This window comes from Terrimicrobium sacchariphilum, assembly GCF_001613545.1.
Lineage (GTDB): Bacteria > Verrucomicrobiota > Verrucomicrobiia > Chthoniobacterales > Terrimicrobiaceae > Terrimicrobium > Terrimicrobium sacchariphilum.
The window spans coordinates 3322937-3379188 of the sequence record NZ_BDCO01000002.1; the positions used below are offsets into that span (position 1 = coordinate 3322937).

The following is a 56252-nucleotide window of genomic DNA, read 5'->3' on the forward strand; positions in this document are numbered from 1 at the left end:
ATTTGCAAGAACCGAGCTCCCCCCGCGCAGTGGCCACCCCGGCGACCGCTCCATCGCCGTCACCCTCTTTCAGGGTGGGAAGTGACGTGCGACCAGCAGCCTCCGGGGCAAACAAAGCCGAGGCTGTTTCGGCTCCGCAGTACCAACCTCGCTTGGAATCCTTTTCCAAGAACGAAAAAGGCCGGTTGAAAAGGCATTGCCCATTCCAACCGGCTCTATGGTATCGGAATGATCTGGTTATCAGGCCGTGGCTCGGCGTCGCAGGCCCAAGACCACGGCGGTCAGGCCAAGCGCGACGAGCGCGTAGGTCGACGGCTCCGGCACAGTAGCCGTGTACGTGTTCACGGCGGACGAACCCGACGTGGCGTAAACACCGATACCGACATTCTCATAGACCGTATTGCCGGTCGTGAGGTCGGAGCCGTTGACATCAAGGCCCGTCCAGACGGCATCAGGGTTGAACACCCCGTCGGTGACGGAGATAAAGGCCAGGGCGGCTCCGATCGCCGAACCATCCTCGTTGTTCGTCACCGTGGCGATGACGTTATATCCGCCGTCCACCGCAGTGATACCCTCAAAGTGCGAGATAGCGCCACCCTGATCATTAAAGGTGTAAAACGTCTGGCCAGTGACGGTATTCGAAGTCAGGTTGTAATTGGCAATGAACGCCTGGTTCAAATCCGCCGCGCCGGGATTGCGAGCACCTCCGACGATGACATAGTTGTCACCCCCGGTATGCCACACCCCATAAAGCGAGGACTCGTTTCCAAGACTCAGCGACTTAAAGGTGTTGGATGTCAGGTCAAAAATAAACGAATTGCCGGTTTGAGCCGTCCCTTTATCGTACGCTCCCACCACGACGCTCCCAGCCGTGCTGTGCGGGATGGTATTGACTGCGTCCGGAACATTGATTGCCGTTACGCCATACGTGCCAGACTGAAGGGCGCCCTGGTACATGAAGCCAAAGGTGCCATCCACCTCGTCAAGTTGATAGGTGCCGACGGCGCGAATCTGACCCTCCGGGATGAGGGAATTAAACGCATGCGTATCCGGCCCGTAATAGATCGAGCCGATCAGCGTACCCGAGACCTGCGGCAGGATCGTGTAATAGGTGCCGATATTGGAGTAGAGATTGCCACTCCAGAGCAGCCCCTGGGTGACTCCGGAGACCTGCTGGCTTCCCGTCAGGATGACATTGCCGGTGTTGGTGGTATCCGTACCCCGCACACCCGTGGCGGAGTCGTTGACTTCCAGAATGGTGTTGTAAGTCGGCTCCGCGTGGGACAGGGAGGCTGTCATTACGAGTGCCGAGGCGACAACGCTAGCTGTGTGAAGTATGCGGCGCATAGTTTAGTTTTGCCGGGCCTATAATGAAAATCCTCCCGAGACGTCACTGGAAAATCAGCAAAAATTGCGCCCGGCTTCGTTTCATTCGAGAAACCCGCCGTTTCGTGAATTCCTCATTCATTTCCGCCTTAATTATGCAACTGGTAGCTCTTTCTGCAACAGGGCGTCTGCATGGTGCGCCGGGAAAAGGATCGTTTCAGGGACTAAGGTATCGCTCTCTCCACGCGCCCGGTTTCCGAGGAACGGAGGCAAGGACCAGTCAGCCCCGCCGGCGCGTCCCTGGCGCACGCTCAACGCCAAGTTTTCCTAACAAGGATCAGTCATTTCCCGATACGGCCGAGTCGCATCGCATTGCCCATTGACGCGCTTCATCCCGCGCGCTAGACCAGCCGCAGCATGAAGCGACTCATACTAGCAGGGGGAATGGTGCTGTTGATGTCCGGCGGAGCTTTTGCATCCACACTGTTCACTTATTACACAACTGCCACCGCCAGCGCCGTCGCGCTCGGCTTCACTCTCGACCAGGAGGTCATCTTCCAGTTCCAGGTCTTCGGCACGAATACCGCCGACGAGGCCGACAACAATCAGGTCATCTGGAACGGCACGCTTTCCGACCCGCTCTGGGAATCCGTCTCCATGGGCACCACCACCGGGACCGCGGGCTTTGCCGATCCCGGCAATATTGTGGAAGTGTACGGGACGGGCGGCACGATTACCAACATGCACAACAAGGTGTCCCCCTCGGCCACCTTCCAGACTCCGAATAACGAGCGTGTCGTCTATATCGAGGTCTATGCCGCCAACATCGTGAACTTTGCCACGGCCCCGGTCGGCACGACCGTCGACGATTACTTCTTGAACTACGAGGGAGACTACACCCCCACGGCTCTCACCGAGGTCCTCACCCGCGCCGACACCGACGGCCGCTTCCGCGTAACGAAGCTAAACATCGACGTCGTCCCCGAGCCCTCCACCTACCTCCTCCTCGCCCTCGGCGGAGCTATGCTTCTCTGGACGAATAAGCGCCTAAGGCAGCAACTCCTCCCCTGGCTCGGGAGCGAGTAGGGTTCCCCTGCCTATCCGGCTTCCGTCTCGAAAGTCGGAGCGCCTGCGAAAATCAGAGGGTCAATTGTGATATTGCCTGATCCCTCAAGCCTTGAGGGACATCAGGCGACCTTTTCCTTCCTTTCGGAAGGATTGATATCGCGTCAGATAATACCAGCAGGCTCCGAACACGTTCATGCCGATAATAAAGATCAGCCAGATGGAACGGTCCCTCGGAGAGGAGAGATACTGCGTGGAGTGAAGCGCAGCGAACCCGCAGTAACACACCAGCCCAACCACACACACCAACTGTGCACCCAAGGAGATAGCCGCCAGGGTCATATCGAAAGTCTGACTTCCGCAGCTTTGCTCAGTCGCCCCGACAAGAACCACCAGCCCACAGAGAATTACTGCGAAAAGAATAGCGAAAGCGCGGCTCATTGTCTGGCAGGCATCATAAGTCAAAAGGCTCTTGCTTGGCAACGAAAGGAGGCAGGAGCAAGCGCCGCCGCCCATCGATCAATTCGGCCCAAGGTGAAAGATCTTGCACCCTGACCCCTTAGTTTCCTTTCCTGTGCTGATTCCTTATCTTCTCAACTTTTCGTGAAGCGGTAAATACTCTCGATTTCAGGATTGTATTCACTGCGGCAACTAACGATCAACGTCGGAACCCCAAGTTCCGGCGGCTCATACCGTGTCGCGGGCATCAGCTTTTGATTAACAGGCTGATTGTGAAATTCATCCCAATATGGGTCAGCATTCCTTCGCCTCTCCAGTCGCTCCGAGGCAATGTCGTCCTCGACATCGCAAACAACCAAATTAATCTTTGCAAGCGGACCCAGTTTCGCGATTTGGCTTTTCCACAACTCTTCCGGGAAAAAAGCATCAGCAACTACTGTAACGCCTCTCCCAAGAAGAAGCTCAATCACTTCAAAGAAAGTCGTGAGTGCATTTTGAGCCAATTGTCCTCCCGGCACGCCCTTATCACCGGTCGCGTTGACCATGCCTTCCTTAATGTCGTCACGACTGATCAATGGGCAGTGAATTCTCTTGGCAAGAATGTGCGCAAGCGTTGATTTCCCTGCTCCAGGGCGTCCGGCAACAATCGTCAACGTAGGTAGCTTGCTATTCCTAGAGGAGCTCATTGACATTACGATCTTAAGTTGGAGTGAATATTGTTAATATCGAGATCGGCTATATTCAAACTCTCTCGAATTCTTCGGCTCGCCGAACTTTAAAATCGCTCACGTAGCGAGCTTGCACATGAGATCACCATGCCGATCGAGAATGCGGCGGGAAACCACCTACTCGCGCTCTCGGGCGGTCAGGGAAATCTTTTCCCCATAACCCACTCTCCTTCAACATCCTACCCAAACTTTCCGCCACGTGCTCGACAAGCTCTCCCGGCGCGACATATTGATGGGCTGCTATGGAGAAGGCCCTTTCTGAAGTCGCAAATGAAGTTCTCGCTTCCTACGAGCGTGTGGGAGACCTGAACAGCAGCGGCGCGAACCTGCCTTCCAAGCGCGCCATGGGCGCGGTCTGCGAGGACCTCCTGCAACTGCTCTTCCCCGGGTTTCATGACGAGGAGGCGATTCAAAAGCGGTCGCTGCCCGTGCTCACCCGGCATCGCCTCGCCACCATCGCCGAGCGGCTGAATACCCAGGTGCGCCAGAGCCTGCGCATCGTCGACCCCGGCTGCCCGATCGCGCTGTCGCACGAGGTGACCATCGAGTTTTGCCGCCAGATTCCCGCCGTGCGCGAGATCCTGCATACGGATATCGAGGCCGCCTACGAGGGCGACCCGGCGGCGCTGAGCCGCGAGGAGATCATTCTTTCCTACCCGTCGATGGAGGCCATCGCCATCCAGCGGCTGGCCCATCTGCTTTACGAGGCCCGGGTGCCGGTGCTGCCGCGCATCATGACGGAGTGGGCGCATTCCCGCACGGGAATCGACATCCACCCCGGCGCGACGATCGGGTCGCATTTCTTCATCGACCACGGCACGGGCGTCGTCATCGGCGAGACCTGCGTGATCGGCGAGCATGTGAAGCTCTACCACGGCGTGACCCTCGGGGCGCGGAGCTTTGCCAAGGACGACTCCGGCCAGATCGTGAAGGGCGGCAAGCGCCACCCGAATGTCGAGGATTACGTCACGATCTACCCCAACTCGACCATCCTCGGCGGCGAGACCGTCATCGGGGCGCGCTCGACCATCGGCGCGAATGTCTTTCTCCTGCACAGTGTTGCGCCAAATTCCCTCGTCGTTTACGAGGAAAAGCAGCTTCACATCCTGGACAAGGTGAACCGCAAAAAGGAGGCCGAGCTCGAGTGGTCTATCTAGACTACAACGCCACGACTCCGCTGGCGCCCGAGGCGCTGGAGACCATGCTGCCCTTTCTCCACGGGGGGTATGGGAATCCCTCGAGCATTCACGCCGCCGGGCGCGAGGCCCGGGCGGGCATCGACGACGCGCGGGAGAAACTGGCCGCCCTGCTCGGGGTGAAGGGCCACGAGATCATCTTCACCGGCGGCGGCACCGAGGCGTGCAATCTCGGCGTGCTCGGCATCGCCCGCGCCCACCTGCCACGTGGCCGCCATCTCATCACCACGGCGACGGAGCACCACGCCGTGCTGCATGCGTGTCAGCATCTGTTGCATCACGAGGGGTATGAGCTTACGATCCTGCCCGTGGATGCCTCTGGACGAGTCGACCCGCAGGATGTGGCGCGAGCCATTCGCGCCGACACCACCGTCGTGTCCGTGATGCATGCGAATAACGAGACCGGCGTGCTCCAGCCCATAGAGGAAATCTCCGCCCTCTGCCGCGAGCGAAAGGTGTTTTTCCACACCGATGCCGTGCAGACTTTCGGAAAAATCCCCGTGCGTCCCGCCGAACTCGGCGCGGCGGCTGTCTCCATCGCCGGCCATAAGTTCTACGGCCCCAAGGGCGTAGGCGCTCTGTACCTCCGCTCGGGCATCGCCACCGCGCGCACCCTCCACGGTGGCGCGCAGGAGAATACCCGCCGCCCCGGCACGGAAAATGTCGCCGCCATCGTCGGCATGGTCGCCGCCGCGGAAAAGGCACTCGCCGCAGGCATCGCCGACCAGCCGCGTCAGGCCGCACTCCGCGACCGGCTCTGGGCCGGCATCCAGGAGGTCGAGCCCCGCGCCATCCGCAATGGCGCCGCGGACGACCTTTCGCTGGGGAATACCTTGAACGTGAGCTTCCCCGGCGTTGATGGCGAGGCGCTCCTCATCGGCCTCGATCTGGAGGGCGTGTGTGTCTCCAGCGGGTCCGCCTGCATGGTGGGCTCCGTGCAGCCCTCCCACGTGCTCATCGCCATGGGAGTCGCCCCCGCCGTGGCGTCGTCCACCGTCCGATTTTCGCTGGGCCTCGCGACCACAGAGGCCGATATCGATCACTGCCTGCGTGCGCTGGCGTCTGTCCTCGCGCGGCAGGCCGCATTTGCAGCCGCATGATCAAACACACGCAACTTTTGCTGAAGTTCAGCCGCAGCATCATGCGGAGCCTCAGCCTCGTGCCCGACCTCGCCGTCGTGGCCGAGAAAAAGTCGCCCCCGCCGCGCAAGGCAAAGCCCTCCACCCGCCGCGAACTCCTCCTCGAGGCCCTCGCCGCCGAGCTCCTGCGCGCCGCCGGGTGCCACGACCTGAAGGTCGAGGTTTACTGGAACTCCCGCCTGCGCACCACCGCCGGGCTCGCCTCCTGGCGCGACCACGCCATCTACCTGAACCCGAAGCTCATGGACGTCTCGCAGGACGAGGTGCAGCGCACGCTGCGCCACGAGCTGGCCCATTTCCTCGCGCAACACCGGGCGGGCCGCCGCCGCATCGCCGCCCATGGCGCGGAGTGGAAGCGCGCCTGCGCCGACCTCGGCATCCCGCGCGAGTCGCGGTGTCACGACCTGCCCTTCAAACGCGCCAAGGTCGCCCGCCGCTACTTCTACGCCTGCCCCGAGTGCGGCACCCAGCTCGCCCGCGTGCGCCCGCTGAAGCGCCGCGTCGCCTGTCTGAAATGCTGCCGCGCCCACAATCACGGCCAATACCACGACCGCTTCCGCTTCGTCCCCATCGAGCCGCCGAAGAGCATCGCCGCGTAACCCCGCTGGCGGCAGCGAGTTTTCCCCGATTTTCCAGCAAGGGACGATTTCCTCGCGAGCGCATTTCGCAGCATTCCCGTCGACGCAACCGGTTCTCTTATTTTCCCAAAGCTCTTAAGCTTAGAATGAGCTAAGAAAAAAGCAGGCGTGCTCCCGCCTTTCCCGGGGAATTCTCCAATCTCGCCGTGCCTGGACAGCACGCTGCGGCTCCGAACCGCCCCCGTCGCCCTCCCCAAGCCCTCCCCAAGCCCTCCCCAAGCCCTCCCCGCTCGCCCATTTCCCCTTTTCCGAAGCCCCTCCGGCGGCCTTTTTGCCTTTTTCCGACCCCCTGCCAAGATTTCCCTTCCGGTCAGGCCGGGATCGTGCCTAAAAGGGCGCTCCCAAGATTCTTCCCCACATGAGTCAAAGCATCGAATCCGTTCTCACGGAGAAGCGCGTTTTCAAACCCTCCCGCGAATTCTCAAAGCAGGCGAAAATCAAAAACTTCGCCGAGTACAAGAAGCTCTACGACGAATCCATCAAGAACCCGGAGAAATTCTGGGGCAAGCAGGCGGCCGAGCTGCTTTGGAACAAGAAGTGGACGAAGGTCCTCGACTGGAAGGCCCCCTTTGCCAAGTGGTTCGTCGGCGGCAAGCTGAACGTCAGTGAGAACTGCCTCGACCGTCACCTCAACGGCCCGCGCCGCAACAAGGCCGCCATCATCTGGGAAGGCGAGCCCGGCGAGAAGCGCACGCTCACCTACCACCAGCTCCACCGCGAAGTCTGCATCTTTGCGAACATCCTGAAGCGCAACGGCGTGAAGAAGGGCGACCGCGTCCTCATCTATCTCCCGCATATCCCCGAGGCCGCCATCGCCATGCTGGCCTGCACCCGCATCGGCGCGATCCACACCGTCGTCTTTGGCGGCTTCAGCGCCGAGAGCATCAAGGACCGCCTCGCCGACAGCGGCGCGACCTGCGTGGTCACCGCCGACGGCAGCTACCGCCGCGGCCAGGCTGTGACGTTGAAGCAAAACGTCGACCGCGCGCTGGAAGGCAACACCGCCGTGAAGCGCGTCATCGTCTTTCGCCGGGCCAACATGGACATCCACATCACGGAAGGCCGCGATGTGTGGTGGCACCGCGAGGCGGATTACGTCACCGCCGACTGCCCGCCCGTGCCGCTCGACAGCGAGCACCCGCTCTTCATCCTCTACACCAGCGGCTCGACCGGGAAACCCAAGGGCATCCTGCACACCACCGGCGGCTATCTGCTCGGCTCGCTGCTCACGACGAAGTACGTCTTCGACATCCGCGAGGAGGATATCTACTGGTGCACCGCCGATGTCGGCTGGATCACCGGCCACAGCTACGTCGTCTACGGTCCCCTCGCCCTCGGCGCCACCTCGCTCATGTACGAGGGCGCTCCGAACTGGCCGCAGAGCGACCGCTTCTGGGACATCATCGCCCGCTATGGCGTGAATATCTTTTACACCGCGCCCACCGCCATCCGCTCCTTCATCAAGTGGGGCGACGAATGGCCGGCCAAGCACGACCTCTCCTCCCTGCGCCTCCTCGGCACCGTCGGCGAACCGATCAACCCCGAGGCCTGGATGTGGTTTTACGAGAAGATCGGCGGCGGCCGCTGCCCGATCTCCGACACCTGGTGGCAGACCGAGACCGGCGCGCACATGATCACTCCCATCCCCGGCGCGACCCCGCTCAAGCCCGGCACGGCCACGCTGCCCTTCTTCGGCATCGACGCCGCCATCGTCGACGACAATGGCAAGGAAGTCGGCCCCAATGAGGGCGGCAAGCTCGTCATCCGCAAACCCTGGCCCTCCATGCTGCGGACCATCTACGGCGACAAGGCCCGGTACAAAAAGCAGTACTGGAGCGAGGTCAAGGGGTGCTACTTCACCGGAGACGGCGCGCGCCGCGACAAGGACGGTTATTTCTGGATCGTCGGCCGCATCGACGACGTGCTCAACGTCGCCGGTCACCGTCTCGGCACCGCCGAGGTCGAGAGCGCCCTCGTCGCCCATGAGGCCGTCGCCGAGGCCGCCGTGGTGGGCCGTCCCGACGAGATCAAGGGCCAGGGCGTCGTCGCCTTCGTCACCCTCAAGACCGGCATCAAGGCCACCGAGGACCTCTCCGAGAAGCTGCGCAAGCACGTCGGAGCCGTCATCGGCCCGATCGCCAAGCCCGACGAGATCCGCTTCGCCGAGGCGCTGCCCAAGACCCGCTCTGGCAAGATCATGCGCCGCCTGCTCAAGCAGATCGCCGCAGGCAACGCCGTCACGGGCGACACGACCACGCTGGAAGACTTCAGCGTCCTCGCCAAGCTCCGCGCCAGCGACGAATAAGAAACCCTCTCTCCCGCAAGGAAAGCCCCGCCGCGAGCCACTAGCTCGCGCGGGGCTTTTCCGTTTTTACAAAGCCCGCCCGGCCCTATCGCCTCCGCCACAAAATCGCGCCTCCGCCCAAAAGCGTCCCGCCGCAAACACCCACCGCCCAACACTTTGCGACCTTAGCGACCTTCTGTAAAAGCCTTCCTGCCTTCCCCCTTCGTTCCCTTCGCTTCCTCTTTGTTCATCTCTTCAGTCTTCCGTCGCCCCCGAGGCCGCGCCTGGAGATCATCCCGTCGCGCAATTCCGAAAAACTTCCCACTTCCGCGATCCCACTTCCGACTTCGTCATCTCCCCTTGCGCATCCCGCAAACCGGCCCGACGTTAAAGAGTGGCCGGTCCCCGGAACGGAACCCCCGGCCCGCAGACGAGCCATGAAAAGGAACGCACTCCTCCGCTGGCTGGGAGTCGGATTGTCCTCCCTCGCCTCCATCTTTGCCGGTCATCAGGTCCACGCCACCCCCGTCACCACCGGCGACGGAAAGCCCAAGCCCCGCAACGGCAAGGACCCCGAGCGCAATGGCAACGGCGGCGGATTCGCCGGATTCAGCCTCTTCCCCCGCACAAACTCCGGGAACACCGCCCGCCAGTACCCCTGGCGGTACTCCATCGTCACCACCACCTTCTGGGTCGGCGAACGCCCCACGGAAAACAACCCCGTCCCCAACCACAAAAGCTGCTGGGACCCACAATGGGCCCGCAACTACGGCGGCACCGACACGCCGAAAAAATCCGCCCGCACCCCCTCCTACACGCCCGCCGCCTTCACCCCGCGCCAGAACCCCTTTTACGTCGCCCTCCCCTACAACGACGTCACCTCGCAGGGCCTCAAGCCCGAGGCCTCCAGCGTCATCCCGTGGTTCAGCGAGGCCTTCAAGGGGCCGAAGGAATCCGTCTGCAAAGGCCGCTGGATCGCCATCCGGTTCAAGGACCGCGTCTGCTACGCCCAGTGGGAGGACGCCGGCCCGTTCCGCACCGACCACTGGCAGTACGTCTTTGGCACCGAACGCCCCAAGCCCAACCTGAACAAAGGCGCAGGCCTCGACGTTTCGCCCGCCGTCCGCGACTTCCTCGGCATGAACGACACCGACGTGACCGACTGGAAATTCGTCGAGTTCGCCGACGTCCCGCAAGGTCCCTGGGCCGCCTTCGGCGACAACAACACCTTCGTCCAAAACCGCCGCGCCCAACTCCAACGCGAAGCCGCCGTCAGCGCCGAGCCAGGGAAATCACGCGCCAAGGCAGCGGTGGAGTAATTTCTTGAGATGAGGGCATCTGTCCTCCACTCATTACATGCTAATCTTAATAAGGGATTAATGCCCGTCCAAGGCTCATTTTGGAATCATCTTTATAAGGCAGCCAGTGTTTTATAAGATTCCCTGGTTGAAAATGGACATCAGGTACCTAATTGGACCAGCCTTGATCTGGTTCGGCGTGGCTTTTGGCATCAAGGGCTGGCGGGGCAAACTTGGGCGTGAGTGGTTCGGGCTAATGTGGCTGCCTCCGGACATCGAGGATCGGATTTACTTTCACCGTTTTCTCTCGGTCTTCTTCTTCGGGTTCGCCGTGCTCTTCGGCGTTGGCCTCATCGTCTCGGCGTTGCTTGAGTTCATCAGGCACGTACATTCCTGAACGGCGCGGCGCGTTCCGTAGGGAGTCCAACCTTGAGTAGCAACCTGTCGGGCTTTGGCTAATCGATCGTCTTGCTGCGCAGCAAAATCTGCTCTTTGGCCTCGGCAACGAGGCCCCCAAAGGTCAGAACTCGGGTGATGTCTCCGGGTTTTACCGGCATGCCATCGGCGTCCCGGAACGATCGGCCTGCGACGGCGATGTAGAGTTGCCTCGGAGTCACCACGCGGGCCGGGAGGGATTGCTCCCTGAATGTGTCCTCCACCTGCTGCAGGAGGGCAAACAGCCTGTCGCTTTTCTTCGCGAAATTCTCGGCGGCGATGATGTCACAGGCGAGTTCCAGAAAGGCCTGATCCAAAGTTCCTCGGGCGCGCAGGGTGGCTGGTTCAGAGGCGGCTCTCTTAAGCTCCTCGCGGGCATCTGCAATGATTCCCAACCCGCTCTCGATGTTATACTCCACCACCGATTGGCGAAACTCATACCGAACCCCGCCCATAATTACCTTATCAGAGGTCAATGGAACAACGGGAAAACCCGTACCATTGACTGTCTGGCCCGCATCTTGAGCAACAGCCGAGGAAAGAACCCCAAGGAAAAAGATCAGGGCGTGTTTCATAGAACTATGCCTCAGGCTAGCTACTAATCGACAGGGCGGCAATACAGTCTGACTTTTCGACTCATGCAAACCGAATCGAAGACGACGGAATTTCCGAAAAAATGCGGAGAAATCCAGCCCCGCTTATTCTCTTCTCGGCCCGACTTTCCGAACATCCCGGGCGCGACCAGATCAAAGAATGGCCTTTTCTCAACCACACCGCTAAGGCATCATAAACCGACCAAACGCCCGCCCGGCAATGAGGATCACTTCTTTCTATCCGCCGCCCTTCTGGGTGTCAGGTGTCTTGGTCACCTTGTTCATCGTAGTCTTTTGTTTTTCGTTCCGTTCGCGCCGGGAGCCGTTAACCACCACGCTCCTCGCCGTGCTCGCGCTCTTCGGCCCTCTTCTCTCCATGGGCTGGCTGGTCTGGCTCCTTCACGACATACACGGAGGGTGGCCATCATATCCGGACATTCGGGAAGTCTACCCCCTCCACAAAGCCCTTGCCGAATGGACCTTTGCCACGTCGGCGGTGATGGGGCTGGCGATCATCATTCGCTGCATCGTCATCGCGTTGCAGCAACCCCGCCCCGGGTCGAAGGATCTATAACCCAACGCTTCGCATCGAAGGCGGCAGGATTGCCTCAGTGCGCTGATCTCTCTAGACATAGCACAAAGCGTCAAAGCCAATGCCTTTAGCTCGCACGCTCAGAATATTCGTCGCCCTTATCGCAATGCCGCTGTGTGCGGCCATCGCAAATCCCATCGCCATCGACTCCGAGCAGCGGCTAACCACGATGCTCGCCGAGGATGTCGTGATCACGGTGGATCGCGATGCGTCCTCCGTATCGGGGCGCTACGTCTTTCAGCAGCAAAAGGACGTCTGGCCGGAGGTGCGGGATTCCCATGTTTTGATCTGCGTCCCGGTGCTGCTGCCGAAAGGCGGAGCTGCGGCGTATGAACACCGATACGGCACCCCGACTGTGACGATCGGCGATAGAGCCTTCCCTACGAAGGCCGGGGAGAATTTTTATCCAGACATCCTGCCAGCGCAGGTGCGCCTTCCCAAGGGATGGCATTTCGCCGTGTATGAGGCGAAGATTCCACTCTCGGCTGTGGCTCGGAAGTTCGACGCGAGTATCCACTACGTACAGCCAAACTTCCCCGGTCACATCGCCGGATACGTGCCGATTCACCCGCCCGAGCCAGCGGGTAAATCCAAGATCGTCTTTGTCCCGGCAAACGGCCACGCCCTGCGGCCGGCCGGCTTTCTCGCGACCTTCCGCCGCCCGGTGGAGCGAATCGAGTTCACGCCGCAGAATCAAAAACTCGTCACCGCGCGCTTTGTCTCCCGGTAGTCCGGGAAGGAAGGAACAGGCTATTTGCTAAGAACCAGCCTGCGATCGTCGCCAATATTCCCGGGCGGCAAATGAGGAGAAAACCAGCACCGCCAAAGCCACGACGGAGAACTCCAGCCAGTTATTTCGCAGGACCAGAAGCTGCAATGCCGCAAGGATGAACTGCGGGAATCCCACAAGGGTGAGAGTGACAAAAGAGCGGCAGAGGCGGCCTGTGGAGAAGGTCGCGAGGAGAAAGAGCAAAAGATAGACCGTGACCGCGCCAAAAATTGCGTGACCCGACCAAACCGCTGTCCGGCTATGTTCGATCCAGGCATGAAGGAACCAACCCAGCACAAGAACTCCCGCCACTCGGACCGCCCATTTCATTCCTGAAATGATAATACCATCCGACCAATGCAGACGATTGGAATCAGCGATCTGCCTCTCCCGCTTCAAGAATCGGAGAGAACGCAAGAGGGGCTATACACGAGCATTTGAGGACCTACGAAAGGTGAATGCCCGAGGGGCGAAACCTCCCCCATGCTCACAGTAGACACCCGGCTTGCGGCGTGGTAGCCATGCGGCGATGAGCAGCGAGGCGGTGGCGCGGGCGGGGGAGGATGTCGAGAATGTGCGCAGTTTTTTCGACCAGTGGGGGATTTATCGGCGCGTGATCGAGCGGAACTACCTCTTCCATCGCGAGGCGTATGCGGAGGTGGACCGCGTGCTCGGCGGCTTCGGCGGGCGGGCGGTTTCCGTGCTCGACCTGGGGTCGGGCGATGCGAGCTACATGGCCGAGGTGCTCGGGCGGCATGCAGTGGCGTCGTACCACGGCGTCGATATTTCGCCGGTGGCGCTTGCGCTGGCGCGGGAGAATGTCGGGCGGGTCGGGTGCGCGGCAGAGTTCGCGCAGGCGGATTTCTTTGCGCTCGTGCCGGGGCTGCGCGAGGCGGTGGATTTTGTGTATATCGGCCTGTCCCTGCATCACCTGCCGCCGGGGGACAAGGGGCGGTTCCTCGCGGAGCTGCGCCGTCTCGTGAAGCCGGGCGGCTGCCTCATGGTCTGCGAGCCGATCTGCCGCGCGGGGGAATCCCGCAGCGACGTGCTCGCGCGCTGGTGGGAGGTCGTCTCGCGCAAATGGACGGAGCTTTCGCCCGCCGACATGGCCTCGGTGAAGGAACACGTCTTTGGCAACGACTACCCGGAGAGCCTCGATACGTACGGCGCGCTGGCGCGGGCGGCGGGATTTGCCGCCGTGAGCGTGCGCTTCGTCTGCCCGGATGAACTTTACGCCGTGCTGGAGTTTCGCCCGGCGGCTGGGCTTCGCTAAAAAATCCCGCAGCGCGGGGCTAGGAAGCAGACGCGCAGTGATGTGCGCAACGTACCGGCAGCCAGTGAGACGCCGAGTACAGAAATCGACCAGCACTTTTCGGAGACCGGCAGGAACACCATTCGCCGCTCTGCGACAGTCGGGCAGATTGCATCACTCTGCCGCCCATGCCCGGCGGCGATAACCCTGCCTCTCCAGAGCGTGTGCTCTGGCTGGAAGGATACGGCCCCTGGCGGCGTAGCTCGCAGAGATCGACGCAGAGACGGGAGGCGGCATCCCGTACTGGCCGGTTTTTCCGCCCGGAGCGGGTTCGCTACGTAAGGGAAGAAAACAGCCCCGCCCCGGAAAAAGAAAATCCCGGCGCGGAGAGGACTCCGAACCGGGATTTCGAAAAAACAGCGAGAGCGCGAAGGCTACTTAGTAGCGACGACGGGCGCCACGATCGCGGTCGTTGCCACCGGAGCGGCGATTGCCACCGCCGTTGCCGCCGCCGAAGTCTTCACGAGGACGAGCTTCGTTGACAGTGAGGGCGCGGCCGTCGACCTGCTTGCCGTTGAGGGCATTGATCGCAGCCTGGCCTTCCTCGGCGCTGCCCATGGTGACGAAACCAAAGCCGCGCGAGCGGTTGGTCATCTTGTCCATGACGATGGCGGCGTCGACGACCTGGCCGTGAGCTTCGAAGAGTTCTTCGAGATCAGCACTGGAGGACTGGAAAGAGAGATTTCCGACGTAGAGTTTCATATGATTTTGGATTTAGGAGCTATAACTGACGATCACATAGCCGTTCCCGAGAACCGGGTTTCGATCATCATCGGATAAACCCGCCTGACAACTACCGCGCAACGAACCTGAACAATTTACTCTGAGGCCATAGGGTGCTCCACTTTCTGGAATTCGCAACACTTTTTTGCCGGATTTCCCCAAAATTCCCTCCTCCGCCCGAGGGAAAAGCCAGTCGCGGCTTGACACCGGGCCGAGACGGCTATCAGGAGGAAAACCGCTCTTTTTCGCCGGAAGGAAGGGTGCGCGCGCGTCGTTTCCGCGCCAGATCGGGGTTTTTTCCGCGCCTATTGACTCGTCCGCCTGTCGCGCAGGCCGACTGCGACGCCGGGCCTACGGGCTTCCTGCCTTGCCAGCCTGGCGGCGCAGCGCCCAGACATCCTCGGTGGCAGGGCAGAGGCCCTTCAACCCGCCCGCGATCTCCACGCTCTCGAGCGGTTCCACAGCGTAGTGCGCGCTATAGAGGGCGGCGACCTCCTTTTCCCCGATGGAAAATGGCGGGCCGCCCATGAGCGACTGGTCGTAATGGAAGCAGACGAGCAACTGCGGCGCGTGCTGCGTGATCGCACGGAGATGCGCGGCATAGCGCACGCGCAAATCGCCGGGCAGCGCCACCAGCGCAGCGCGATCATAGATGAGATCGACCGGCCCGAGCGTCTCCGCACTCACCTCAAAAATATCGCCCTGGAGGATGTCGAGGTGCGGCGCGTGAAAGCGGGTGAGCGCCCCGCAGGGCGTGACCTGCGGCGTGACGCGCAGATCGGCGAAGAGCTGCTCGACCGCGACGCGGCTCAGCTCCGCCCCCACGACCTGATACCCGCCCGCCAGCAGCCAGTGAATATCCAGCGTCTTCCCGCAGAGCGGCACGAAAACGCGCGCACCCGGCGCGGGAGCGAGCTGGGCGAGGAAGTTGACCAGGTGGGTATTCGGGATCGGCGCGTGAAAGCCGATGTCATTCGTCGCCCATTTGTCGTGCCAGAAGTCGTGATCCACGCTTGAAAACTAGCTCGAAAGAAAGGCGGCGCGAATCAATTCTCACCCCTCATCGGAATGCTACGTAATAAAAAGCGGCGACACCGGGAGCCGGTGTCGCCGCTGAAAAGAGAGACAGGTTAAGCTCGCAAACTTAGTTTTTCTCCGCGGCTTTGACCCATTTCATGAATCCATCCGGACCGCCGGGGAGGTAACCGACATTGCGGGCGATTTCCTTGCCTTCGGAGTTGAGCAGGACGAGGGTCGGGAATCCCTCGACACCGTACTGCTTGCTAAGCGCCTCATTCTGCTCCTTCAGTTCAGCCGACTGTGTCTTTTTCTGAGGAAAGTCCACCTCGACGAGAACGAGGTTGTTCTTCGCGAAGTTCTTGAAGCGCGACTCGGAGAAGGTCTCCTTGTCGAGCTTGATGCACCATCCACACCAGTCGGAGCCGGTGAAGTCGAGGAGGACGGACTTCTTTTCCTTGGCTGCCTGGGCGAGCGCTGCCTTGTAATCCGTCTGCCAATCCGCTTCGGCGGCGCGGACATTGGACATTGAGAGGGTGGAAGCCACGAGAACCGTCAGGAGGGATGCGAGGAATTTCATGGCTGAAAGCATCCGCCGGACCGAGAAAAAATCAACTCCTTCCCGCGAAGAAAACAAAAAGTTTTTTAACTAAACTTTATTCCAGCTGCCCCCGGGGCTGAGGGCGCACATTATCCCGGATCCGGAGAGTTCAATGGTCGATCACAGCGTGGGAACGAATCTCGCGCCATGCCTCGGCGTCGGCGGGTTCGGCGACGAGGGATTTCACCAGTTGGTCGGGGTTCCCGTAAATGGGCATGATCTCCACCGCGCGGCGGAGCGCCCGCACGGCATCGCTCGGGCGGCCCATGCGATCGAGCGCGATGGCGGCCCCGGCCCAAGCGTCGGCTTTTTTCCCATTGGTCAGCTGGAGGGCGCGCTCAAAGGCGGCGAGGGCCTTGGCGTTGTCGCCCTTGCGCAGCCAGGCGTAGCCGAGGTTGTTGGCGGCATTGTCCGAGGCGGGGCTCTTCGCCACGGTGTCGGTCCAGAGATTAAAGGAGGTGGCAAAGACCTCCTGCCTCTGCCAGCCGAGCCACGCGAGCGCAGTCAATACCACCGCGCACCCGACCGCCAGGAACGGCCACGCCCGCGCCCCGGGCCGCACTCGGGCGAGGAGGGCAAAGAGAGTCAGCGCGAGCCCCGCCAGCGGCACGTAAAGATAGCGATCCGCCGCCGGGCAGTACATGGGGAGGAGGTTTGAGACCGGCCCCATTGCGGCCCAATACATCAGCATCCCGAGCATGCCCACGCGATTGCGCCAGGCCGCGAAGCCCTGCACGAGCACGAGGGCGGCGAGCATGAGGTAAAGCCAGACAGCCGCGATGCGGCCGACATTCTGCGGCATATAGATGGCGGAGAGTTCCACCGGCCAGAAGATCTGCCGCACGTAGAAGCCCCAGATGCGCGGCTGGATTTTCAGCGTCTCGACGAGCGAACCACCCAGCCTGCCGGGCTTGCTCAGAAAGATCATCGACTCGCGCGGCTCGAAGGCGAAACGCGCAGCTACAAACCCGCCGACCACCGCCGCCGCGAGCGCCGTCATCACCACCCACCGCCGCCCCGTGCCGCGCTCGCGAAAGAGCACACCGCACGCCCCCACCAGCACCGGAGCGATGACGCCCGTTTCCTTCGCCCCCACCGCTAGCAGCGACGCGGCCACACACCCGGCACCCGTCCACAACATCACACGACCCGTGCTCCGTCCGCAGCGCAGCGCGAGGAACATGGCGAGGAGCAGGAAAAATAAGGTCAGCACATCCTCGCGCGACGAAACCTCCGCCACCGGCTCGACCAGCATCGGATGCACGGCAAAGGCCAGCGCGGCAAGGATCGCCGGTCCCGCGCGTCCGCCGCCCAGCTCCATGAGCAGGAGGAAAAGCAGCGCGACATTCGCCGCATGAAGGGCCGCGCTCGTGAGGTGATAGCCCACGGGATTGCGCCCCCATAGCGCGGAATCGAGCATGAGCGAGGCGAGCTGCACGGGGCGGTTCGCATCGAGCACATCCTGCCCGAGCACGCGGAAGGTCAGCACCTCGCCCCAGTGCGACGGGTCATGAATATAATCGCCAAAGAGCACCTGCGACCGCGCGTCGTAGACGAACTCCGACCCGACCGACCGCGCATAAAAAAGGAACGCCACCACGCCGGCCAGCACAGCCAGCAGAACGACTCGGAAGCGCGCGATACTCGGAGCAGACATGGGAGGGAGATTTCTCCCGGCGAGCCTCACCGCCCCGCGCCCGGGTGTCAACTTTGCAGAACGCAACGCAAGCCTCCCCGTTATGCAACGTTGAGCAGTTAATCGGGAACAGCTCACTCAGTCATTAGCATCACACAATTTCCAGCCTGATACCTCTGGACAAGGAAAAACCCGTTAGCTATACGGCGAAGTATCGGTATGCTCCACACATTCCCGTCCCGGATTCTTTGCGCCTGCGTCGTCGCCTTGTCTCTCGCCTGGGGAGGACACGCCCAGGCCGAGATCCTGAAAACCCGCCTGGCCTTCACCAACGCCATTTGGAACGACACCGCGCCAATGTCGGGGTACTTCGAGTACCAGTACGATACGACCAACGATAACAACCTAGTATCAGTCACGTCTGTCGACATCACGATCGGTGCAGGCAATACTATCACTCCCTTCCGTTTCCTCTACGATGTCCCGGGAGAGACCGACACGGCCGTGCATCCCGGTTATGATTTCAACCGCGGCAGCTCCCAGATTTACGAAGCCTACTTCACAAGCCTCGACAGTACGCGACAGATGTTTCTCGACTGGAGCGGCACCGGGGTGAACTCCGTGCTGCAGGTCACGATCCCGGGCAATTATTCCAGCTACACCCAAAATTCGGGAACTAATGTCATTTCGCTGCAGTCCGCCGGCACGAGCGTGGCCACGATCGTTCCCGAGCCATCCGAGATCGGCCTCATCGGCTTCGCGCTCCCGCTCCTCGGCCTGGCCCTTCGCAGGCGTCGCAGCCTCTAGGCTGCTTGGCCGTTTGCTGAACGCCTCCCACCTTTCACTCAGGGGCCATACCGAGCCGCGCGGAAGGACGGGAGGCGATTCTCTGGTATGAAGAGCCTCTTCCCCTGCCTTGCACTGCTTCTCTCCGCCCTCACCGGCTGCGACCGCACGCCGGGGGTACGGACTTCCCAAAGCGCGGGCGGCCCGGGCAATGCGCCCGATACCGAGCGATCGCCCTCTCCCGCACCGACGTCCATTCCCAGAGCCACCCCGTAACGCCATGCCGACGAAAAATTCAGGCTGAGCCCCCACGCGCAGGTGCGCCCGGGAACGCGATACCCCTGTCCAATGAACGCATCGTTCCTGTACATCGCCGACCGCGGGGGCCTGAAGATCTACCGCGTGGAGGACCACGTCCCGCGCCTGCTTGAGTTCTTTCCCGTCGATGATGCCAAGGGACGCTGGCGCGATCACCTGACCGACAAAGCCGGAGGTTTCCCCGCCGGAAAAACCGCTGGCCACGGGAACTCCACCGCCGAGCGTCTGCGCCTCGAGGCGGAGACCGACATGCGGTGCCTGCGCAAGATCGCCACCCGTCTCTGCGAGTCCTTGGACGAGCATATCGATGTTGGCTGGTCCTTCGCTGCGCCTTCGGAGCTCAATGGAGCCATCCTTGATGGCCTGCCCGACCGCTATCGCTCCCGCCTCGTACAAAGCCTGCGTGCGGACCTTTTGAACACCACCGAGGATGAGCTCGCCACCCATTTTGATCTTCATGCCGTCCCGAATCACTAACCTCAAACATCCCATGTCCACACCGGAAACCAGTCCATCAGTCTCTCCCGCGCCATCTCCCGCGCCATCTCCCGAGTCTCCCCAGCTTCCTCCGAGTACGCCGACCTACCCCGGCCCCACCACCGTGCCCAATCCCTCGCCGCCGGTCGCTCCGACACCGCAAACTTCGGAGCCCGACTTCATGCCACCAGATCAGCCTCCCCCGGAGAGAAAAGAATCCTCACGTCATCCCAACCCTGTCGAGCTTCACCGCGCCGAGGCCAATACCATCGCACGACATACTCGCGTAATGCTAAAGCACTAGTTGGTCTCGCGAGCCAGAGCATACCCCGGCATCGGCTTTCCAAGATCATCAAGCTTGCCTGTCGCCCAAAGGATGCCGCGAGTAACAAGGTCAAGATAGCGTGCGTCTGCCACCGTGGCATTATTGTGCGCCAGCGTAGTGCTAAAGACACGGGTGCCGCGATAAACGTGTGCCCACGCCACTATGGCCTCCACGTCCCGCCCCTCGATACGCTGGGTGCCACGTGCAAGGGGGGTGATTCCCGGGAGCAGACGGATGTTGTTGTAAAGCTCCTCTTTCTCTGTAGTCCAGTCCGTCAGACCCTGTATCAGAGGGTTATCAGCTGGCAGGTAATGCACGGCGATCGGCTCCTGGGGACCGTGAAAGGTGGATTGCAGCCCTACATACTCGTACCAGATTGCATTCGCGGCTCCATCAGCCACAGGTTTATGATAATCACCGAAGCGGTACGAGTGCATGGCGCAGTGGAGGTTGACGCCAGGGACCCCGTCCCGGTGGGGTTGGAGGACCTTTTCAATCACTGAGGGGTCGTCAACACCTCCCGCACATTCCGTATGGATCACCACATCGTATCCTCGGGCATAGTCAGGTTGGTCATAGATTGGCAGTCGGGGACGTGAGGAGGTGTCGTCGACATGCGCATGATCGACCACTGCGTGAATACGGGATTCTATGCCCGCTTTCAGGATGTCTTTCTGCGCCGCATAATCATGGTATCCCCCGCCCGTGATAAGAAGGGCCTTGATCGGCGGCACGTCCGTAGCGTGGGAATACCCCATTACGAAAGCGATGGCTATAGAGATAAGGGTCGAGCGAGTCATGGATTGATAAGCACTCCGGAAAAAATCGCAGGTCAGATTGCCACGATCCTGCGCAGATACTCCCGCAGACCTGTGACGGTTGGTCGAGTACTACACCAGCCCACGTGACCGTCGGGTCGGATGAGCCAGGCCATGCCAGGCGTCGCTCCGTATTCCGCGGCGAATTTTCCAGCCACATCGACAAAACACGGCACGCGATTATCCAACGATGCCGCTCCTCCTTGGGCAAGAATGGCGTAGCTGCTCGTGAAATCGGGAGGGAGTTCATTCAAGACGTCGAGTAGTAAGGCAAAATCGCCGGTCGCAGTCTCGGCGAAATACCCAAGCAAAAGGTGGCGCCCTTTGCCCGTAAGCTCATGCAACCGGAATGGCTGGGCGACACGGCAGCGCTGAAGTGGACCTGCGTCCGGGGCACGATCTCCAGCGACGACTGGCGCATCCGGGGCGGTGTCTCCTCGTTCATCGCAGACGATGCTGCTGTCGCGGTACGCGATGAGAAGCTGCGTCTCGCGCAAGCCCGGCAGGGCATGGCGCTGGTCCAGCACTTCAGCCATGGCGCGGCTCGTATTTTCCACCACGTCGAGTCCGACAGGCCGGCGCTCCTCCTCATAGGTCTCCAGCAACGAGGGTGCGGCCAGACCGCGAGCAGCCAGCGAGAGTTTCCAGGCGAGATTATGAGCATCTTGCAATCCTGTGTTCATCCCCTGCCCTCCGACCGGAGGATGAATATGCGCGGCATCACCAGCAAGAAACGCCCGCCCACGCGAATACTCTGCAGCGATGCGATGGCTCACGCGGTAAACCGAGGACCAATGCAGGGAAGAAAGCTTCGTCCCGGCAGGTAGCAGCGGACTCATTAGCTCGATAACTTCGGCCAGACTAGGAGCAGGAAATTCCTGCTCATTCATGCCCGCCACCTCCGGGATCACAGTAGAGAGGCGAAACCTCTTCCCTGTCGGACTGTATACCGGCACTGCTGCCAGGATTCGCCCGCCGGGCTGCCCAGGCTCGCCCAGATTGAACCTGTACATGCGGTTATGCGGAAGGTCCCACTCGACCTCCAAATCCGCCAAGGTAAACGTCTGCGGATATCGCCCGCCCTCAAAAGCCACGCCCAGAGAAGATCGCACCCGGCTATGCGCGCCATCGCAGCCCACGAGCCACCGGCACGCCACCGACCTCGTCTCGCCACCCGGCCCGGTCAATGCGGCCTCCACACAATCGGCTGTCTCGCGAAAATCCGTCAACGCCCAGCCGTAATGAACTCGCCCACCATGGCGCTGCAGCCCTCGTTCGAGCACGCGCTCCGTCTCGTATTGCGCCAGCGAAAGACTACCAAAAGGCAACTCTTCCGGAATATCCATTCCCCCTGCGAATTCACCATTCGCAAAGGCTGAAACGCCCTCTATCCACACGCCTCGATCGATCGCATCATGCAATACGCCGAGATCGTCAAAGATTTCCAACGTGCGTGGCGTGATGCCAAGCGCCTTGCTGAAAAATGTCCGCCCCGTCATGGCATCGATCGACAACGCTTTCACTCCATCACGCACAAGTTCGGTCGCCAGCAGCAATCCCACAGGACCCGCACCCACCACCAGCACGTCGACATTCGCATCCATCCCTCGACTAATCGCGATCATATCGACATAAGGCAAAGAAAAATCTGCCCCCGGGGATTGATAATTTCCTTCCTTGCCCCGATAAGACCGGTCGTACCGCCCATGACCAAACGTAAACGCACCGCTCTCCTCTTCCTCATCCTCGCCAGCCTGAATCTCCTGGCAGCCATCAGCGTGCTCCTCCATGTCGGGCGGCAGAACGACCGGGAAAAGGTCATCCACACCCACGCCGCCGCGCTCACCGAGATCCCGGCTGACGCCATCGACAAGATCAAGGCGAACACCGTCGCCCTCGCTCTCTCTGCCAACCTAAACGCCCAGCACGAGGTCGCCGTCCGCATCTTCGCCCTCTACGATCACCTCCTGCGCGACTCCAACCGCCTCGCCGTCACCCTCTTCCTCGTTCTCGCGGCCAATACAGCCTTCTTCTTCGGCGGGGCGTATTTTCAGCTCCGCGCAAGTGCGCACTGCGGATTAGTCCGCCAATAGTCATTCCCCCGTTCCGCGCTCGACGGCGAGCCTCGCTCCCATTACAGGATGCTGCCTGGCCTATGCACCCTTACATTTACCTGCTCATCGCCATCTTTGCCGAAATCGCCGGGACCACTGCGCTCAAGGCGTGTGAAGGGTTTTCCAAGCCTTGGCCGACTGTGGTCGTCTTCGTGGGCTATGGCATCGCGTTTTACTTTCTCTCGCTCAGCCTGCGTACCATCCCAGTCGGCATCGCCTATGCCATCTGGTCCGGCCTGGGCATCGCGGTAATCAGCCTCATCGGATGATTTGTCTTCAAACAGGCCTTGGATCTCCCAGCCGTCATCGGCCTCAGCCTGATCATCGCGGGAGTCGTGGTGCTGAATTTCTTTTCCAAGTCTGTCGCGCACTAGAGAGCGGAGCCAAGCCTGCTGACTGTGGAATACTTCTACAGCCACCCGGGTCACTGAAATATTCCTGCGCGTTTCATTCGGTGTGTCGCTACGTCTTGTCCGAGCGACCATCCCTCGCCGCATCCCAGCGCGCCCCCTCCCTCACCGCACCATGGTGTGTAGTCCGCCATATCCGGGCAAAGAAGAAATACATCCCGGCACTCACGTAGGAGCAACCGAGCAGACCGATCATGGCAAGACCACGGTCCAGTCCACCGGCGTCTCGGCCTATCAATCCTGCAGCCCAAAGGACCGAGAAAGCCACCCAACCAGCGACAACACCGACCAATCCGGCAAAAAACACATCCCATCGGGTTCCCGCTTTCATCGGAGCAGCCATGGCACAGATCAACATGAAGCCCACTGGTGCCAGCAGAAAAAGCATCTGCACCGTCAGGAATGACCACATCGTTTCCATAGTCTTTACGGGAGTTGGGCTTCCGAAGTTACCTTACCACATTCTCTGCGCGACCTGAACAACAAAACAGCCCAGGCAAAAAATGCCTGCGCCGCCCGCGCCGGGAGTCACCCCCCAGCAACTCCCGGTAACCGAGCGGCGCAAAACATTCAGATCCAGCCCTAGCAGGAACTTTTTATATTCGTCCCATGAGGACGAGAATCAGGACAATAACCAAAATCAATCCCAGCCCCCCACTCGGATAATATCCCCAGCGGGAACTATGCGGCCACGTCGGCAACGCTCCAACCAGGAGCAGGATCAGGATGATAAGCAGCAATGTACTCATGCTGGTATATCGCATGGAACCCCATTTCCCGGACGTACCAGAAGAACATCTCCTCTCGTTTCCGGCTCGCAGCAGCGTCACCTGAAAAATTCGTGCCTCTCCCGATTAGGAACTGGCCACCCCGTAGAAGGCCACCCGATCATCTGCAGAAAAGAAGACGTAAATTTTGTCCGTATTCGGACGCTGAAACGCCATCCCTCCATATTCCGCCACGCGATCCGGCAGCGGTCGCCATCCCGTCATGCGAAACTTTCCACCCGGGCCGATCTGCTCCAGAGATTCTCCAAATCGACTTATGACCTCATCTCGAGACGGCCTACCATCGAGAAACGCGCGGTCCAGTCCCGGCTGCACGCAATACGGCTCAACAAACTCAAAGAAAAGCAGACCAGCCAGCACAATCCCAATCGCGCCATTCACCACCCATGACCAGTTCCGCCGCATATCCGAGACATATTTCGCCACAATCCCTCCCTCAATCAAGTCGAAGACGCCCTTTCGGTTTCGTTCGAAGCATGTTCAAAATATAGAGGTCGTTGGCAGCAGAGTACTTCCGCGTACTCCCGGCAGGGTGCGGCTTATGCTTCCGGATCAGCCGCATCCGATGTGTAAGGAATAAGAAAGAGCCCCCCTGGGGCGGGTGGGAGTGCGGCAGTGGGGGGGTAAAAAAAAGCGCCAGGCGCTGGTGGGCGCACTGGCGTATAAAAAAAAGGACCCCGCTACGGGCTTTCGCCTATAGCGGGGTTAACTCTGGCAACGACCTACTCTCGCGCAAGCTATACAAGCACTACCATCGGAGCTGTGACGTTTCACTTCCGTGTTCGAGATGGGAACGGGTGGGACCATCACGCCAGGATCACCAGACTTCGGGAGTTGATCCCGGGTGTCTAGCGACCGCTAAAACGTTACCAATTTTTATGATGTCGAAGAGAACAAGTTAGTGCTCTCTGACATCCGCATACAGTGGACAAACAACCGCAGACTCCAACTATCTGAGACTGCATGATAGTAATTAAAGGAGTTTAAAAAAGCCGAACGAACATTAGTAACCTTGAGCTGAACATATTGCTATGCGTATACCCAGGTCCTATCAACGTGGTGGTCTACCACGGTTCTTCAGGGAGATCTCATCTTGGGATAGGCTTGGCGCTTAGATGCTTTCAGCGCTTATCCTTTCCGAACATAGCTGCCCAGCACTGCCGTTGACACGACAACTGGAACACCAGTGGTTCGTCATTCCCGGTCCTCTCGTACTAAGGAATGAACCCCTCAAATCTCCTGCGCCCACAGTGGATAAGGACCGAACTGTCTCGCGACGTTCTGAACCCAGCTCGCGTACCACTTTAACCGGCGAACAGCCGGACCCTTGGGACCTTCTCCAGCCCCAGGATGTGATGAGCCGACATCGAGGTGCCAAACCCTGCCGTCGATATGAGCTCTTGGGCAGGATCAGCCTGTTATCCCTAGCGTACCTTTTGTCCTTTGAGCGATAGCAATTCCACATTAAACTACCGGATCACTTGGACCTACTTTCGTATCTGCTCGACTTGTGGGTCTCGCAGTTAAGCTGGCTTATATCCATGTACTCGTCACCTGATTGCCAACCAGGTTGAGCCAACCTTCGTAATCCTCCGTTACTCTTTAGGAGGACACCGCCCCAGTGAAACTGACCGGCTGCCAGTGTCTCGCGCCCGGTTAACGGGTCGCGGTTAGATGTCTCAATTCCAAAGGGTGGTGTTTCATTGTCGGCTCATCTACCCCCTAAAGGGTAGAATCAAAGCCTCCCACTTACTCTAAGCATTAAAATCGAAACAACAGTGACAGCGTACAGTAAAGGTGCATAGGGTCTTTCCGTCCTACTGCGGGCAGGCGGCATCTTCACCGCCAATACAACTTCGCTGAGCTCCTCGTTGAGACAGCGGTCAACTCGTTACACGATTCGTGCAGGTCGGAACTTACCCGACAAGGAATTTCGCTACCTTAGGACCGTTATAGTTACGGCCGACATTCACCGGGACTTGGGCTCGAAGCTTCGCCTTGCGGCTAACCTCTTACCGTAATCTTTCGGCATTGGTCACGTGTCACACCCTATACGTCGTCTTACGACTTAGCAGAGTGCTGTGTTTTTGTTAAACAGTCGGTTGACCCATTTCACTGCGACCCCTTACGGGGCACCCCTTCTTCCGAAGTTACGGGGCTAGATTGCCGAGTTCCTTAACGAGGTTTCACTCACGCGCCTTGGCACACTTATGCCCACCCACCTGTGTCGGTTTACGGTACGGACGCCTTAGTATACACTGAAGCTTTTCTTGGCTGGCCATTTAAAGAATCCGCTTTGACCGAAGTCTCCACGTCCCCTTGCGGGACCGTCACTTTCATTCGACGACTCTTCTCCTAACCAGCGTCCTTTCAGTTTAAATGTCGGCGGCGCAGGAATATTGACCTGCTTTCCATCGTCTACGCCCATCGGCCTCGACTTAGGATCCGGCTAACCCTGGGAGGACGAACCTTCCCCAGGAAACCTTGGGTTTACGGCGACCAGGGATCTAACCTGGTTTATCGCTACTCATGTCTGCATCCTCACTTCTCAGCACTCCACAGCCCATTACCAGGCTGCTTCAAGGCGCTGAGAACGCTCCCCTACCACGCTTGCGCGTCCAGAGCTTCGGTATAACGCTTATCGCCAATCATTTTCGGCGCGAAAACACTCGATGAGTCAGCTATTACGCACTGTTTAAACGATGGCTGCCTCTAAGCCAACGTCCTCACTGTCTAAGTATCTTCACATCCTTTCCACTAAACGTTATTTAGGCACCTTAGCTGCTGATCTGGGTTGTTTCCCTCTCGACCGTGCAGCTTATCCCACACGGACTGCCTCCCAAGCTTCGCCCTGCGGCATTCGGAGTTTGATTGAATTCGGTACCCGGGTATGGGCCCTAGTTCAGCCAGTGCTCTACCTCCGCAGGTCAGCACTTGAGGCTCTACCTCAATAGATTTCGGGGAGAACCAGCTATCACCGGGTTTGATTAGTCTTTCGCTCCTACCCACAACTCATCCGGGGACTTTTCAACGTCCATCGGTTCGGTCCTTCGCCCCATGTTACTGGGGCCTCAACCTGGTCATAGGTAGATCACCTCGGCTTCGGGTCTAGTGCCAGCACCTTATCGCCCATTTCGGACACGCTTTCGCTTCGCCTACATCCCTGAGGGACTTAGACTTGGCACGGACACTAACTCGCAGACTCATTAAGCAAAAGGCACGCCATCACCCTTGCGGGCTCTGACACCTTGTAAGCACATGATTTCAGGGACTATTTCACTCCGCTCGCAGCGGTTCTTTTCACCTTTCCCTCGCGGTACTTGTTCACTATCGGTTGCCAACTAGTATTTAGCCTTACGCCGTGGTCGGCGTGGATTCATGCGACGTTTCACGTGTGACGCATTACTCAGGAATTCCCTAGGCGTGCTCGGGTTTTCGGTTACAGGTCTTTCACCTTCTATGGAGCGACTTTCCATCCGCTTCTCCTAACCGTTGCACTGCCACGTCGGGCTCCTACAACCCCCAAGAGCAAGCTCCTGGGTTTGGGCTCTTCCGCTTTCGCTCGCCGCTACTTACGGAATCACATTCGTTTTCTTTTCCTCCGCTTACTGAGATGTTTCACTTCAGCGGGTGTTGCTTCCTCCGATCTATGTATTCAATCGGAGATGATCCGGTATTAACCGGAACGGGTTACCCCATTCGGAAATCCACGGGTCGGGGCCTATTTGCGGCTCACCGTGGCTTATCGCAGCTTATCACGTCCTTCTTCGCCTGTTGGCACCAAGGCATCCATCATGCGCTCTTAGTAGCTTTTTCCTTTAATTTCTGGAAATCCTTCTAATTAAGCAATGCAACCACCGTACTGGTAGATAACCAGGCGGCGATTGCGCAGACTCAGCATTTATTATGTTGAAGTTGCATTTATTTGCCCTGTATGCGGATGTCAAAGAGCTTGTCGAGGGACTGGCCCTCAACGGCTTTGTCAGCCTGTTCGGTCTGAACGGCGACAAAATTCAAAACGCTTCGTTTATTATCAGCTGACATGGTGGGCCTGATAGGACTCGAACCTATGACCCTGCGCTTATCAAGCGCATGCTCTAACCAACTGAGCTACAGGCCCATTTTTTCTTAAACTGGTGGAGGCAAGGGGATTCGAACCCCTGACATCCAGCTTGCAAAGCTGGCGCTCTACCAACTGAGCTATGCCCCCGGGAAAGCTTTATGCCTTGCCGCGGAGCGAGCGCTTTACGGCCGCAAGCTTCCAGGGCTAGTGCCAGGTGGTTTTATCTAACTTTTCAACAAATGCTGGATAGTGCGCTCTTCCAAAGTTTCGACCTGCAGAGCTTTCGGTCCGCAGGATTTGTCCCCTTTTAGTGCGATTCATACTGACATCGCGGGGTCAGACTCGCCATGTCCTGGCACGAGGCCAGGGGGTAGGCATTACTCCTTAGAAAGGAGGTGATCCAGCCGCAGGTTCCCCTACGGCTACCTTGTTACGACTTCATCCCAGTTACCGCTCATAGCGTAGGACGCTGCCTCCTTGCGGTTAGCGTGCGTACTTCGGCTACAAACGACTCCCATGATGTGACGGGCGGTGTGTACAAGGCCCGGGAACGTATTCACGGCGCCGTAGCTGATGCGCCATTACTAGCGATTCCGGCTTCATGGAGGCGAGTTGCAGCCTCCAATCCGAACTGGGCCCAGTTTTTGAGATTTCCTCCACCTCGCGGATTCGGTTCATTCTGTACTGGGCATTGTAGTACGTGTGCAGCCCTGGCCGTAAGGGCCATACTGACTTGACGTCATCCCCACCTTCCTCCCCGTTTCACAGGGCAGTCTGTCCAGAGATCCCTTTCGGGCAACAGGACACAGGGGTTGCGCTCGTTGCGGGACTTAACCCAACATCTCACGACACGAGCTGACGACAGCCATGCAGCACCTGTGCAAAGCGTTGATATTGCTACCAACTATCCGGCTTTCACCGGAGACACAATGCATGTCAAGGCCAGGTAAGGTTCTTCGCGTTGCATCGAATTAAGCCACATACTCCACCGCTTGTGCGGGCCCCCGTCAATTTCTTTGAGTTTTAATCTTGCGACCGTACTTCCCAGGCGGCACGTTTAACGCGTTAGCTCCGGCACGGACGGGGTCTGAACCCGCCCACACCAAACGTGCACCGTTTACTGCTAGGACTACCGGGGTATCTAATCCCGTTTGCTCCCCTAGCCTTCGTGCCTCAGTGTCAGGAGTTGCCCAGAGAGTCGCCTTCGCAACTGGTCTTCCTCACGATATCTACGCATTTCACTGCTACACCGTGAATTCCACTCTCCTCTACAATCCTCGAGCAACGCAGTATCCGGTGCATTTTCAAGGTTAAGCCCTGAGATTTCACACCAGACTTGCATCGCCACCTACGCACCCTTTACGCCCAATGAATCCGAACAACGCTTGAGACCTCTGTATTACCGCGGCTGCTGGCACAGAGTTAGCCGTCTCTTCCTCTTGCGGTACTATCACTTTCTTGTTCCCGCATGACAGGAGTTTACGACCCGAAGGCCTTCATCCTCCACGCGGCGTCGCTCCATCAGGGTTTCCCCCATTGTGAAAAATTCTCGACTGCTGCCACCCGTAGGTGTCTGGACCGTGTCTCAGTTCCAGTGTGGCTGGTCGTCCTCTCAGACCAGCTACCCGTCATAGCCATGGTGGGCCGTTACCCCGCCATCTAGCTGATAGGCCGCGAGTTCATCAAAAAGCGTATTGCTACTTTAACATCCCCCTTAATCAAGAGGTAGTCACATGCGGTATTAATTCGCCTTTCGGCGAGCTATCCCCCACTTCTCGGCAGATTACTCACGTGTTACGCACCCGTGCGCCACTAGACCAGCTTCGTATTGCTACAAAACTAATCCCGTTCGACTTGCATGTCTTATCCACGCCGCCAGCGTTCGTTCTGAGCCAGAATCAAACTCTCCGTAGAAAGTTTATCCCACTGCTAAGGTGGGAAAGTTCCGACATTCATTACTCCGATCACCTGTGAGACAGGTAATCAGGAATGGGTCGTCAAATTAAAATTACAAAACTGACGAAAGAACGCACTATCCAACATCTGTTGAATGTGTGTTTTGCTGATAAAAAACGTTCTGAATTTTGCCTTAAACCGGCAAACCAGAATCAGACTTTCAAATATCATCGCTCAGTGAACCTTCCGGCTCTGAGACTTGTTTTTCCCTCTCAACCTTTTGTCGAGCGGGATTGTCAGAATATCTCTTCCGCGCTTTTGGTCAATGGCTTTTTGAATCTTTTTTGAGAAAAGCTGCAGAAAAGCCAAATTCCCACCCTTCCCCGAGGCTAGAACGCATAGGAAAACTGCTCATATACAGCACCTTCCGAAATCATCTCCGCCCGGCGAAAAAATCTGCTATTTCGCCTCCCCCGCCCCGGATTTTCCCGCCAAGTCCCCGTCCCGGCCCACAGATTCGCCATCGCGCTCCCTCAACTGCCACGCCAAAGGAACACTACCGGGAACGCGCAGCCCCCGAGGTTGTTTCGCCGACACAACATGCTTCCGTGCCTGATTGGGCGTTAGCTCGTCGTGATCCACGCCTAGACGAACGGCCGTTACGCAGTCGCTGATGCCGGGGGAGCCAAGCCTCACGAGGCGGTCTCGGAAACGGCAGGTCGTGCGGGCATACCTGTCGCGCGAGATGCGGGCAGAGTGATGAAAAACGTTGCTCCCTGCCCGGGTCCTGCGGATTCCGCCCGGACCTGCCCGCCGTGCAGCTCGACGAGGTTGCGCACCACCGACAGCCCGATTCCCAAACCACCGAATCGACCGGCCCGCCCCTCCTCGCCCTGGCTGAAGGGTTTGAATATTGACTGCAACTCCTCGGGCTGCAAACCGATGCCGGTATCGGCAACATGGAACTCCACCGCTCCCGAGCGCATGTGCGCGCCGATAACGATCCGACCGCCGTCTGGAGTGAACTTGATCGCGTTGGCAGCCAGGTTGGAAAGACACTGCAGCAGCCGTTGGCGATCTGCATACACGGGAGGCAGGTGATCCTGAAGTTCCATCGCCAGGGAGAGACGTCGATCCTGCAGCGCGGCGCTCGCAGACTCGAGCGCCTCGCGGACGGCATTGGCAGGCTCCACGTTCTCAGGCTCGAGCACCACCTTGCCGACGAGCAGCCGGGAGAGGTCGAGCATTTCGCCGATAAGGTGGAGTTGCTGCCGGACGTTTCGCTCGATGATGTCGAGCCCCTTCCAGGCCTCGTCGATTTGATTGCGTTCGCAATAGGTGCGCACGAGAGGGATCCAGCCGAGCACCGGCATCAGGGGATTGCGCAGCTCATGCGAGGCAAGGGCAAAAAACTGATCCTTCGCGCGGGACTCTTCCTCCAGCCTTCGCTCGCGCTCCAGCAGACTCGTCATCTCCTCATGATGCCGGGCCTCCCGGTGCCTCCGTCCGGCGATTTCCACCGCGACAATCTCAAACAGGTCGGCATACATGCGCAGCTTCTCAGAGCCTACCGGGGAGACCTGGCGGACGACCTGCCACAGTTCGAGGAATGGCAGCCCCAGGTCGCGGGCAAAGCGGTCTGTCGAGACTGGTTCGGGAAAATCCGTGAAAATCCAACCGGCCAGCAGGCAGCCCCGAAACCCATCTCCGCCAGAAACCGGAATCGCCGCGAAGCTCAGAATCCCGACAGTCGCAAAGTGCGTCGCCTCATCACGAAGGCATCTCGCCACGGCAGACCGGGCAGAGTCCCTGAGACAGCCTCCCTCACTCCATGCGCCGAAGCGGACAAGCACCTCGCCCAAGGGATTCCCGACCCAGGGCGGGGATAGGGGCTCGCCCAAGTCATCACACAGCACGAGGGTCAGTCCGGTTGCCGCCGCAAAACGCTGCAATACGGGCTCCCACTCAGCCACCCCGATGAGCGGCTGCACGCGATCGGCCAAGGGGAGATCAGTTTCTCTCCCCGAAGATGCCGATTCCGCGGACGCCGTGCTCATTTCCTTCCCTTTGGAATGCGGCTGGAGGTTTTCCTGCGGAGATTGGCAGGCTCCTTGCCCGCCGGCCCGTCGGCCAGGGCGGTATCCTCTCCCGCTTGCCTGCCCACAGACTCCAGCGAGGCGCCCGCTCCGTTCATCAGGTGATCGTCGATGACCGGGCTGTGCCGCGCCGGAGAGCGCGCCAGGATGCCATAGTAGGCCGAGAAGGGAAGCTGCGGGACATTCTCCCCGTCCTCGGACATGGCGGGCTCCAGCTCCACCCCTCTTTTTGTGATCCGAAACTCTCGCGTGATCCGCGAGGGCGCGCTTCCCCTCGCCTTGGGAACGGTGATGGCCCTCCGCAGCCGGTTGGAAAATTCCACGTAATTCAGGAGGATGATGTTGTCCACGATCGTGGAAACCTTGATCTCTTCCGAGATCTGGGAGACGCCCAGCAGTTCGGGGCTCTCGTAGTTCATAAAGACCGTCAGCAGCCGGTCCTTGAAAAACGTGGTGAGCGCGTAGATGAAATCATGAAACTCCCGCTTCCGGTCCTCCGCCATGACGTAGGCGGAAAGGGAATCGATCAGGACGCGCTGGACCTTGTGCTCCTCGACCAGGCGGGCGATGCGATCAAAATGCACATCCAGCTCCAGCTCCTGGGGAGACTCGTAGCAGATATGGACCTTCCCCTCCTTCACATAACGATGCATGGGAATCCCCAGGCCGCGCGCGTTGCGGAGGATCTGGTTGGGATGTTCGTCGAGCGTGACCAGCAGGCCCGGCTTTCCCTGCCGGACGCCCTCTGCCAGAAACTGCAAACCCATCACCGTCTTCCCCGTGCCAGACACTCCCACCGTCAGGGTGGTGGAACCATCCAGTACGCCGTTTCCGACGAGTCCGTCGAGTTCCGCCGTACCGATGGAAGACCGGGTCGTCGACGTGGGCTGCTCGGTGACGCAGCGCGCCCGGCTCTGCGCTCGCTGATACACCCGCACGCCCTCGCCGCTCTCGATGCGCAGCGTATGGCGGCCCGGCACAAAGTCCTGGCCCCGGGACTTGGAAATCGTAATCGACCGTGCGCGATTTCGCCCGTTGAAGTCATTCCTCAGCGTCAGCACCGTGTCGCAGACAAACTGCTCGTGGGCCAGCTCACCGCCCCGCGCGCCCTCATTTTCAGGCGTCTCCCGGGTCAGCATGGCGGTCACATCCTCGCGCTGGAGCGTCTCCACCAGCAAATGCAGCGAATCACGAAACGGCCGCCCGTTGAATTGCTCGCCGAAGAGCCGGAGCGGAGAAAGCCCGTCGAGCAGCAGGCGGCGGGCTTTCATCTTGCGCACCTGCTGGATGAGCAGCCCGTCGTGCGCGTGCAGCTCCTGCAGGAGCACCAGCGGCGAGGTGTAGATGATTCGCAGCTTCCCCGTCTCCTCGAGCCGCCCGAGCTCCCAGCCAAACGCCTTCGCATCCCGCATCAGCTTCTGCGGCGACATCTCAAAGGTCACCACCAGCCCCGGCTCGTTCTGCTCCACGACACCGCGATAGATAAACTCGAGGCCGAGGGTTGTCTTGCCCACTCCCGCCGCACCCTCCAGGAGCAGAATGTTCCCCCGCTTCACGCCCCCAAAAAGAATTTCATCCAAGCCGCGGATGCCAATAGGGACAAGGTCGCTCATATAAAACGGAAGCCAGTCAAAGCGTGCCAATGGATAGATCAAGATAAAAGACGCCCGGGTTCCCTATGGATTTTTCGTAAAAAATCACCCGCCGAAATCTCTCCCCCCGCCCCACGAAATCTGCTCCACTCCTTTCCCACAGCCCATGGACGCGCGGGAATTTGAGCAGATCGTCGATGCCTTTTATCGGGATCTCTACCGTTTCGCCCTCAGCCTCACGCGCAATCCCGACGACGCCAGCGACCTCACGCAGCAGACCTTTGCCACCTTTGCGCAAAAGCAGGACGACCTGCGCGACCGTGCCCGGTGCAAGAGCTGGCTCTTCACCACGCTGTACCGCGACTTTCTCCGGCAGGGCGCGCGCTTGCAAAAGATCGTCGCCATGGAACCCGAGACGCTGGAAATCCACGCCCCGCCCGTCGCCGCCACCGGGTCCGCCTCCGCCGAGCATCGCGAGATCCTCGACATCCTCCTCGGGCTGGAGGAACCCCACCGCGCCGTGCTCTCGCTCTTTTACCTGGAGGACTACTCCTACAAGGACATCGCCGCCATCCTCGACATCCCGCTCGGCACCGTGATGTCCCGCATCGCCCGGGCCAAGGAAGCCCTGCGCGCCGCCATGAAATCCTCCGCCGGGTGAAAAAATCCGGGAATATTTTCCACCACCCGCCGCTCTTAATATAGAAAACCTCACACCAATGGATCGCGAACAGGCCAAGACCATCCTCAGCGCATGGAGACCCGGAGTCGATGACCCCGCGGGTCACGCTGCTCTGGAGGAGGCGCTTGCCCTCATGGAACGCGATCCCGAGCTGGCCGAGTGGTTCGCCGCGCAGCAGGAGGAGGACGATGCCATCCGCGCCGGGCTCCGCTCCATCGAGCCGCCGCCGGGCCTGCGCGACGCCATCCTCGCCCAGGCGAAGACCATCGACTTTCCCGCCGAGCGCCCCTCCGCCCCCTCGGTTCTCGCCCGCTGGGCGGCCATCGCCGCCTGCGCCGTGCTCGCCGGGCTGGCCGGGCTGGCCGTCTATGTGAGCCAGCTCCCGCAGCAGATCGACTCGCGCTATCTCGCGGCGGAGCTGCCCCGGTTGGATAAAAAGCACGCCCATTCCTTTGAGTCACCCACCGGCGATCTCGAGGCCATTCGCTCCTGGCTCGCCGCGCACGGCGGGCCGTCGGATTTCCAGATTCCCCCCGGCCTTGCCAATCGCGGCGCCATCGGCTGCGAAGTTGCCTCCGTGGAGGGCGCAAAGGTTTCCATCCTCTGCTTCCCCATCGCAGGAGGCGAACCCGTCCACCTCTACATCGTGGCGAGGAACCGTCTCACCACCCCGCCGCCCGAGGGCGCGCCCGTCATCGCCACCCGCGACTCCGCCGTGCTCGCGAGCTGGAGCGCGGGCGATCTCAGCTACTTCCTCTCCGGGCGGGATTCCGCCGCAGAGCTTCAGCGCTTTCTGTAGCCCCGCGTCTTTTTCCGCCGTGTGCGGAATTTCCGGGGAATAAACCGCCGCCCCCCGCGCTCTCACGGGTATGCACCCATTGAGCGCATTCCTACGCACCTATTACCGATACGAAACCCTCCCCGGCCTCCTCCAGGACGCCTTGCTCCTCGCCATCCGGCTCACGTGGGGGCTGCAATTTGTCCAGACCGGCTGGGGCAAATGGCACAGCCTGCCCAAGGTCACCGCATTCTTTGCGGAATTGGGAATACCCCTTCCCGCACTGAACGCCCACGTCGTCGCCACCACGGAACTCGTCGGCGGCCTGCTCCTCGCCCTCGGCCTCCTCTCCCGCCTCGGCGCGGCCCCGCTCATCTTTGCCATGATCGTCGCCTACGCCACCAGCGAACAGGAGGCCATCGGCCAGCTCATGCACGGCAACCCCGACCCGTTCTTCGCCGCCGCGCCCTTCCTTTTCCTCCTCGCCTCGCTCGTCGTCCTCGTCTTCGGCCCCGGGCCGTACTCGGTCGATTTCGCCCTGAAAAAGAAATTCGAAAAAAGCGCGGAATAAATCTCCCGCCCCGCTGCTCCCATCTTCCGAACCGCCGCACCAGCGGCAAAACAAAACCACAACACAGAAAGCAAACCTCACGATGAAAACGACCCACACCCTCGCCGCCGCCGCCCTCGCTGGACTGCTCACCGGCACCACCGTCTCCTACGCCGCCAGCACTGGCTCCACCGGCGCAGGAGTCAAGATCAGCACCCTCGCCGACAAGGGCACCCACTCCTGCAAGGGACAGAATGCCTGCAAGGGCCAGGGCGGATGCAAAGGCAGCGACAATGGCTGCAAGGGGCAAAACTCCTGCAAGGGCAAAGGCGGCTGCGCCACCGACGGCTCGAAGCACTAAGCATCCTCACCAATCAAACCGCCGCATCCTTGCAAGCGCCGGGTGTCAGCCCAGACGGAGCGCAGGCAGCAGCACCGCCGGCCGCCTCCCGACGCTGCAAGGATGCCGCTGGCGAGGAAATTGAAAATCCGAGCTCCACTCGAAATCCAGCGGGTCATTAGCGCCCGCCGGGCTACCGCCAGGGCAGCGCACCCAAACCTCCGCGACGACCGCCGCCACACCCGCCGACGCCAATGACCGGCTGGAGATCGAGCCAAAAACCAGTCAATACACCCGCCCACCGCACCGCGAATTAGAGCGCACGCCTCCCGGCGCACCGCCGCCCATCACCACGCCGGCCCGTCGCACCCGCAGCGAAATTCTTCTTCCAACCCCAACCCGCACACATCCCATGCCCGCCAACACATTCAACGGCTTCACCCAATACGGCATCGGCCTCGGCCTGCGCGTGCCGCACTACCAGCACATCCTGGAGAAAAAACCCACCTGCGACTGGTTTGAGATCATCTCGGAGAATTTCATGGTCGACGCCGGCCGCCCGCTCCACGTCCTCGACCAGATCCTCGAGCAATACCGCGTCGTCCAGCACGGCGTCGCCCTCTACTTCGGCTCCGCCGACCCGCTGAACCGCGACCACCTGCGCAAGCTGAAGCGCCTCGTCCGCCGCACCGGCACCCCCTGGCTCTCCGACCACCTCTGCTGGGGCAGCGTCGACGGCCGCTACACCCACGACCTCCTCCCCATGCCCTACACCTTTGAGGCCGCCCGCATCACCGCCCGCAAGATCCGCGAGGCCCGCGACTACCTCGAGGTCCCCATCTGCGTGGAAAATGTCAGCAGCTACGCCGAGTACCACGTCTCCGAGATGACCGAGTGGGAATTCCTCACCGAGGTCGTCGAGCTCGCCGACTGCGGCATCCTCCTCGACGTAAACAACATCTACGTCTCCTCGCAAAACCATGGCTTCAACCCCATGGAGTACGTGAATTTCCTCCCCGCCCACCGCGTCGGCCAGATCCACATCGCGGGCCATTCGCGATTCGAGCGCTACATCCTCGACACCCACGACCACCCCGTCCTCGACCCCGTCTGGCGTCTCTACGACCGCGCCATCCAGCGCTCCGGCCACACCGCCACCCTCCTCGAATGGGACGACCGCATCCCCGCCTTTGACGAAGTCCACGCCGAAGCCCTCAAAGCCCGCCGCTACCTCGACACCAAACTCCCCGCCCCGGAAAAAGCCGCCGCCTGAGAGCCTGTCTGAAAAAGGACGATAGGCGGACGGCAAGGCGCGGCAACAAAGCATATCCGCTGCGATACGTGCAGGGGTCGGAACGCGAGGAATCAGCCAATACTCCACCACCCATCACCCGAAAACCGCCAGCTGCCGCCACGCAAAAACCTCAGAGCATCCGCTGAAAACCACCCCGCATCGGAATCCAAGCCGCCCCGCCTTCCTCGCACGACAAACCAACGAAAGCAAGCACACCCCTGCCGCTCACACCGCCGACACACCACAGCCACACATCGAGCCATCAAAATGAAAACGAGCGAGCATCCCGCCCCAAAGCCCACCCGGCGAAAAACTTCCGACTTCCGCAATCCCACTTCCGACTTCGCCATGCCTCTGAAAACTCCCCTGGCCTCCCTCCAGCGCGAGGTCGCCCGAATCATCATGTCCCCGCTGACGAAGGCCGACCGCATGCGCACCCGCCAGCCAGGGGGAGCCAATACCGCCGCGCTCGTCGAGGATTTCATCAAGCCCAACGACCGACTCACCTCCTTCGAACGCCTCGAAATCTACAACCGCCAATACTGGTTCCGCCTCCTCGACTGCCTCTATGAGGACTACCCCGGCCTCTGCGCCCTCCTCGGCCAGCCCCGCTTTCACCGGCTCCTCATCGCCTACCTCACAAGATACCCCTCCGCCTCGCCCGACCTGCGCCACCTCGGCCAGCGCCTCCCCGCCTTCATTGCCGAATCCCCCGCCCACACCGCGCCGTACCAGGCCGTCGCGCTCGACATGGCCCGGCTGGAGCACGCCCAGTCCCATGCCTTCGACGCCGCCGAGCGCCGCCCCATCACCACCCGCCAGCTCGCCGCCGCCACACCCGAGACGCTCCGCCTCGACCTCCAGCCCCACGCCACGCTGCTCGCGCTCCGTTACCCCGTCGACGAGATCGTCATCCGCCTCATGCGCGACCACCTCCGCGCCGACACCAGCGCCGCCCAGGCGGATCACAGCGAACAGCCGCCGCGCAAATACCACCCCGCCATGGCCCACCGCGTCCGCCCCGAGTCCGTTCACCTCCTCGTCTACCGCGCCGACCACAGCGTCTATTTCAAGCGTCTCAGCGCCAGTCAATACACCATCGTCAGCGCATTAGCCGCAGGCCGCACCCTCGCCGAATCCGTCGCTCCGCCATACAAGAGAACAGACGAGTCCTCCACGACCGATTCGACCGAAGACCTTCGCTCCCTTTTTTCGCTCTGTGCCGCTCTACGGCTGTTATGCCCATCCCGTTCCCCAAGCCGATGAAATCTCCATGCCGCTGGCCCCGAGCACTTCGTGCAGGCATCTCACGCAACCGAAATCGCGGTGAAAATCCAGGATTCCTCGGAAAGCTCGCTTAACGCGCGCTCACGATCACCGTGGCAGTCTGGCCGGCGACCAGACGGGTGGGGCCGCCCGGTGCGTCGTCGATGGAAACGCGCACTGGCACGCGTTGTGGGAGTCTTACCCAGCTAAAGGTTGGATTCACATTGGCCAGCAGTCGACTGGAGTCCGCGCGGTCGCGATCCTCGATCCCAGCAGCGATGCCCGCCACATGCCCTACAATGCGACTTCCCGCGCCCATGAGCCTCACCGTGACGCGGTCGCCCAACCGAATGCGCGGGAGCTTCGTCTCCTCAAAGTATCCGGCAACGTAGTAGGAATCCTCATCAACAATGGCCATGACGGGCTGCCCGGAGGTGACGTAATTTCCCTCGCGCAGCGAAAAGTTTGTCACATAACCATTCACCGGAGAGCGCACCTCGGAACGCTCAAGATTGAGCCGTGCCACGTCGCGATCCGCCTCGGCCCGGCGCACGACCGCCTCGCATCGGGTGACGGCGGTAGTGAGTTGATCGAGCTGCTGGTGGGAGACCCAGCGGCCCTCCATGGGGCGATTGCGGGCGAGCTCCCGCTGAGCGAGAATGAGCGCGGAAGTCGCGTCGGCCAGTGCGGCTTCGCTCTGCCGCAGGGCGAGGAGAAACCGCGCCGGGTCGACACGGAAAAGCATGTCGCCTTTTTTCACCGATTGGTTGTCTTGCACGAGCACACCGGAGACCGGCCCCGAGACATCCGGGGCAAGCCGAACGATGTCCGCACACACCCGGCCATCGCGCGTCCATGGGGCGTTCATGTAGTAATCCCAGAGAAACAGGGCAGCCACGGTGATCGCAGCGATGGCAACAGCCAGGGCTGCTACGCGCCGGGAAAGAAGTGAGGTGATTTTCATGGATTCAGAAATGTGGTCGCCCGCACGAGAGCCGCGAAAAGCACGACAAACATCGCGATTTCATAAACCGGCTGCCCGCACATCCGGCGCCCCAGCGGCCAGCGCGCCAGCAGGCGGGACAACCCCGCCTTGATGACGTAGGCCAGGATTCCCAGCACAATAGGCGTCGGGATGAAGATGCCAAAAAGATCAATCTCGGCCGTCATGCCCCCGCCTCCGCAGTAGATAGTAATACCGGCGCCGGTGCGTACGGAAACAGGCATCGCCTCAGCCCCGTCAGAGCGAGCAACAAACGACCAAAGGCCGGCTGCGTCGTCTGGCGGTCATTCACCACACGCATTGCCTCATCCACCCGGGCCAGCAGCGAGGCTCCGGGACGCACCGCCGCATCACGCAGCCGGGCGCGAAAATGGTACTCCAGCTCCTCCAAAAGCCGTTGCGTCTCCGGTAGGGAATCCCGCTGTAACCGCTGGATATCCGCGATGTTCAATCCCGTGCGCACATCGGCAAGCACGTCGGCACCTGCCATTCGCGAGGTCGCAGGCAGGGCCAGCAAACGGGGAGCCAGATGCCCGAGGTGATCCACCATCCGCCGTGCCAGGGCATGAGCGCGCCAGGATTCCCCGGTGCTAGCGAGTCCCGCGAGGTCCGACCAGAGCGTCCTGAGCAGCCGGCGCGCCCCGTCCTCTGCATCGGCGGAGCGAAACAGCCGCAGAATGACGATGGCGATCGCGCTGCCTGCGAGTGCGGCCATCACACCATTGGCAAACAGGGCCATGTCCATGGCAAAGGAGGACTCCAGCGCGAGAAACAGCGTGGTGTTTGCACAGATCGCAAAGGCAGAGAACCCCCACCGGGGCGTGGCCATGAAAGCGCCACAGAGAAACAGGAATGGAGCCAGCACCACCATCAGCGCGGCAAAGCCGTCCACCCACGGAAGGATGCCGAAGAGATAGACCGCAGCGATCACCGCCGCAGCCGCCACACAGCCCGTGTGCAGCCGGAGCAAAGGCAGCGGATTGTCAAACGCCGCGAAGATGCAGCAGAAAATCGCGGTGAGCTGCGCGCCGGTGTTTCCATCCTTCCAGCCCGTCCCGAGCCAGATGGCCGAGGCGAGCAGTATGCCCACGAAGGCAGCAAAGCCGGATGTCCAGGCCAGACCGGCATCGAGACGAGGCAGAGGCCAGCCCCTCGACCCATTCGCCAGCCGGAGCCGACGGGGCACGTCTTCCCGCCCGAAGGCAATGGCGTCGCGCAGGATCAGGCAATCCTCCCAGACCTTGACCACCTCCGCGAGGCGCAGGCAGAGATTGCGCACGAGCAGATCATCCCAGGCGCCGCGACCGTGAAACTCCACCGCGAGGTGACGCAGTTCCCTGCGCAGACTCATCCCGGTCCGGAGCGTCCCCATCCTCCCCTCACGCATCCACTCCGCCACCCGACCAAGCAGGGAGGGCAATGCCGCAGGCACGCCTCCGGGCAGACCTCGCAGGGCGGAGAGTCGATCCGCCACCCCAAGCAACAGAGGAATCAACGCCGTCATGCGCAACTCCAGCAAGCTGAGCTGCTCACGAGCGTGCCGCAACGCCGAGGTATCGTAAGGCAGCGTGGAAATCAGCCCGGTCATTCCCGCCATGTCACCGGCGAGCCGCTTCGCGCCGCTGCGAATCGCCCGGTCATCCGCCGCCGTCGCGAGCGTGTCTCCCGCCCACTCCGCCGCATCGCCCAGCCAGCCCTCCATACGCGCCGCCAGAGTCGGCCCCGCGTGACGCGGCAAGACCACCCGGCTCACCACAGTCGCGCTAACAATGCCCAGCGCGATCTCCGTCGCACGGGATGAGGCAATATCAAAAAGCGCGGCAGGGTCCGCGAGGTTGGTGAACCCGATGATCGCCGCGGTATATCCCGCCAGCATGAAGAAATAGGACCGGGGCGAGCGATCGAGCAGGCTGATGGCCAGACACCCGCCAACCCAGGCAGCCACGCCCAAGGCGAGGAGTTCTGGAGAATTCACCAGCGCCGGTACGATGAGCAGTGTCGCGGCTGCCCCGGTCAGCGTGCCCAGCAGGCGATACAGCGCCTTGGAGGTGACCGCTCCAGCGAGCGGCTGGGCTACGACATAAACTGTAACCACGGACCAATAAGGCCGGGACAACCCAAGCCGAAAAGCGATCCACAGCGCCAGCCCCGCTGCCAGCAGGGTCTTTAGCGAAAAGAGGATTTCGTTCCAGCCAAGAGGAGGAATGCCGCGCCGCTCATTCATCGCGCCCGCCACCCGGCGTTTCCTTCAGGAGGTTGTGATCCACGCACTCCAGCACGCGAATCGTCTCCCCCAGGCTCGCCTCGTCGATTCCCTCCAGAAAATGCCTGCGTAGCCGGTCCACCTCGCGCTCGATGATCCGCGCACGATTGCGCCCGGCCTCGGTGAGCGAGAGCAGCTTGGCCCGGCGGTCCGTGGGATCTTCCTCGCGACGGAGCAGTCCGTCCGCCTCGAGCATATCGATCACCCGCACCAGCGATGGACCCTCCAGACCCAGTTCCTCGACCAGCGCACCCTGCCGGATTTGCCCCTCCCGGGCGAGAATCAGAAGCGGCAGGCCAGTCGCCTGGGTGAACCCCTGGTTCGCCAGCGCCTGATCGACGCGACGACGCCACCGCCGGGAAATCTGGATCACCAGCTTCGCAAAATGCGCCCGTTGGTTCGTCTGTTCTCGCATGGTGATTTTAGTTAACATGCTATCTATTCACATGCAAACTGATTATTTTACCGCGACATTCCACTGGCAGGCGGTGCGGGTTTGCGGGATGATCGCAGCATGTCCCCTGCTGAGTTTGAAAAACTCGGGATGCTCTACCTCGGGCGTCCGGTCGATGGTCCCACCGATGCTCCGTTGCTCTACGATTCCCGCGACCTCGTGACCCATGCGGTCTGTGTCGGCATGACTGGCAGCGGCAAGACCGGGCTCTGCCTCGCCCTGCTGGAGGAGGCCGCCATCGACGGCGTGCCCGCCATCATCATCGATCCCAAGGGCGATCTCGGCAACCTGCTCCTGACTTTTCCCGACCTGCGCCCGGAGGACTTCCGCCCCTGGATCGTGGAGGACGACGCCCGGCGCAAAGGCATGGAACCGGACGCCTGGGCCGCAAAACAGGCGCAGACGTGGAAGGAAGGCCTTGCCGCGTGGGGACAGGATGGCGAGCGCATTCGCACGCTGAAGGAAAAGGCTGACTTCGCCATCTACACCCCGGGCAGCACCGCAGGCATCCCGGTAAATCTCGTCAACGCCTTCCGCGCCCCGGATGACATCGCCGACGAGGAGGCTCTCGCCGAGCGGGTGCTCACCGCCGTGGCCAGCCTGCTCGGCCTGCTGGGTTCCAATGCAGATCCGTCAAAGAGCCGCGAAGGCGCGTTCCTCGGAGCGATTCTTTCCCACGCGTGGAAAGCGGGCGAAGACCTCGACCTCGCAGCGCTCATCGGGCGCATCCAGCGGCCGCCCTTCCAAAAGATCGGCGTGCTCGACCTGGAAAGCTTCTACCCGGAGAAGGAACGCTACCAGATGGTCGTCGCGCTCAACACCCTGCTGGCGTCGCCCGGCTTCGCCGCGTGGAATGCCGGGGAGCCGATCGACATCGCACGCTACCTCCGCGACGACACGGGCCGTCCGCGCCACGCCATCTTTTCCATCGCGCATCTCGACGACGCGCAGCGGATGTTTTTCGTCTCGCTCCTGCTCAATGAAATCGTCTCCTGGATGCGGCGGCAGAGCGGCACGACGAGCCTGCGCGCTCTCGTCTACATGGACGAGATTTTCGGCTACCTCCCGCCTGTGGCGAATCCCCCTTCGAAGCTTCCGATGCTCACCCTGCTCAAGCAGGCGCGCGCCTTTGGTGTCGGCGTCGTGCTCGCCACGCAAAACCCCGTCGATCTTGATTACAAGGCGCTCTCCAATACCGGCACATGGTTCATTGGCCGTCTCCAGACCGAGCGTGACAAGGCCCGCGTCATCGAGGGTCTGCTCAGCTCCTCGTCGCAGCTCGACAAGAGCCAGCTCGAGGCGCTCCTCTCCAGCCTCGGCAGCCGGAAGTTCCTCCTCAACAATGTCCATGACGACGCGCCGGTCGTCTTTGAATCGCGCTGGGTCATGAGCTACCTGCGCGGCCCGCTGACCCGCGACCAGATCCGCACCCTCATGGCCGGCCGCACGGCGACAAAACCCACGCCTTCCGTCACCACTCCCCCGCCGCTCCCGCAGACAAATGCGCCAAGCGTTCCGCCCGGGATTCGTCAATTCTATCTCCCCTCCGATGGCACGCTGCGTCCGCGTCTCGTCGGCTCGGCCCGCGTGCGTTTTTCCGATACGAAGTCCGGCGCGGAGGAAACCCGCGACCTCCTGCTCGCGTCCGCCATTCCCGATGGCCTCGACACCGCCGCGTGGACCGAGGCCGTCGATGCGGAGCCCAAGGACTTTACCACTACGCCGCCCGCCGAAGCCCTCTTTGCCGAGCTTCCCGCCGCCGCTACGACTCCAAAGAGCTACGCGCAGTGGGAAAAAGACTTCACCCGCTGGATCGCCGACAACGAACGCTGCCGCCTGCTCAGCGCCGCCGCGCTCAAGCTCACGGCCAAGCCCGGCGAGAGCGAAGCCGACTTCCGCGCCCGCGCCTCCCTCGCCCAGCGCGAACTCCGCGATGAAAAGGTCGACGCCCTGCGCAAGAAATTCGCTCCGAAACAAGCCGCCCTCGCCACCCGCCTTGCGCGAGCCGAAGCCGCCGTGGAAAAGCAAAAGGAGCAGGCCCGCAACGCCACCTTCTCCAGCGCCATCTCGATCGGATCGACGCTTCTCGGTGCCTTCCTCGGACGAAAGACCATCAGCGCCTCAACCATCAACCGCGCCGGAACCGCCGCCCGCGGTGTGGGCCGCGCCATGCGCGAAGGAGCCGACGTCGACGCAGCAAAGGAGTCTGTGGAAACCGTCCTCGCCGAAAAAGCGCAGTTCGAGACTGATTGCGCCGCCGAGCTGGCCGCCCTCAGCGCCAGCCTCTCCGAACCCGAGATCACCGCCCTCGACCTCAAGCCCGCCCGCTGCGGTATCACCGTGAACTTCTTCGGCCTCGGCTGGATCTAGGGCATCGCCGCCGCATCCGGCAGACGGCCTTTCCAAACCCAGTCGAGCTTCTTCTGCGGGCTCCGCTCGTTCGGCGAGCTCACGCCGCCATCGTCCTTTTCATTCCACCCAACTGACCAGAGCACGTATTCCTTCCCGTCACTGCGATAGTGCATCGGCCCGCCATTGATGACATCGCGGGGTATCTCATCGAGATACTTCGGTACCAGCTGATCCAGCGAAGAAGGAAGCGCCTTCTCGGAAAGCGCATATTCCTGAATAGCACAGGCAATACGCGCCTGACGCAATCCCGCCTCGATGCTGGCAGCTCTTGCAAACATTTCCTTAACAGCCGGAATCGCCAGGTACGTCACCAAACGCCTGTATCGATTAACTCCACGAAGAGACTCATCGATATTCGCATTGAGCGCCTCCAGCATCGCAGGAGTAACCTGACCAGGTTCGCTGCTCAAATAATCGAGCCACTTTTGATAGGTCTGATTCAGAAACGCCCGGTCTCCATCAAAAAAAGCGAACTGATAGGCGCCCAGAAGCAGCTCCTGCGGGAAAGACCACTGTTCTCCAGATTCCGAAACACCGCCCGCAGTTTGCAGCGTCTTCGTGAATTCACCCAGAGGCGCTTTTTTGAGCTGATCCATGACCTGATTTCCAAAAGCCCGCTCACCGCGCAGGATTCCGACCACCTGCCACAGGATGTCAGCGTTTACCAGTGCGTGCTGCACTTGTCCCGCCTGGTTGGCATTCCAGTCCGAGACCGAGGTCTCGATCACTGAAATAGCGATGCTATACAGAGAGAGTTTCACGAGATACGAGATCAGCGTGACATCGTCGTCGACGGTTTGAGGCAACCGCAGGATCAGGAGCATCTCATCCGCTCCGCTATTTTCCTGCTTCAGGACAGCTTTTGCCCGAGCCATCATGGCGAGGATTTGCCCCGATTTCATCAAGGCATTCAAATGCGGAAGCAGCATCGCGGTTCCCTTTTCATAGTTAATCGGGAACCTTGCCGCCGAGCGCAGCGCTAATCTGTGCAGAGTGGCAAAATCACTCTTCATTGGTTCATACGTCGCCAGAACAAGCGCAGCCTCCTCGGGAGTATAACTCCGGTTCAACGCACGCCGGTTTATCACACGACCAACATCAGCGCATTTTCCTTCTTTGATCGATTCTGCCAGGGACGGAAATTGCTTCTGAAGCGCAGCCGCTTCCTTCGCGCTTATTTGCATGTCAAAAAGCTCAATTTTTCCTTCAGCATTCGGCTCCCAGATCGGATCGGCGAAGAAATTCTGCTCCGGAGGCAAGGGTGGAAAGACGATATCCGAGAGACTCAGCACTTCCCCGCGCCTCTGCAATTCCGCCTTCGTCTCCGCCCATTCGCGCCGGCCCTGATAGGAAAACCATGTGCCCGCCAGAACGATCAGGGTGACCAGAAGCAAGAGGAGGAAGCCAATGCATGATAAAATTTTCCGCCAGGGAATTCTTTTCATCATCGAGAGCGGATTCACGTCACGAAACGGCGCAGTCATTACAATAAGCCTAAAGCGCCCTCCACACCTCCGGCAGGCGGCCCTTCCAAACCCAGTCGAGCTTCTTTTCCGGCCTCCGCTCACTCGGCGAACCCTCGCCCCTATCGTCCTTTTCATTCCACCCGACCGACCAGAGCACGTATTCCTTCCCGTCACTGCGATAGTGCATCGGCCTGCCGCTGATGACGTCGGTCGGAATTCCTTCGAGATACCGCGGCACGAGTTGATCCAAGGCGGACGGAAGCGCCCTTTCGGAAAGGGCGTATCTTTGAATGGCGCAGGCAATACGCGCCTGTCGCACTCTCGTCTCCACGCTGGCAGCTCGGGAAAAGGCGCTGGTCAAAGCCGGCATCATCACCAACGTCAAAACGTGACGGTACCGATTCATCTCCTGCTTTTCCCTTTCCAACTCGGTGCCGATATTCTCAAAGTCGTGCGGATGCACCCTGCCAGGTTCCTTCTCCAGGCTATCCAGCCATCGCTGATGCGTCTTGTTAAAATAAGCCCGGTCGCCGTCGAGAAACGCAAAGCGATATACGTCAACAAATATCAGGGCAAGTCCAGTCGGACGATTTTCGACATCAGAAACGCCGACCATCATCTGCAGGGTTTTTCCCACCTCTCCATGTGAAGCCTGTTTCAACTGGTCAACAAGTTGATTTCCAAAAGCGCGTTCTCCGCGAAAGGCTCTTGCCGCTTGCTTCAAGATATCGCTTTGCCCGAGGGCCCGCCCGACTCTTTGCGCCTGTTCGGCATTCCAACTCGGCACCTGCTTTTCGATAACGTCCAGGGCAAGCGAGTCGAGTGAAAGCGCCACGAGAAAAGAAATAAGCACCGGTTCATCATCGACCGTACGCGCGAGACGTAGGATCAGCAGAATATCGTCCACGCTCTGCTCGGTCCGCCCTACCGCCGCCTCTGCCTGGGCGCGCCTCAGGAGCACCTGGCCCAGCTTGAGCAACGCCGTAACATGATGCAGGGGCATGGCCAAACCTTTGGAGTAGTCCACTGGAAACCGCGCCTCCGGGCGCTTCGCCAGCCGCTCCAGAGTATCAAGGTCTCCCTGCACAGGCTCCAACACAGCGAGCACGAAAGCCGCCTCCTCGGGCGTCATGGTCCGATCCTTCGCTCGCCGTCCGACTGCTTGCACAACCTTGACCCGGTCTCCTTCCTTCACCAAATCGGCCACACTGGGAAAGCCCGCTTTGAGGTGTGCTGCCTCTGCCGGACCGATTTGCAATGCAAGCAGGTCGACCCTACCGTTCGCATCCGGCTCCCAGATCGGGTCGGCGAAAAAGTTCTGCTCCGGCGGCACAGGCGCAGGAACCAATCCTTCATAGCTCAGCACTTCCCCGCGCCTCTGCAATTCCGCCTTCGTCTCCGCCCACTCGCGCCGCCCCTGAAAGGAAAACCATGTGCCCGCCAGGACGATCAGGGTGACCAAGAGCAAGAGGAGGAAGCCGATGCTGGATAAAATTTTCCGCCAGGGAATTCTTTTCATCATCGAGAGCGGGTTCATGTCACGAAACGGATTTGTCATTACAAGAAATCTAGAGCTCTTTCCAAACCGCCGGCAGGCGTCCCTTCCAAACCCAGTCGAGTTTCTTCCAGCGAATTTTCTCCTGGGGTGAGGCTTCGCCGCCATCATCCTGGTCGTTCCAGCCGACTGACCAAAGGACGTATTCCTTTCCGTCGCTACGATAGTGCATTGGTCCGCCGCTGATGACATCCCCGGGTACATGCTCCAGATACTTTGGAACGAGCTGATCCAATGAGGAGGGAAGCGCCTTCTCGGCGAGCGCATACCGTTGGATGGCACAGGCGATTCGCGCCTGTCGCACCTTTGTTTCCTCGTCGGCGGCCATGGAGAGGAAAGTTTTGAGCTTAGGCGAGATCAAGGAAGTCAAGGCATGCCGATAGCGATCTGCTCCTTGGATTTCCTGCTCAAGATCGGTTTCCAGCCTCTCGACCTCACTCGGCTGCAACATATCCGGCTTCTCTCCCAGGCGATCCAGCAAGCGTTGATATGTCTTGTTGAAGAATGCCTGATCCTCGTCGAGGAACATAAACCGATAGACGCCGACCAAATCCCATGCAACTCCGGGCAGCTTCTCTCCCCAGACATCGGCGGTTATGCTTTTCGCATTTTTGGCCATCTCCGCCGCCGAGATCTGTCTCGATTGGTCGAAGAATTGATTCCCAATCGCTCGCTCACCTCGGAGCACTTTAGTCAGCTTCTTCAGGACATTAATCTGCCCAAGAGCCAGTTCGATATCTTGTGTCTGCCGATCACTGAAGGTGGGTAGCTGCCTTTCAATGAGACTGAGGGCCAGTACATCAATGGACGTCGCCACGAAAAAAGACATCATGATCGGTTCGTCATCGACCGCGCGAGACAAACGCAGCATCAGAAGAATCTCATCCAGGCTCTGTTCAGTCTGGCCTAAGGCATCGTGAGCCTGAGCGCTGCGCCAAAGCATCAGTCCCGCCTCGAATAATGCCCAGTCGTGCGGCATCGGCATGAAAACACCCCGAGAATAGTCAACAGGAAACCGTGCCTCGGAGCGCCTCCCCAACCTGCGAATGGTGTCGAAGGTCGACTGAACCGGCTCAAGCAGAGCGAGCACGAAGACAGCCTCCTCCTGCGTCATGCTTCGATCATTTGCCCGCTTGCCTACAGCTTGCACGAGTTGCCGGCGATTTCCCTCTTTCACCAGATCGGCGAGGCCTGGGAACTGCGCTTTCAGGCGTGCCGCCTCCCCCGGGCTGATCTGCGGATCAAAGAGACTTATCTGGCCCTCCGCATTCGGCTCCCAGATTGGGTCGGCGAAAAAGTTCTTCTCGGGCGGCACAGGTGCAGGAGCCAATCCCTCAAAACTGAGCAGCTCTCCGCGCTTGAGCAATTCCACCTTGGTTTGTGCCCACTCGCGTCGGCCCTGATAGGAGAACCATGTGCCCGCAAACACGAGCAGGGTAACGAGAAGCACGATCAGAAAGACCAGGCCGATGGCGATTTTTCGCCACCGAGCCTTCTTGATGAATTGCAGGGGGTTCATGGCTAAAGCCGGGAGCGGTCGAGGTTGAAATATTCCTGCTGCCATCGCGCGAGCAGGACGCGGCGCTCGCGAAAGCGATTGGCTGATTGAGCCAGTTCCTCCGCCGTCGGCGGCTTCACCGGATGGTTCGAGGCGAGGAGAGCGTCGCCACGGGGGCCGGAGAAATTCAGCGCGGCGATCACGATCCACAGCGCGGCCACGGCTGCCCACGCCACGGGATGAGGCCAGAGCCACGCGAGGAAACCACGCCGGGCCTTGCGCGACTGCTCCGCAGCGTGGGCGAGTATGCGGGTACGCAGGGCCTCGGGCGGCTTGGCCAACGGCAGCGCGGCGAGTTGATTTTCCAGGTCGCTCATTTCCATTCCTCCAAAGTGGGACGCAGCAGGTCGCGGATTTTGTCTATTCCGTAGCGATAGCGGCTCGCGGCGGTGTTGGCTGGAATGCCGAGCACCTCGGCACATTCGGCGAAGGTGAGGTTTTCCCAGAGTTTCAGGTGCACCACGCTACGCTGCTCCGTCGGCAGGGCGGCCAGGGCGTGTGAAGCCGCCTCGCGAAAGGCGACCGCATCCGGGTCCTCCGCCGGGGCAAAGATTTCCGGCGGCTCGGCCTCGAGCGGCTCCAGTCGGCGATTGCGCCGCCACAGGTCGATCAGCCGCCGATGGGCCATGCGTAGCAAAAACGACCGGACGTTTTTCACCCCAGCCAGAGTCTTCGGCTTCGACGCCAGCGCACAAAAGACGCCCTGCAGCACATCCTGCGCGTCATGTTCACTCTGCGCGAGATGAAGCAGGAACGCATACAGCGCGCGGGCATGCTCGTCATACAGCGCGGCCAGCCAATCGTCGGACATCACGGTAATGACGCCGGAACAGGCCCTTTTTGTCTATCCCGGTTGCAGAAAATGCTACCTCCTCCACAAAAACCGCACCTTCCGCGGGCCTAGTGGGTTCAACCGCTCTGAAGAGATGAGCAAATTTCGCAGGTTCGTGACATCGGGCGTCGGCCTCACCTTTCTCGTGGTGGGTGCGACCGGCGTGTTATTCCAGTTTTTCTTCAAGACTCGCCCCCTCGTGCAAATCCATGCATGGCTGGGCGTGGCGATGGTGGCCGTCGCGCTGATCCATATCCTGCAAAACTGGCGTTCCATGCTCAGCCATCTCCGCGACTGGCGCGTCTACTCGCTCCTCATCCCCGCCGGGCTGGCCATCTGGTATGTCAGCCAGCACTCTCACCGGGAGCGCCATCGGGAATCCACCGGACGCGGTCCTCGGAGCGAGGAAAGGACCGAGGGCGACAGGAGAAATGCGTCGATGGAGTTCCGCAGAGGCAGCCAGGGGATTTTGACCAAGCTCGCGGACGCCCATGCCGCCCCTCTGGCAAGCGCATTCGAGAAAGACTTCTCGACCATCACCGCCACCATGAAGAGCGCAGGCCTCCGGATCGGCAGCGATCAGGAGACCATCTCAGAGATTGCCAGGCAGAACCACAAATCCCCGGAGGAAATTCTCGCGTATTTCGTTCAATAGCCTGCGACGCCGGAGAACACTCCCCATCATTTATAGCGATATATTATTGACAATATCTCCTTCTTTAATTCCCTAGACGGGAATCACCCATCTCTTATGAAAGTTTTCCCCACCCTTCTCGTGGCTCTCGCCTGCCTCAGCTCCGCTTGGAGCGATTCCGGCGGCATCGTCATCATCAGCCCCGGAGATGCCGAAGGTTCCGGAGTAATGAATAATGGTGGCTTTGAAGACGAGTCGTCTACCCCCTGGAAAAGCGTGGGCAAAAACACCAATCTGGCCATTACCGCCGATAAGGAGAATGCCTATCAGGGCGAAAAGTACGCGAAGGTTCAAAAACTGTTTGTCCCTCCCTACTGGACGAATGTCGCCCAACCGACGGAGCATGTCATTCAAGCCAACGACATTTACGAGATCAGCTTTTACGCCAAGGCCCTTCGCGACAACTCCAATAATGACAAGGTCTCCTGGAATATCTTCTACACAGAAGACGACAAATTGAATGGAAAGCCAACGCTCATTGCCTCTGGCGATTCGACTCCGTTGACTGATGCCTACGAGCTCAATTCCTTTAAAATGAACTCGCCCGTGCCCGAGGAGGCCGTGGGTAAGATCCTCTTCATCAGCATCATCTCGGATCACATGCGGGACCATGGCTCCGCTGCCGTGGATAACGTGTCTCTCACGGCAGGCAAATCGACGCCGTAACATCCGTCATTTCATAAGTCAAAGGCGGCGCTCACCTTCCACCGGAGGTGAGCCTCTTTGTTTGGAAGCATACCTCACTCCAAGGTGGCGTGGAAATCCCAGGTTCCCTCCGGGACCTGAAAGCGCAGGCGACCGTCGACCACCCCGTCGCATGTTACACCCTTTTCGCCAGCCACTGAAGCTTTGCCATCCCAGGCCACACGCCCATTGATCTCCACCTTGCGGGTCTTGCCTGGATCACCGGGCAGGCCGACCGACGCCCGGGTGGCCGCTGGCACCACGAGATTGAGCGAGAAGGTCCTGGCGTCGCGCCGCATGGAGGCGATGATTTTACCCGACACGGTATCCACCGCAGCCTCGATCTCGCTCAGAGGCCCCATCTGCGGCTGCACGCGAAAGCTTTTCCATGCAGCCGAGGTCGGAGCCAGACCGGCGTAATACTGCGATAAAAGCGTCAGCGGACCGCCAGACCACGCATGGTTGACCGTGCTCTTCAGCCCGGAATCGAAGGCCCACAGCTCGGGCAGGGTCGTCAGATGATTCTCTACCAGGGGAGCATACCGCTTCTTCATGCGCGCCATCGCTGCATCGGGATCATCCATCAGCAGGAGCGACTCGAGCACATACTTCTCCATGTACGGGCTCGCGTGGAATTTCTCTGCCAGCACCTTCTTTATTGCGGGAAACCTTTCCGGCCCGGCAATGCCCGCCACAACGCACAAGGCATTGGCCCGGTCATCCGTATCGTACCCGTAGCCGGGACCGCGGTAGGCGTCTCCCGTCCAGCAAATGCGATTCGTGGCATCGACCAGGGCCGCCCGGCGCTTCTCAAAGTCCTCGGCTTCATCATCCTGTCCCGCAAGCCGGGCAAGGCTCGCCGCCGCCTGGAGAGCAAGGCAATACCACGCCTGGTCCAGCACTCTCATGTCGACGTTATCTCCCCAGTCACCCCAGTCCCAGTCGCCCCCGCGATGAACCACCAGCCCATCCTGATCGAGCTTCCATAGAGCAAGGTAGTCTTTCACCCTGGGGTAGGCTCCCACGACGGTCTCCCGGTCACCGGTGTAAAGATAGTAGGTCCACAGCCCATAGTGCCCGACGCTGGCGAGTCCCTGCTGCGGCAGTTCCCTGGTCCAGGTCCCTGGGATGGGCGAGTACAGCACCTTGTCAGGCCGCTGCCAGGCCATAAGCTGGAGGATCGCTTTGCGCGTAAGGCGATCCGCTGTGGGTGACAGGGCATAAAAGGTCTCCCCGATGTCGATTACGACGTCTCCCCACCATTGTGCCCGCTCGCGATCAGGGCAATCCATGTAGGTATCCCGCATATTGACATACAATGTACGCCGCGCCTTTTCCCAAAGCGTGTTGGCAAAAGCATCGTCCGAGCGAAAGGCTCCGGTGAACTCCGTGTCATACCCGGTCTCCCGATACTTGAGCCCGACGATCTCGACGCCTGCCGGGATGTCGTAGATCACCTCATGCCCATTCATCCAGCCAAGGGATTCGTAACTCTGCTTTCCTTCACCGGTTACGTACTCCGCGCGCACGCAAGGTTCTCCACCGACCCGTACGTTATCCGTACGCATCGAGATGCGATTGCCTTGGGGAGCGACAATCTCAAGATACGGGGTAACCTGGGCGTTATAGGGAAGCTTCGCGACGATTGGTTTGCCTTCAGATACCTTTGGCAGGTCGGAGGCATTGACGTAATCCTTCAAGCCGGAATCCTTCCAAAACGGGATCGGGCGGGGATGCAGATCATTCCACGGTGCGCTGCCAGGAGCACCCATCACGGTCACAAACGGCCATCCCGCATCGTCATAGCCCGGAGCCGTCCAGCCCGGCATATCGTTCCGCCGATCAAAGCCGACATTACTTTCCGAAAGGCGGTAATTTGGCTTATCACCCCCCACCTCGCAATACCCCGGATGCAGTACCCCCTTCCATCCCCCTCCCGAGACCACATCCATGCCATCTGCCTTCATGGAAAAAAGCAGCCCGGGCTGACCGCTCACCTTGTGGCTGAAGCCATTTCTGGTCCAGTACCACGTCAGCACGGCAATCGTGTTTTCTCCCTGCCGCAACCAGGGAGCAAGATCGATCTCGTCATAGTAACCACCCGTGGGAGTCGGTCCCCGCTTGAGTCCTCCCTCGAACACGACAAGCTCACCATTCACCCAAAGCCAGTATTTGGAATCCACCGCTATACGGGCCAGCGCATGGGAGGGCTGGGCCGGAAGGTCAAACTCCGTCCGATAGGCATCCCATCTCGAAACCTTTCTCTCGGGTTCCTCCGCGCCCTGGATCGTGATCCATCTGGCTGCGCCAAAGATGCTGTCCTCTGCCTTCACTCCGATCGCACCACCTCCGGACGCAAACAAGAGAACCAGAAGAAGCAGCAACGGTTGTCTGCATGGACTCCAGTCAAAGCGGCTGACACTCAGGGAAAAAGACACGGAGCGGGTTATGGACATTGCGATCAGATATTCCGACACGAAGGCAATTATTTATACCGATACAAAACGCAGTTGCATTGAATTTATTTTCAATGCAACTGTTACATTTAAAAACCCTTGAGAACTCCGCGTAAGAAAAGCTAATCGCGAATATGCACAAGCGCTCCCTCACCTGTCTCGCCTTGGTCGGCCTTGCTTTTATATCGATACATTCAACAGCAAAAGCTGCTGTAATATTTAGCACTTACAACAACAACGACTCCGGCACTGCCTCGCCCATCCACAACACCTCGGGTAAGGGTCTGGCCTTCAACATGCCATCGCCCCTCCAGCCCGGCGACACGACTTCCTACACCCTCGATAGCATAAGCCTGCGTCTCTCGGGTTCGATTCTGAGTTCGCAGATTGTCCTGTCGCTTTACACAAACGACGGATCCAACACTCCCGGAACGTTAATCTCCTCGTTCACTCCCACTTCCGCGTTCACTCTCACCAGCACGGCGGCGAGCTATACCTTTACCACCTCCAGCGCCGTGACGCTCACAGCGGGCACGACCTACTGGGTGACCATGTACTCAACAAGCAGCAATACCTCCGGACTCTCATGGAAGACCTCCAGCCCTCAGCCGTCTCTGTATAGCACCGTGGGGGTTTCGCTCTTCGGCACAATCTTCGGAACCACCACGAACCCGGCAAATTGGACGAATACCAGCAGCACTGTTTACAACAGTCTCACCGTCAATGCCACGGCCGTCCCGGAACCCGGCATCGCAGCCCTGTCGATGCTCGGAATACTTGGTCTCGTCGGCCTGCGGCGCCTCCGTTCACGAGCCTAGGACGCCCGCAGCGTTGCCCCCCATGACTTTCCAGCCCACCCACGGCCTCATCCTGGCCTGCCTCCTCGGCGTGGCATCCCGAGGAGGAGCCACTTCCCCCATTCCTTCGGACCTCACTCCCGCCATCATTGTGGACACGAGCAAGGAACGCGTGGCCGAGGGAAAATTCCAGCCCTCCTGGGAGTCCCTGCACCAGTACGAGATACCCGGATGGTTTCGCGATGCGAAGTTTGGGATCTGGGCACACTGGGGACCGCAATGTCAGCCCGAGGCAGGAGACTGGTACGGTCGCAACATGTACATGGAGGGAAATGGCCAGTACTCCTCGCATCTCAATCTCTACGGACATCCGTCAAAGTCCGGCTTCAAGGATGTCATCCACGAATGGAAGGCCGAGCATTGGAATCCCTCCGACCTGGTAGCCCGGTTTCAGCGCGCCGGAGCTCAGTACGTCATGACCATGGCCAATCATCATGACAACCTCGACCTTTGGGATAGCCAATACCAGCCATGGAACTCGGTGAAAGTCGGGCCGCGCCAGGACATCATTGCCGGCTGGGCCGCCGCAGCGCGCAAAGCCGGGATCCCCTTCGGAGTGAGCGTGCATGCCGCCCATGCCTGGACCTGGTACGAATCCGCCCAAGGAGCTGATACGAAGGGACCTCTGGCAGGCATCCCCTACGATGGCAACCTCACCAAGGACGATGGAAAGGGCCTTTGGTGGGACGGCCTCGACCCGCAGGATCTGTACGCACAAAATCATCCCCCCAGCACCTCCTCCGGCTACAAAGAGGGGCAGTGGGACTGGGGCGGAGGGGTCACGCCGCCCGACCAGGCATATTGTGATAAGTTCTACAACCGCACCATGGACCTCATCAACCGGGTCCAGCCTGACCTGATCTACTTTGATGACACCGCACTGCCGCTCTGGCCCGTAAGCGACGCCGGACTCAAGATCGCCGCACATTATTACAACCAGAACATGAAGGCCCACAATGGGCGACTGACGGCGGTCATGTTTGGGAAAGTACTTACTGAAGACCAAAAGGGCGCCATGGTCCTGGACATCGAGCGCGGCGCGGCAAGGGACATCCAGCCACTCGCCTGGCAGTCGGATACCTGCCTGGGTGACTGGCACTACAACCGCAGCTACTTCAACGGCGGCATGTATCGCTCTGCCACGAACGTCATCCGGATGCTCGTCGACATCGTCAGCAAAAACGGCAACCTCCTCCTCAGCGTGCCCGTACGGGGTGATGGCACCATCGACGAAAAGGAACAGGCGATCCTGGACAAAGTCGGCCAGTGGATGGATGTGAACAAGGAAAGCATCATCGGGACTCGCCCCTGGTCAGTCTTTGCAGAGGAAATCGTGTCAGACTCTCCGGATGAAAAGGCAAAATCGGATGGCAATCTCACCGGCTATCGATTCGCCACCAAGGGAAACACTCTTTATGTCACCGTATTCGGCGCGACTGAATCCATCATGAAGATCAGCGCCCTCGGTTCACAGTCTTCCCATCTCGATCAGGCGATCACAGCAGTGGAGCAACTGGGCCACGGTCCGGTACGCTGGCAACAGACCTCCGCTCACCTCGAGATCACCCCTTCGCTGCCGGTCGCAAGCGATGCTGCCACCGTTTTTAAAGTGAC

53 protein-coding genes, 2 tRNA genes, 3 rRNA genes and 1 pseudogene (2 of these 59 running past the window's edge) are annotated in these 56252 nt (G+C 60.2%); 29 read left to right on the top strand and 30 right to left on the bottom strand.

Features of this window, described 5'->3' with window-relative positions; all coding sequences use genetic code 11:
* Window positions 1-85: the end of a glycoside hydrolase family 55 protein gene (locus TSACC_RS15585; RefSeq protein WP_075080155.1), read on the top strand. 1838 nt of this gene lie to the left of the window's left edge; only the last 85 of its 1923 coding nucleotides appear in the window; its start codon lies off the left edge, out of view; its stop codon occupies window positions 83-85.
* A gap of 155 nt (window positions 86-240) precedes the next feature.
* On the opposite strand, the gene TSACC_RS15590 is transcribed toward TSACC_RS15585, so the two are convergent.
* Window positions 241-1299, bottom strand: coding sequence for a PEP-CTERM sorting domain-containing protein (locus TSACC_RS15590; RefSeq protein WP_169809668.1), 1059 nt, complete (start codon window positions 1297-1299; stop codon window positions 241-243).
* Between the two features lie 444 nt (window positions 1300-1743).
* On the opposite strand from TSACC_RS15590, the gene TSACC_RS15595 reads away from it, so the two are divergent.
* Complete coding sequence (locus tag TSACC_RS15595; RefSeq protein ID WP_084400528.1) at window positions 1744-2412, top strand: PEP-CTERM sorting domain-containing protein; 669 nt, start codon at window positions 1744-1746, stop codon at window positions 2410-2412.
* 572 nt (window positions 2413-2984) lie between these two features.
* On the opposite strand, the gene TSACC_RS15605 is transcribed toward TSACC_RS15595, so the two are convergent.
* Window positions 2985-3542: a P-loop nucleotide/nucleoside kinase family protein gene (locus TSACC_RS15605; protein ID WP_084400529.1), complete on the bottom strand. Its 558-nt coding sequence runs from the start codon at window positions 3540-3542 to the stop codon at window positions 2985-2987.
* Between the two features lie 278 nt (window positions 3543-3820).
* Here TSACC_RS15605 and epsC point away from each other — a divergent pair, with 278 nt between their 5' ends.
* From epsC to TSACC_RS15635, 6 genes are all read left to right on the top strand, one after another.
* Window positions 3821-4735, top strand: a complete 915-nt coding sequence (epsC, locus tag TSACC_RS15610) for a serine O-acetyltransferase EpsC (RefSeq protein WP_075080159.1) — start codon at window positions 3821-3823, stop codon at window positions 4733-4735.
* The gene (locus TSACC_RS15615; RefSeq protein WP_075080160.1) at window positions 4723-5874 is read left to right on the top strand and encodes a cysteine desulfurase family protein; all 1152 of its coding nucleotides are present in this window, start codon (window positions 4723-4725) and stop codon (window positions 5872-5874) included. The genes epsC and TSACC_RS15615 overlap by 13 nt, the downstream gene beginning before the upstream one ends.
* Complete coding sequence (locus tag TSACC_RS15620; RefSeq protein WP_075080161.1) at window positions 5871-6512, top strand: SprT family zinc-dependent metalloprotease; 642 nt, start codon at window positions 5871-5873, stop codon at window positions 6510-6512. Before TSACC_RS15615 ends, TSACC_RS15620 begins: the two co-directional genes overlap by 4 nt.
* A gap of 397 nt (window positions 6513-6909) precedes the next feature.
* Window positions 6910-8856 carry an acetate--CoA ligase gene (gene acs / locus TSACC_RS15625; protein WP_075080162.1) on the top strand — a complete coding sequence of 649 codons (1947 nt, stop codon included), beginning with the start codon at window positions 6910-6912 and terminating at the stop codon, window positions 8854-8856.
* 416 nt (window positions 8857-9272) lie between these two features.
* Window positions 9273-10154, top strand: coding sequence for a hypothetical protein (locus tag TSACC_RS15630; RefSeq protein ID WP_101927852.1), 882 nt, complete (start codon window positions 9273-9275; stop codon window positions 10152-10154).
* Between the two features lie 133 nt (window positions 10155-10287).
* Window positions 10288-10530 carry a hypothetical protein gene (locus TSACC_RS15635; protein WP_153811469.1) on the top strand — a complete coding sequence of 81 codons (243 nt, stop codon included), beginning with the start codon at window positions 10288-10290 and terminating at the stop codon, window positions 10528-10530.
* Window positions 10531-10588: 58 nt separating this feature from the next.
* Here the strand turns inward: TSACC_RS15635 and TSACC_RS15640 are convergent, their stop codons facing one another.
* Window positions 10589-11023, bottom strand: coding sequence for a hypothetical protein (locus tag TSACC_RS15640; protein ID WP_169809670.1), 435 nt, complete (start codon window positions 11021-11023; stop codon window positions 10589-10591).
* A gap of 358 nt (window positions 11024-11381) precedes the next feature.
* On the opposite strand from TSACC_RS15640, the gene TSACC_RS15645 reads away from it, so the two are divergent.
* On the top strand, window positions 11382-11735 hold the full coding sequence (locus tag TSACC_RS15645) for a hypothetical protein (protein WP_075080165.1): 354 nt from the start codon (window positions 11382-11384) through the stop codon (window positions 11733-11735).
* Between the two features lie 79 nt (window positions 11736-11814).
* Window positions 11815-12483: a hypothetical protein gene (locus tag TSACC_RS15650; protein WP_153811470.1), complete on the top strand. Its 669-nt coding sequence runs from the start codon at window positions 11815-11817 to the stop codon at window positions 12481-12483.
* 27 nt (window positions 12484-12510) lie between these two features.
* On the opposite strand, the gene TSACC_RS15655 is transcribed toward TSACC_RS15650, so the two are convergent.
* Complete coding sequence (locus TSACC_RS15655) at window positions 12511-12852, bottom strand: hypothetical protein (RefSeq protein WP_075080167.1); 342 nt, start codon at window positions 12850-12852, stop codon at window positions 12511-12513.
* Window positions 12853-13051: 199 nt separating this feature from the next.
* Between TSACC_RS15655 and TSACC_RS15660 the strand changes: the two genes are divergently transcribed.
* On the top strand, window positions 13052-13795 hold the full coding sequence (locus TSACC_RS15660) for a class I SAM-dependent methyltransferase (protein WP_075080168.1): 744 nt from the start codon (window positions 13052-13054) through the stop codon (window positions 13793-13795).
* Between the two features lie 417 nt (window positions 13796-14212).
* On the opposite strand, the gene rbp is transcribed toward TSACC_RS15660, so the two are convergent.
* The 4 genes from rbp to TSACC_RS15680 all read right to left on the bottom strand — a co-directional run bounded on the left by rbp (window position 14213) and on the right by TSACC_RS15680 (window position 17832).
* Window positions 14213-14536 carry an RNA-binding regulator gene (rbp, locus tag TSACC_RS15665; RefSeq protein WP_075080169.1) on the bottom strand — a complete coding sequence of 108 codons (324 nt, stop codon included), beginning with the start codon at window positions 14534-14536 and terminating at the stop codon, window positions 14213-14215.
* Window positions 14537-14908: 372 nt separating this feature from the next.
* Window positions 14909-15568 carry a thiopurine S-methyltransferase gene (gene tmpT, locus TSACC_RS15670; protein WP_075080170.1) on the bottom strand — a complete coding sequence of 220 codons (660 nt, stop codon included), beginning with the start codon at window positions 15566-15568 and terminating at the stop codon, window positions 14909-14911.
* Window positions 15569-15701: 133 nt separating this feature from the next.
* A complete protein-coding gene (locus TSACC_RS15675) occupies window positions 15702-16154 on the bottom strand; it encodes a thioredoxin family protein (RefSeq protein ID WP_202815980.1) in 453 nt (150 codons plus the stop codon).
* Between the two features lie 130 nt (window positions 16155-16284).
* Entirely contained in the window at window positions 16285-17832 is a 1548-nt protein-coding gene (locus TSACC_RS15680) for a tetratricopeptide repeat protein (protein ID WP_075080171.1), read from the bottom strand.
* 198 nt (window positions 17833-18030) lie between these two features.
* Between TSACC_RS15680 and TSACC_RS15685 the strand changes: the two genes are divergently transcribed.
* The 4 genes from TSACC_RS15685 (at window position 18031) to TSACC_RS21925 (ending at window position 19696) form a co-directional block, all read left to right on the top strand.
* Window positions 18031-18618: a PEP-CTERM sorting domain-containing protein gene (locus TSACC_RS15685; RefSeq protein WP_075080172.1), complete on the top strand. Its 588-nt coding sequence runs from the start codon at window positions 18031-18033 to the stop codon at window positions 18616-18618.
* Between the two features lie 87 nt (window positions 18619-18705).
* On the top strand, window positions 18706-18873 hold the full coding sequence (locus tag TSACC_RS21920) for a hypothetical protein (protein ID WP_153811471.1): 168 nt from the start codon (window positions 18706-18708) through the stop codon (window positions 18871-18873).
* Window positions 18874-18945: 72 nt separating this feature from the next.
* Window positions 18946-19392 (top strand): host attachment protein, encoded by a 447-nt coding sequence (locus TSACC_RS15690; protein ID WP_075080173.1) that lies wholly within the window; start codon window positions 18946-18948, stop codon window positions 19390-19392.
* Window positions 19393-19405: 13 nt separating this feature from the next.
* Window positions 19406-19696, top strand: a complete 291-nt coding sequence (locus TSACC_RS21925; RefSeq protein ID WP_153811472.1) for a hypothetical protein — start codon at window positions 19406-19408, stop codon at window positions 19694-19696.
* On the opposite strand, the gene TSACC_RS15695 is transcribed toward TSACC_RS21925, so the two are convergent.
* A complete protein-coding gene (locus tag TSACC_RS15695) occupies window positions 19693-20517 on the bottom strand; it encodes a ThuA domain-containing protein (protein ID WP_075080174.1) in 825 nt (274 codons plus the stop codon). The two genes, TSACC_RS21925 and TSACC_RS15695, sit on opposite strands and share 4 nt — an antisense overlap.
* Before the next feature lie 32 nt (window positions 20518-20549).
* Window positions 20550-22160 (bottom strand): FAD-dependent monooxygenase, encoded by a 1611-nt coding sequence (locus TSACC_RS15700; protein WP_202815981.1) that lies wholly within the window; start codon window positions 22158-22160, stop codon window positions 20550-20552.
* An 81-nt stretch (window positions 22161-22241) separates the two neighbouring features.
* Here TSACC_RS15700 and TSACC_RS15705 point away from each other — a divergent pair, with 81 nt between their 5' ends.
* On the top strand, window positions 22242-22628 hold the full coding sequence (locus TSACC_RS15705; RefSeq protein WP_075080176.1) for a hypothetical protein: 387 nt from the start codon (window positions 22242-22244) through the stop codon (window positions 22626-22628).
* Between the two features lie 62 nt (window positions 22629-22690).
* Window positions 22691-23023 (top strand): annotated as a pseudogene (locus TSACC_RS15710) (DMT family transporter).
* 88 nt (window positions 23024-23111) lie between these two features.
* On the opposite strand, the gene TSACC_RS15715 reads toward TSACC_RS15710, so the two are convergent.
* From TSACC_RS15715 to TSACC_RS15735, 5 genes are all read right to left on the bottom strand, one after another.
* Entirely contained in the window at window positions 23112-23471 is a 360-nt protein-coding gene (locus TSACC_RS15715) for a hypothetical protein (RefSeq protein ID WP_075080177.1), read from the bottom strand.
* 184 nt (window positions 23472-23655) lie between these two features.
* On the bottom strand, window positions 23656-23808 hold the full coding sequence (locus tag TSACC_RS15720) for a DUF3309 family protein (protein ID WP_075080178.1): 153 nt from the start codon (window positions 23806-23808) through the stop codon (window positions 23656-23658).
* Window positions 23809-23913: 105 nt separating this feature from the next.
* On the bottom strand, window positions 23914-24252 hold the full coding sequence (locus tag TSACC_RS15725; RefSeq protein WP_075080179.1) for a hypothetical protein: 339 nt from the start codon (window positions 24250-24252) through the stop codon (window positions 23914-23916).
* A 304-nt stretch (window positions 24253-24556) separates the two neighbouring features.
* A 5S ribosomal RNA gene (rrf, locus tag TSACC_RS15730) occupies window positions 24557-24672 on the bottom strand.
* A 158-nt stretch (window positions 24673-24830) separates the two neighbouring features.
* Window positions 24831-27663 (bottom strand): 23S ribosomal RNA (locus tag TSACC_RS15735).
* A 90-nt stretch (window positions 27664-27753) separates the two neighbouring features.
* Here TSACC_RS15735 and TSACC_RS22560 point away from each other — a divergent pair.
* The gene (locus tag TSACC_RS22560) at window positions 27754-27888 is read left to right on the top strand and encodes a hypothetical protein (RefSeq protein WP_269084882.1); all 135 of its coding nucleotides are present in this window, start codon (window positions 27754-27756) and stop codon (window positions 27886-27888) included.
* Window positions 27889-27890: 2 nt separating this feature from the next.
* On the opposite strand, the gene TSACC_RS15740 is transcribed toward TSACC_RS22560, so the two are convergent.
* The 5 genes from TSACC_RS15740 to TSACC_RS15760 all read right to left on the bottom strand — a co-directional run bounded on the left by TSACC_RS15740 (window position 27891) and on the right by TSACC_RS15760 (window position 33515).
* A tRNA-Ile gene (locus tag TSACC_RS15740) sits at window positions 27891-27967 on the bottom strand.
* 14 nt (window positions 27968-27981) lie between these two features.
* Window positions 27982-28057, bottom strand: a tRNA-Ala gene (locus tag TSACC_RS15745).
* Window positions 28058-28298: 241 nt separating this feature from the next.
* A 16S ribosomal RNA gene (locus TSACC_RS15750) occupies window positions 28299-29824 on the bottom strand.
* The 16S, 23S and 5S rRNA genes sit together here with 2 tRNA genes alongside, the layout of an rRNA operon.
* Window positions 29825-30498: 674 nt before the next feature.
* A complete protein-coding gene (locus TSACC_RS15755) occupies window positions 30499-31809 on the bottom strand; it encodes a sensor histidine kinase (protein WP_169809671.1) in 1311 nt (436 codons plus the stop codon).
* 50 nt (window positions 31810-31859) lie between these two features.
* Entirely contained in the window at window positions 31860-33515 is a 1656-nt protein-coding gene (locus TSACC_RS15760) for an ATPase domain-containing protein (RefSeq protein WP_153811473.1), read from the bottom strand.
* A gap of 145 nt (window positions 33516-33660) precedes the next feature.
* Here TSACC_RS15760 and TSACC_RS15765 point away from each other — a divergent pair, with 145 nt between their 5' ends.
* From TSACC_RS15765 to TSACC_RS15790, 6 genes are all read left to right on the top strand, one after another.
* Complete coding sequence (locus TSACC_RS15765; RefSeq protein ID WP_075080182.1) at window positions 33661-34155, top strand: RNA polymerase sigma factor; 495 nt, start codon at window positions 33661-33663, stop codon at window positions 34153-34155.
* 58 nt (window positions 34156-34213) lie between these two features.
* Window positions 34214-34975, top strand: coding sequence for a hypothetical protein (locus tag TSACC_RS15770; RefSeq protein WP_075080183.1), 762 nt, complete (start codon window positions 34214-34216; stop codon window positions 34973-34975).
* Window positions 34976-35054: 79 nt separating this feature from the next.
* Entirely contained in the window at window positions 35055-35525 is a 471-nt protein-coding gene (locus TSACC_RS15775; protein WP_202815982.1) for a DoxX family protein, read from the top strand.
* An 82-nt stretch (window positions 35526-35607) separates the two neighbouring features.
* Complete coding sequence (locus TSACC_RS15780; RefSeq protein WP_075080185.1) at window positions 35608-35865, top strand: hypothetical protein; 258 nt, start codon at window positions 35608-35610, stop codon at window positions 35863-35865.
* Between the two features lie 391 nt (window positions 35866-36256).
* Complete coding sequence (gene bufB / locus TSACC_RS15785; RefSeq protein WP_075080186.1) at window positions 36257-37117, top strand: MNIO family bufferin maturase; 861 nt, start codon at window positions 36257-36259, stop codon at window positions 37115-37117.
* A gap of 288 nt (window positions 37118-37405) precedes the next feature.
* Window positions 37406-38404, top strand: coding sequence for an HvfC/BufC N-terminal domain-containing protein (locus TSACC_RS15790; RefSeq protein WP_075080187.1), 999 nt, complete (start codon window positions 37406-37408; stop codon window positions 38402-38404).
* A 91-nt stretch (window positions 38405-38495) separates the two neighbouring features.
* On the opposite strand, the gene TSACC_RS15795 is transcribed toward TSACC_RS15790, so the two are convergent.
* The 4 genes from TSACC_RS15795 to TSACC_RS15810 are packed head-to-tail and all read right to left on the bottom strand — an operon-like array spanning window position 38496 to window position 42103.
* Complete coding sequence (locus tag TSACC_RS15795; protein WP_075080188.1) at window positions 38496-39368, bottom strand: efflux RND transporter periplasmic adaptor subunit; 873 nt, start codon at window positions 39366-39368, stop codon at window positions 38496-38498.
* Entirely contained in the window at window positions 39365-39574 is a 210-nt protein-coding gene (locus tag TSACC_RS15800) for a DUF1656 domain-containing protein (protein ID WP_075080189.1), read from the bottom strand. The genes TSACC_RS15795 and TSACC_RS15800 overlap by 4 nt, the downstream gene beginning before the upstream one ends.
* Window positions 39571-41631, bottom strand: a complete 2061-nt coding sequence (locus tag TSACC_RS15805) for an FUSC family protein (RefSeq protein ID WP_075080190.1) — start codon at window positions 41629-41631, stop codon at window positions 39571-39573. Before TSACC_RS15805 ends, TSACC_RS15800 begins: the two co-directional genes overlap by 4 nt.
* Window positions 41624-42103, bottom strand: coding sequence for a MarR family winged helix-turn-helix transcriptional regulator (locus TSACC_RS15810; protein WP_101927853.1), 480 nt, complete (start codon window positions 42101-42103; stop codon window positions 41624-41626). The genes TSACC_RS15805 and TSACC_RS15810 overlap by 8 nt, the downstream gene beginning before the upstream one ends.
* An 81-nt stretch (window positions 42104-42184) precedes the next feature.
* Here TSACC_RS15810 and TSACC_RS22565 point away from each other — a divergent pair, with 81 nt between their 5' ends.
* On the top strand, window positions 42185-44494 hold the full coding sequence (locus TSACC_RS22565) for an ATP-binding protein (RefSeq protein WP_075080192.1): 2310 nt from the start codon (window positions 42185-42187) through the stop codon (window positions 44492-44494).
* Here the strand turns inward: TSACC_RS22565 and TSACC_RS15820 are convergent.
* The 5 genes from TSACC_RS15820 to TSACC_RS15840 all read right to left on the bottom strand — a co-directional run bounded on the left by TSACC_RS15820 (window position 44491) and on the right by TSACC_RS15840 (window position 49926).
* Window positions 44491-46020, bottom strand: a complete 1530-nt coding sequence (locus tag TSACC_RS15820; protein WP_075080193.1) for a hypothetical protein — start codon at window positions 46018-46020, stop codon at window positions 44491-44493. The two genes, TSACC_RS22565 and TSACC_RS15820, sit on opposite strands and share 4 nt — an antisense overlap.
* A gap of 10 nt (window positions 46021-46030) precedes the next feature.
* Entirely contained in the window at window positions 46031-47560 is a 1530-nt protein-coding gene (locus TSACC_RS15825) for a hypothetical protein (RefSeq protein WP_075080194.1), read from the bottom strand.
* A gap of 10 nt (window positions 47561-47570) precedes the next feature.
* Window positions 47571-48929: a hypothetical protein gene (locus tag TSACC_RS15830; protein ID WP_153811474.1), complete on the bottom strand. Its 1359-nt coding sequence runs from the start codon at window positions 48927-48929 to the stop codon at window positions 47571-47573.
* 149 nt (window positions 48930-49078) lie between these two features.
* Complete coding sequence (locus TSACC_RS15835) at window positions 49079-49432, bottom strand: hypothetical protein (protein WP_153811475.1); 354 nt, start codon at window positions 49430-49432, stop codon at window positions 49079-49081.
* Window positions 49429-49926, bottom strand: coding sequence for an RNA polymerase sigma factor (locus tag TSACC_RS15840; RefSeq protein ID WP_075080197.1), 498 nt, complete (start codon window positions 49924-49926; stop codon window positions 49429-49431). Before TSACC_RS15840 ends, TSACC_RS15835 begins: the two co-directional genes overlap by 4 nt.
* Window positions 49927-50041: 115 nt before the next feature.
* Here TSACC_RS15840 and TSACC_RS15845 point away from each other — a divergent pair, with 115 nt between their 5' ends.
* On the top strand, window positions 50042-50602 hold the full coding sequence (locus TSACC_RS15845; protein WP_169809672.1) for a DUF4405 domain-containing protein: 561 nt from the start codon (window positions 50042-50044) through the stop codon (window positions 50600-50602).
* 96 nt (window positions 50603-50698) lie between these two features.
* Complete coding sequence (locus TSACC_RS15850; RefSeq protein ID WP_075080199.1) at window positions 50699-51307, top strand: carbohydrate binding domain-containing protein; 609 nt, start codon at window positions 50699-50701, stop codon at window positions 51305-51307.
* A gap of 74 nt (window positions 51308-51381) precedes the next feature.
* Here TSACC_RS15850 and TSACC_RS15855 read toward each other — a convergent pair whose 3' ends face one another.
* On the bottom strand, window positions 51382-53781 hold the full coding sequence (locus tag TSACC_RS15855; protein ID WP_084400531.1) for an alpha-L-rhamnosidase-related protein: 2400 nt from the start codon (window positions 53779-53781) through the stop codon (window positions 51382-51384).
* Between the two features lie 134 nt (window positions 53782-53915).
* Here TSACC_RS15855 and TSACC_RS15860 point away from each other — a divergent pair, with 134 nt between their 5' ends.
* Complete coding sequence (locus TSACC_RS15860) at window positions 53916-54599, top strand: choice-of-anchor R domain-containing protein (RefSeq protein WP_075080201.1); 684 nt, start codon at window positions 53916-53918, stop codon at window positions 54597-54599.
* Window positions 54600-54621: 22 nt separating this feature from the next.
* Window positions 54622-56252 carry the 5' portion of an alpha-L-fucosidase gene (locus TSACC_RS15865; protein ID WP_084400532.1) on the top strand. 25 nt of this gene lie beyond the right edge of the window, so only the first 1631 of its 1656 coding nucleotides appear in the window; its start codon is at window positions 54622-54624; the stop codon falls past the right edge of the window.

Excerpts from the sequence above, each read along its gene's own strand:
- TSACC_RS15590 (WP_169809668.1), bottom strand. The coding sequence starts at position 1,299 with ATGACAGCCTCCCTGTCCCACGCGGAGCCGACTTACAACACCATTCTG.
- TSACC_RS15595 (WP_084400528.1), top strand. The coding sequence starts at position 1,744 with ATGAAGCGACTCATACTAGCAGGGGGAATGGTGCTGTTGATGTCCGGC.
- TSACC_RS15605 (WP_084400529.1), bottom strand. The coding sequence starts at position 3,542 with ATGTCAATGAGCTCCTCTAGGAATAGCAAGCTACCTACGTTGACGATT.
- epsC (WP_075080159.1), top strand. The coding sequence starts at position 3,821 with ATGGAGAAGGCCCTTTCTGAAGTCGCAAATGAAGTTCTCGCTTCCTAC.
- TSACC_RS15620 (WP_075080161.1), top strand. The coding sequence starts at position 5,871 with ATGATCAAACACACGCAACTTTTGCTGAAGTTCAGCCGCAGCATCATG.
- acs (WP_075080162.1), top strand. The coding sequence starts at position 6,910 with ATGAGTCAAAGCATCGAATCCGTTCTCACGGAGAAGCGCGTTTTCAAA.
- TSACC_RS15630 (WP_101927852.1), top strand. The coding sequence starts at position 9,273 with ATGAAAAGGAACGCACTCCTCCGCTGGCTGGGAGTCGGATTGTCCTCC.
- TSACC_RS15635 (WP_153811469.1), top strand. The coding sequence starts at position 10,288 with ATGGACATCAGGTACCTAATTGGACCAGCCTTGATCTGGTTCGGCGTG.
- TSACC_RS15640 (WP_169809670.1), bottom strand. The coding sequence starts at position 11,023 with ATGGGCGGGGTTCGGTATGAGTTTCGCCAATCGGTGGTGGAGTATAAC.
- TSACC_RS15645 (WP_075080165.1), top strand. The coding sequence starts at position 11,382 with ATGAGGATCACTTCTTTCTATCCGCCGCCCTTCTGGGTGTCAGGTGTC.
- TSACC_RS15650 (WP_153811470.1), top strand. The coding sequence starts at position 11,815 with ATGCCTTTAGCTCGCACGCTCAGAATATTCGTCGCCCTTATCGCAATG.
- TSACC_RS15655 (WP_075080167.1), bottom strand. The coding sequence starts at position 12,852 with ATGAAATGGGCGGTCCGAGTGGCGGGAGTTCTTGTGCTGGGTTGGTTC.
- TSACC_RS15660 (WP_075080168.1), top strand. The coding sequence starts at position 13,052 with ATGAGCAGCGAGGCGGTGGCGCGGGCGGGGGAGGATGTCGAGAATGTG.
- rbp (WP_075080169.1), bottom strand. The coding sequence starts at position 14,536 with ATGAAACTCTACGTCGGAAATCTCTCTTTCCAGTCCTCCAGTGCTGAT.
- TSACC_RS15675 (WP_202815980.1), bottom strand. The coding sequence starts at position 16,154 with ATGAAATTCCTCGCATCCCTCCTGACGGTTCTCGTGGCTTCCACCCTC.
- TSACC_RS15680 (WP_075080171.1), bottom strand. The coding sequence starts at position 17,832 with ATGTCTGCTCCGAGTATCGCGCGCTTCCGAGTCGTTCTGCTGGCTGTG.
- TSACC_RS15685 (WP_075080172.1), top strand. The coding sequence starts at position 18,031 with ATGCTCCACACATTCCCGTCCCGGATTCTTTGCGCCTGCGTCGTCGCC.
- TSACC_RS21920 (WP_153811471.1), top strand. The coding sequence starts at position 18,706 with ATGAAGAGCCTCTTCCCCTGCCTTGCACTGCTTCTCTCCGCCCTCACC.
- TSACC_RS15690 (WP_075080173.1), top strand. The coding sequence starts at position 18,946 with ATGAACGCATCGTTCCTGTACATCGCCGACCGCGGGGGCCTGAAGATC.
- TSACC_RS21925 (WP_153811472.1), top strand. The coding sequence starts at position 19,406 with ATGTCCACACCGGAAACCAGTCCATCAGTCTCTCCCGCGCCATCTCCC.
- TSACC_RS15695 (WP_075080174.1), bottom strand. The coding sequence starts at position 20,517 with ATGACTCGCTCGACCCTTATCTCTATAGCCATCGCTTTCGTAATGGGG.
- TSACC_RS15700 (WP_202815981.1), bottom strand. The coding sequence starts at position 22,160 with ATGATCGCGATTAGTCGAGGGATGGATGCGAATGTCGACGTGCTGGTG.
- TSACC_RS15705 (WP_075080176.1), top strand. The coding sequence starts at position 22,242 with ATGACCAAACGTAAACGCACCGCTCTCCTCTTCCTCATCCTCGCCAGC.
- TSACC_RS15715 (WP_075080177.1), bottom strand. The coding sequence starts at position 23,471 with ATGTGGTCATTCCTGACGGTGCAGATGCTTTTTCTGCTGGCACCAGTG.
- TSACC_RS15720 (WP_075080178.1), bottom strand. The coding sequence starts at position 23,808 with ATGAGTACATTGCTGCTTATCATCCTGATCCTGCTCCTGGTTGGAGCG.
- TSACC_RS15725 (WP_075080179.1), bottom strand. The coding sequence starts at position 24,252 with ATGCGGCGGAACTGGTCATGGGTGGTGAATGGCGCGATTGGGATTGTG.
- TSACC_RS22560 (WP_269084882.1), top strand. The coding sequence starts at position 27,754 with ATGTTGAAGTTGCATTTATTTGCCCTGTATGCGGATGTCAAAGAGCTT.
- TSACC_RS15760 (WP_153811473.1), bottom strand. The coding sequence starts at position 33,515 with ATGAGCGACCTTGTCCCTATTGGCATCCGCGGCTTGGATGAAATTCTT.
- TSACC_RS15765 (WP_075080182.1), top strand. The coding sequence starts at position 33,661 with ATGGACGCGCGGGAATTTGAGCAGATCGTCGATGCCTTTTATCGGGAT.
- TSACC_RS15770 (WP_075080183.1), top strand. The coding sequence starts at position 34,214 with ATGGATCGCGAACAGGCCAAGACCATCCTCAGCGCATGGAGACCCGGA.
- TSACC_RS15780 (WP_075080185.1), top strand. The coding sequence starts at position 35,608 with ATGAAAACGACCCACACCCTCGCCGCCGCCGCCCTCGCTGGACTGCTC.
- bufB (WP_075080186.1), top strand. The coding sequence starts at position 36,257 with ATGCCCGCCAACACATTCAACGGCTTCACCCAATACGGCATCGGCCTC.
- TSACC_RS15790 (WP_075080187.1), top strand. The coding sequence starts at position 37,406 with ATGAAAACGAGCGAGCATCCCGCCCCAAAGCCCACCCGGCGAAAAACT.
- TSACC_RS15795 (WP_075080188.1), bottom strand. The coding sequence starts at position 39,368 with ATGAAAATCACCTCACTTCTTTCCCGGCGCGTAGCAGCCCTGGCTGTT.
- TSACC_RS15800 (WP_075080189.1), bottom strand. The coding sequence starts at position 39,574 with ATGACGGCCGAGATTGATCTTTTTGGCATCTTCATCCCGACGCCTATT.
- TSACC_RS15805 (WP_075080190.1), bottom strand. The coding sequence starts at position 41,631 with ATGAATGAGCGGCGCGGCATTCCTCCTCTTGGCTGGAACGAAATCCTC.
- TSACC_RS15810 (WP_101927853.1), bottom strand. The coding sequence starts at position 42,103 with ATGTTAACTAAAATCACCATGCGAGAACAGACGAACCAACGGGCGCAT.
- TSACC_RS22565 (WP_075080192.1), top strand. The coding sequence starts at position 42,185 with ATGTCCCCTGCTGAGTTTGAAAAACTCGGGATGCTCTACCTCGGGCGT.
- TSACC_RS15820 (WP_075080193.1), bottom strand. The coding sequence starts at position 46,020 with ATGACTGCGCCGTTTCGTGACGTGAATCCGCTCTCGATGATGAAAAGA.
- TSACC_RS15825 (WP_075080194.1), bottom strand. The coding sequence starts at position 47,560 with ATGACAAATCCGTTTCGTGACATGAACCCGCTCTCGATGATGAAAAGA.
- TSACC_RS15835 (WP_153811475.1), bottom strand. The coding sequence starts at position 49,432 with ATGAGCGACCTGGAAAATCAACTCGCCGCGCTGCCGTTGGCCAAGCCG.
- TSACC_RS15840 (WP_075080197.1), bottom strand. The coding sequence starts at position 49,926 with ATGTCCGACGATTGGCTGGCCGCGCTGTATGACGAGCATGCCCGCGCG.
- TSACC_RS15845 (WP_169809672.1), top strand. The coding sequence starts at position 50,042 with ATGAGCAAATTTCGCAGGTTCGTGACATCGGGCGTCGGCCTCACCTTT.
- TSACC_RS15850 (WP_075080199.1), top strand. The coding sequence starts at position 50,699 with ATGAAAGTTTTCCCCACCCTTCTCGTGGCTCTCGCCTGCCTCAGCTCC.
- TSACC_RS15855 (WP_084400531.1), bottom strand. The coding sequence starts at position 53,781 with ATGTCCATAACCCGCTCCGTGTCTTTTTCCCTGAGTGTCAGCCGCTTT.
- TSACC_RS15860 (WP_075080201.1), top strand. The coding sequence starts at position 53,916 with ATGCACAAGCGCTCCCTCACCTGTCTCGCCTTGGTCGGCCTTGCTTTT.